This window comes from Acidobacteriota bacterium (assembly GCA_039028635.1).
Taxonomy (GTDB): Bacteria; Acidobacteriota; Thermoanaerobaculia; order Multivoradales; family JBCCEF01; genus JBCCEF01.
Genome location: JBCCHV010000055.1, coordinates 1 through 45908 on the forward strand (window position 1 = coordinate 1; position 45908 = coordinate 45908).

At 65.9% G+C, this 45908-nt stretch carries 39 protein-coding genes; 9 read left to right on the top strand and 30 right to left on the bottom strand.

Annotation, left to right across the window (positions count from 1 at the left end; all coding sequences use genetic code 11):
- Window positions 1-324: 324 nt before the first annotated feature.
- Together AAF604_19205 and AAF604_19210 are read right to left on the bottom strand one after the other, a co-directional pair.
- The gene (locus AAF604_19205; protein MEM7051802.1) at window positions 325-1299 is read right to left on the bottom strand and encodes a hypothetical protein; all 975 of its coding nucleotides are present in this window, start codon (window positions 1297-1299) and stop codon (window positions 325-327) included.
- 206 nt (window positions 1300-1505) lie between these two features.
- Entirely contained in the window at window positions 1506-1871 is a 366-nt protein-coding gene (locus AAF604_19210; GenBank protein ID MEM7051803.1) for a helix-turn-helix transcriptional regulator, read from the bottom strand.
- Between the two features lie 134 nt (window positions 1872-2005).
- On the opposite strand from AAF604_19210, the gene AAF604_19215 reads away from it, so the two are divergent.
- Entirely contained in the window at window positions 2006-2377 is a 372-nt protein-coding gene (locus AAF604_19215; protein ID MEM7051804.1) for a CoA-binding protein, read from the top strand.
- Between the two features lie 9 nt (window positions 2378-2386).
- On the opposite strand, the gene AAF604_19220 is transcribed toward AAF604_19215, so the two are convergent.
- Window positions 2387-2920 (bottom strand): TerB family tellurite resistance protein, encoded by a 534-nt coding sequence (locus AAF604_19220; protein ID MEM7051805.1) that lies wholly within the window; start codon window positions 2918-2920, stop codon window positions 2387-2389.
- Between the two features lie 64 nt (window positions 2921-2984).
- On the opposite strand from AAF604_19220, the gene argE reads away from it, so the two are divergent.
- Window positions 2985-4154 (top strand): acetylornithine deacetylase, encoded by a 1170-nt coding sequence (gene argE / locus AAF604_19225; protein MEM7051806.1) that lies wholly within the window; start codon window positions 2985-2987, stop codon window positions 4152-4154.
- Here the strand turns inward: argE and AAF604_19230 are convergent.
- Genes AAF604_19230 through AAF604_19240 form a run of 3 tightly spaced genes read right to left on the bottom strand, consistent with a single transcriptional unit; the run spans window position 4099 to window position 6491 of the window.
- The gene (locus AAF604_19230) at window positions 4099-4734 is read right to left on the bottom strand and encodes a hypothetical protein (protein ID MEM7051807.1); all 636 of its coding nucleotides are present in this window, start codon (window positions 4732-4734) and stop codon (window positions 4099-4101) included. The two genes, argE and AAF604_19230, sit on opposite strands and share 56 nt — an antisense overlap.
- 23 nt (window positions 4735-4757) lie before the next feature.
- Window positions 4758-5180, bottom strand: a complete 423-nt coding sequence (locus AAF604_19235; GenBank protein MEM7051808.1) for a hypothetical protein — start codon at window positions 5178-5180, stop codon at window positions 4758-4760.
- Between the two features lie 36 nt (window positions 5181-5216).
- Complete coding sequence (locus AAF604_19240; GenBank protein MEM7051809.1) at window positions 5217-6491, bottom strand: TlpA disulfide reductase family protein; 1275 nt, start codon at window positions 6489-6491, stop codon at window positions 5217-5219.
- Window positions 6492-6629: 138 nt separating this feature from the next.
- On the opposite strand from AAF604_19240, the gene AAF604_19245 reads away from it, so the two are divergent.
- Together AAF604_19245 and AAF604_19250 are read left to right on the top strand one after the other, a co-directional pair.
- Window positions 6630-7298 carry an SOS response-associated peptidase gene (locus tag AAF604_19245; GenBank protein MEM7051810.1) on the top strand — a complete coding sequence of 223 codons (669 nt, stop codon included), beginning with the start codon at window positions 6630-6632 and terminating at the stop codon, window positions 7296-7298.
- Window positions 7299-7456: 158 nt separating this feature from the next.
- On the top strand, window positions 7457-8218 hold the full coding sequence (locus AAF604_19250) for a hypothetical protein (protein MEM7051811.1): 762 nt from the start codon (window positions 7457-7459) through the stop codon (window positions 8216-8218).
- A 105-nt stretch (window positions 8219-8323) separates the two neighbouring features.
- Here AAF604_19250 and AAF604_19255 read toward each other — a convergent pair whose 3' ends face one another.
- Together AAF604_19255 and AAF604_19260 are read right to left on the bottom strand one after the other, a co-directional pair.
- Window positions 8324-11173 carry a protein kinase gene (locus tag AAF604_19255; GenBank protein ID MEM7051812.1) on the bottom strand — a complete coding sequence of 950 codons (2850 nt, stop codon included), beginning with the start codon at window positions 11171-11173 and terminating at the stop codon, window positions 8324-8326.
- Window positions 11166-11738, bottom strand: a complete 573-nt coding sequence (locus AAF604_19260) for a sigma-70 family RNA polymerase sigma factor (GenBank protein MEM7051813.1) — start codon at window positions 11736-11738, stop codon at window positions 11166-11168. Before AAF604_19260 ends, AAF604_19255 begins: the two co-directional genes overlap by 8 nt.
- A 226-nt stretch (window positions 11739-11964) precedes the next feature.
- On the opposite strand from AAF604_19260, the gene AAF604_19265 reads away from it, so the two are divergent.
- Complete coding sequence (locus AAF604_19265) at window positions 11965-12711, top strand: sigma-70 family RNA polymerase sigma factor (GenBank protein ID MEM7051814.1); 747 nt, start codon at window positions 11965-11967, stop codon at window positions 12709-12711.
- A 485-nt stretch (window positions 12712-13196) separates the two neighbouring features.
- Here the strand turns inward: AAF604_19265 and AAF604_19270 are convergent, their stop codons facing one another.
- From AAF604_19270 to AAF604_19285, 4 genes are all read right to left on the bottom strand, one after another.
- A complete protein-coding gene (locus AAF604_19270) occupies window positions 13197-14351 on the bottom strand; it encodes a M56 family metallopeptidase (protein ID MEM7051815.1) in 1155 nt (384 codons plus the stop codon).
- 38 nt (window positions 14352-14389) lie between these two features.
- Window positions 14390-14764: a BlaI/MecI/CopY family transcriptional regulator gene (locus AAF604_19275; GenBank protein MEM7051816.1), complete on the bottom strand. Its 375-nt coding sequence runs from the start codon at window positions 14762-14764 to the stop codon at window positions 14390-14392.
- Between the two features lie 80 nt (window positions 14765-14844).
- Window positions 14845-16653, bottom strand: coding sequence for a M2 family metallopeptidase (locus AAF604_19280; protein MEM7051817.1), 1809 nt, complete (start codon window positions 16651-16653; stop codon window positions 14845-14847).
- Between the two features lie 22 nt (window positions 16654-16675).
- A complete protein-coding gene (locus AAF604_19285) occupies window positions 16676-17851 on the bottom strand; it encodes a pyridoxal phosphate-dependent aminotransferase (GenBank protein ID MEM7051818.1) in 1176 nt (391 codons plus the stop codon).
- A gap of 264 nt (window positions 17852-18115) precedes the next feature.
- Here AAF604_19285 and AAF604_19290 point away from each other — a divergent pair, with 264 nt between their 5' ends.
- Window positions 18116-18991, top strand: coding sequence for a thioredoxin family protein (locus AAF604_19290; GenBank protein ID MEM7051819.1), 876 nt, complete (start codon window positions 18116-18118; stop codon window positions 18989-18991).
- A gap of 33 nt (window positions 18992-19024) precedes the next feature.
- Complete coding sequence (locus AAF604_19295; protein ID MEM7051820.1) at window positions 19025-20803, top strand: thioredoxin family protein; 1779 nt, start codon at window positions 19025-19027, stop codon at window positions 20801-20803.
- Window positions 20804-20865: 62 nt separating this feature from the next.
- On the opposite strand, the gene AAF604_19300 is transcribed toward AAF604_19295, so the two are convergent.
- From AAF604_19300 to AAF604_19365, 14 genes are all read right to left on the bottom strand, one after another.
- On the bottom strand, window positions 20866-22131 hold the full coding sequence (locus AAF604_19300; protein ID MEM7051821.1) for a replication-associated recombination protein A: 1266 nt from the start codon (window positions 22129-22131) through the stop codon (window positions 20866-20868).
- 96 nt (window positions 22132-22227) lie between these two features.
- A complete protein-coding gene (locus tag AAF604_19305) occupies window positions 22228-22464 on the bottom strand; it encodes a hypothetical protein (GenBank protein ID MEM7051822.1) in 237 nt (78 codons plus the stop codon).
- Between the two features lie 7 nt (window positions 22465-22471).
- Entirely contained in the window at window positions 22472-23482 is a 1011-nt protein-coding gene (locus AAF604_19310) for an isocitrate dehydrogenase (NAD(+)) (protein MEM7051823.1), read from the bottom strand.
- 142 nt (window positions 23483-23624) lie between these two features.
- A complete protein-coding gene (locus tag AAF604_19315; GenBank protein ID MEM7051824.1) occupies window positions 23625-24713 on the bottom strand; it encodes a hypothetical protein in 1089 nt (362 codons plus the stop codon).
- A 60-nt stretch (window positions 24714-24773) separates the two neighbouring features.
- Window positions 24774-27278, bottom strand: a complete 2505-nt coding sequence (locus tag AAF604_19320; GenBank protein ID MEM7051825.1) for a tetratricopeptide repeat protein — start codon at window positions 27276-27278, stop codon at window positions 24774-24776.
- Window positions 27278-27922 (bottom strand): ribonuclease HII, encoded by a 645-nt coding sequence (locus AAF604_19325; protein ID MEM7051826.1) that lies wholly within the window; start codon window positions 27920-27922, stop codon window positions 27278-27280. Before AAF604_19325 ends, AAF604_19320 begins: the two co-directional genes overlap by 1 nt.
- Window positions 27923-28019: 97 nt before the next feature.
- The gene (gene rplS / locus AAF604_19330; protein ID MEM7051827.1) at window positions 28020-28367 is read right to left on the bottom strand and encodes a 50S ribosomal protein L19; all 348 of its coding nucleotides are present in this window, start codon (window positions 28365-28367) and stop codon (window positions 28020-28022) included.
- A 79-nt stretch (window positions 28368-28446) separates the two neighbouring features.
- Window positions 28447-29217, bottom strand: a complete 771-nt coding sequence (trmD, locus tag AAF604_19335; protein ID MEM7051828.1) for a tRNA (guanosine(37)-N1)-methyltransferase TrmD — start codon at window positions 29215-29217, stop codon at window positions 28447-28449.
- Window positions 29199-29756, bottom strand: a complete 558-nt coding sequence (gene rimM / locus AAF604_19340; GenBank protein MEM7051829.1) for a ribosome maturation factor RimM — start codon at window positions 29754-29756, stop codon at window positions 29199-29201. The genes trmD and rimM overlap by 19 nt, the downstream gene beginning before the upstream one ends.
- A 69-nt stretch (window positions 29757-29825) precedes the next feature.
- Entirely contained in the window at window positions 29826-30071 is a 246-nt protein-coding gene (locus AAF604_19345; protein ID MEM7051830.1) for a KH domain-containing protein, read from the bottom strand.
- Window positions 30064-30327: a 30S ribosomal protein S16 gene (rpsP, locus tag AAF604_19350; protein MEM7051831.1), complete on the bottom strand. Its 264-nt coding sequence runs from the start codon at window positions 30325-30327 to the stop codon at window positions 30064-30066. Before rpsP ends, AAF604_19345 begins: the two co-directional genes overlap by 8 nt.
- A gap of 188 nt (window positions 30328-30515) precedes the next feature.
- Window positions 30516-30959, bottom strand: coding sequence for a hypothetical protein (locus AAF604_19355; protein ID MEM7051832.1), 444 nt, complete (start codon window positions 30957-30959; stop codon window positions 30516-30518).
- Between the two features lie 545 nt (window positions 30960-31504).
- A complete protein-coding gene (locus AAF604_19360; protein MEM7051833.1) occupies window positions 31505-34690 on the bottom strand; it encodes a hypothetical protein in 3186 nt (1061 codons plus the stop codon).
- Window positions 34691-34944: 254 nt separating this feature from the next.
- Complete coding sequence (locus AAF604_19365) at window positions 34945-35157, bottom strand: hypothetical protein (protein ID MEM7051834.1); 213 nt, start codon at window positions 35155-35157, stop codon at window positions 34945-34947.
- A gap of 275 nt (window positions 35158-35432) precedes the next feature.
- Between AAF604_19365 and AAF604_19370 the strand changes: the two genes are divergently transcribed.
- Window positions 35433-37646, top strand: a complete 2214-nt coding sequence (locus tag AAF604_19370; GenBank protein MEM7051835.1) for an ELWxxDGT repeat protein — start codon at window positions 35433-35435, stop codon at window positions 37644-37646.
- 90 nt (window positions 37647-37736) lie between these two features.
- On the opposite strand, the gene AAF604_19375 is transcribed toward AAF604_19370, so the two are convergent.
- Window positions 37737-38171, bottom strand: coding sequence for a hypothetical protein (locus tag AAF604_19375; protein ID MEM7051836.1), 435 nt, complete (start codon window positions 38169-38171; stop codon window positions 37737-37739).
- A complete protein-coding gene (locus tag AAF604_19380) occupies window positions 38156-38884 on the bottom strand; it encodes a M50 family metallopeptidase (protein MEM7051837.1) in 729 nt (242 codons plus the stop codon). The genes AAF604_19375 and AAF604_19380 overlap by 16 nt, the downstream gene beginning before the upstream one ends.
- 53 nt (window positions 38885-38937) lie before the next feature.
- Here AAF604_19380 and AAF604_19385 point away from each other — a divergent pair, with 53 nt between their 5' ends.
- Complete coding sequence (locus AAF604_19385; GenBank protein MEM7051838.1) at window positions 38938-42759, top strand: choice-of-anchor D domain-containing protein; 3822 nt, start codon at window positions 38938-38940, stop codon at window positions 42757-42759.
- Here the strand turns inward: AAF604_19385 and AAF604_19390 are convergent.
- Window positions 42756-45035: a TonB-dependent receptor gene (locus AAF604_19390; GenBank protein MEM7051839.1), complete on the bottom strand. Its 2280-nt coding sequence runs from the start codon at window positions 45033-45035 to the stop codon at window positions 42756-42758. The genes AAF604_19385 and AAF604_19390 overlap by 4 nt on opposite strands.
- A gap of 152 nt (window positions 45036-45187) precedes the next feature.
- A complete protein-coding gene (locus AAF604_19395; GenBank protein MEM7051840.1) occupies window positions 45188-45574 on the bottom strand; it encodes a hypothetical protein in 387 nt (128 codons plus the stop codon).
- Window positions 45575-45908: the final 334 nt, after the last annotated feature.

A 45908-nucleotide genomic window follows, 5' to 3' on the forward strand; every position in this document is an offset into this window, starting at 1 on the left:
CGCCGCGACGCCCTGATCGGGCTCGGGAGCCGTCTGCTCGAATAGCAGACGCCTACCTTCGACCAGCAAGTACTTCTCGGCTCAAGGCGCCCCTGCGAGCCTGCGCGGCCCGGCCACGCACATGTCGTGCGCCTAGCGGCCGGTCAGGCACCCAGATCCAGGGCGGCCCCAATCCAGGGCGGCCCAATCCAGGGCGGCCCCGATCTCGGCGCCGATGGCGCCGCCTCGCGCTAACGCGCTTGGCAGGCGTCTGCTCGGATCAGCAGACGCCGCCTTGCTACAGAAAGAAGCTCGTAGAGAGCGAGTTGAGGCGCAAGGTCCGGCTCATGCCGGGGCGTCGGTGAAGCTGACGAACTCGACCTCGACGGTGCCGCCGGTGACGCCGCCGCTACGCTGGTTGTTGCAGGTTCCGGCGTCGCTGCGCTGGTCACAGTACTTGGTCCCATCGGGTGCGACGATCGGCTGGTAGGTGGTGCCGCCCGGGGTCGAGCACAGAGTCTGGCCGCTGGGCAGCTGGGGGGCTTCCACCGGTGCGGCGCAGACGGCGCTGGGGTTGGGGTAACCGGCGTTGGCTTCCGGCCCGGAGCAGTTGGTCGCCGCCCAGCCGAAGACCCCCGGCGAGTTGGCATTGCTGCCCAAAGGCCCGTTCTTGGCCTTGCTCGTCGCCGCCGGCCAGCCGCTGCCCGAGGTGTTGATCGCCAGCACGGCATTCACGCCGTTGACCGCACTGATGTCCGTGTCGTCGGCGTTGGCGCAGCCACTACCGACGGATCCGTTGACCCCGAAGTTGATCGACCCCTCGGCCAGGTTGGTGGCATCGGGATAGGTGGTGTTGGAGCAACCGTTGTTGGCCGCGAAGGCGTTGGCCCCGGCGGTGAAGAAGAAGTTGAAGGTCAGCGCCGGGCTGCAGGTGCCGCCGCAATCGAGCTGAGGTAGATAGGTGATCGTCTCTCCCGCATCCATCTGGTATGAGCCCTTGTCGTCGACTCCCACCGGGGTGGTGAACTGGACAGTCTTGCCGGCGACGCTCGAATGGAAAACCAGCCGAGAGTCGTTGAGGGACTTGATCTGCTCCCCGAGGTTCGAGCAGTTGGGCGGCGGCGTGACGGGCGGCTGCCCCAGAACGAGATTGGCATAGACCGGCTGACTCGAAGTATTGGTCACCGTCATGGAAGTTGGGGTCAGGGTGGCCGCGCTGGCGCCGGCCCCTTCGCCGAAAGCCGGCGACGGTGCGAGGGCGAAGAGGACCACGAGCAGAAGACCAGAGGGAAGGGCACGGCGGGTCACGAGATGCATCACGGAAGAACCTCCTTTAATTCGATAAAAATGACATTCCATATCCCCCAGTGAGTCGATCTCGGAAAACGTTTCAGGCCGGTCGCCGGACCCGAAGCCAGCGGATTCAGCGACCGATTCCTTCACCGCAGAGACCTCCCCTGGCCCGACCCTCGCGGAGGGTCGGCAGGCAAGGGAGACAACGCTGCAGTCGGTGACCTGCGGGCGGGCTAGGTTTCTTCGGCGGCCGCTTCGGCATCGAGCAGCCGCACCATGCCGTCGATCTTCTTGCGCAGGTCGAGCATCAGGGTTTCGAGCTCTTCGCGCGGCAGGGGTTCGTCGCTCGGCGTTGGTGGCGCCGCCGGCTCGGGGGTGTAGAGGCGAGCGAAGAAACTCCCTGGATCGAGCTCGAGAGCTCGCAGCACACGCTCCAAGGAGGGGAGATCGAGACCTCGACGAGCCGCCAGAACGTCGGACAACAGGTCCGCCTCGAGACCGCTGGCCGCGGCCAGTGCCGCGGGCGAGATCTGCTGCTCGGTCATCACCTCACGCAAGAGTGAGGCTGCCCTCTCTTCGGCGGTCGGGATCGTCATCATTTCAGTATACGAGAGCCCGGGCCCGACTTCCCCGCTGTCGTTTCCCTTTACAAGCGTCCCGCCTTCCGAGACGATGGTCGGAGGCGGGCCCGAGGAGCCCGCCAATCCAACTCGACCGACCCGATGAGGACCCCATGCCCAGCATCTTGATCGTCGGAGCATCCGCCAAGCGGCACAATTTCGGCAACAAGTGCGTGCGCGCCTACCAGGAGGCCGGATACGAGGTCTTTCCGGTCAATCCACGCGCTGGCGAGATCGAAGGCGCTCCCGTGTTCGCCGAGATCGCCGCGGCCCCGCCCGCCGACCGCGCTGCTCTTTACTTGCCCCCGGAGCGGCTGGCACCGCTTCTTCCAGAGCTCGCCAAGCGAGAGTTTCCGGAGGGGGTCTATTTCAATCCCGGCACCTGGACCCCGCAGCTACTCGACGAGGCCCGCGCCCTCGGCATTGCGGTGCGCCAAGCCTGCGCCATCGTCGCCCTCGGACGCAGCCCTTCGGAGTTCCCCTGAGGGCTACCCTCAGTTGCCTCCGGGCAAGTTCTTGAGGATGGCGCGCTTGTGATTCCAGGTCGAGCGAATCTCGACCATCTTCTGGTGCGAGAACCCGAGCTCGCTGGCGATGCGCTTGACCTGCAGCTCTTCTTCGGAAGAAATCGCGCCGTCGGCGGCCGAAACCGCGAACAGACAATCGAGCAGCCGCCGGCGCTCCTCCGCCGAGGAGATCTCCTTGAACTCGCGAGTGACCAGGAAGTTCTCGGTGCCTCCGAAGAGGCGCGCCTGGCTCTTGGCGATCTGCACCGCCAGCACCGCCTGATCTTCCGGCAACTCACCGACCTGCGCCACGATGTGCTCCATGGCCCGGGTCTCGGCCTCGTCGATCTCGAGATCGGCATTGGCGACCCGACTCAAGGTGTAGGCGAAAGCGGCCACGAAACGGGCACGCTCCGGTGACATCGACTCGAGCTGGGCGACGATCTTCCGCACCGTCTCGGTGTCACCTTCGGAGCTCTCATCGGGAGCCTTTTCGAGCCCCAGGAATTTCAGAATCGACATAGCGCTAGTCTACCCTCCTCGGCCGACCTAGAGGGCTTTCACGACGGGCTGCTAAGGTTGCGTCATGCTCTCCGATGTCGACCTGCTGGCCCGCCTGGTGGCCTTCGACACCACCAGCCATCGCAGCAATCTGGCGCTGGTCGAGTTCCTCGCCGACTACCTCGATCGCCCCGGTGTGCGCATTACCCGGCACCCTTCCCCAGACGGAGCCAAGGCCAATCTGATCGTCGCTCTCGGCCCCGCCTCCGGCCCCGATGGCGACGGCCTGGTGCTCTCCGGGCACATGGACGTGGTGCCGGCCCTCGAGGACGGCTGGCGTCAGGATCCTTTCGAGCTGGCGCTCGGCGACGAGCGGCTCGTCGGTCGCGGAGCGGCCGACATGAAGGGCTTTCTCGCCCTCGCCAGCAACCTCGCCGCAAGCCTCGATCCGAACCGCCTGTCGGCACCGCTGGTCCTGATCTTCACCTACGACGAAGAGGTCGGCACCCTGGGCGCCAAGCACCTCGTCGAGTCCTGGGCCGCGACGCCGCAGGAGCCTTTACCGCGGGCCGCCATCATCGGCGAGCCGACCTCCCTCGACGTGGTGGGACTGCACAAGGGGCACCTCAAAGCCCGCATCACCCTCGCCGGACGCAGCGCCCACAGCGGCTATCCTCATCTCGGGATCAACGCCATCGAAGCCGGCGGCCGGGTCATCGACTCGCTGGCGACTCTGCGGCAGCAGCTCGAGGCGGAAACCCCGCCGGGATCAAACCACTTCCCGGAGGTCCCCTTCGTCGCCCTCAATGTCGGCACCGTCAACGGCGGCTCGGCGATCAACGTCGTGCCGGACCAGTGCATCGTCGAGCTCGGGGTCCGCATCCTGCCCGGCATGACCTCCCATGAGATCCAACAGAGGATCCAGCAGGCCATCTCGGGAGCGGCCGGCGTCGACCATGAGCTCGAAGTCTTGAGCGACAGTCCGCCCCTCGCCCTCGCTGCCGAAGCGCCGGTCGCCGCCTTTCTCCAGCAGGCGACGGGTCGCCAGAAGCTGCGCAGCGTCTCCTTCGCCACCGATGCCGGCTGGCTCCAGAAGCTCGGCATGGACTGCGTGATCTTCGGCCCCGGCTCGATCGAGGTCGCCCACCGGCCGAACGAGTTCATGCCCCGCGACGAGCTGGCCCAAGCGCGGGTGCTGCTCAGCCGGACGGTCGAACACTTCTGCGGCACCAGTCCTGCCAGCGCCGGTCGATGACAGCCTCGACCTCGGCGAGCGCTGCCTCATCCGGTTCGGAAGTCAGAAAGTCACTCCCGAGGGCCTTGACGAGATCGTCCAGGTAGGCCCCGTCCTCAGCGGCGAGATAGGCCTTCGCGAAGGACCGGAACGAGGCTCGCAGATCGCCCGCCAACAGCTTCTCACCGAAGGCCTCGTAGAGCTCGATCACCGAAGACTCGCCAGAGCCCGGCGGCTGTCGATCCGAAAGCGCATCTCGCCGGATCAGCCAGCGCAAGAAGAGGCCTCCCGGTATGCCGGCATGGGAATCGGGCAGCCCCTGGCTGCGAACCACGTCCAAGGCCCATTCAGCACGATCGAGAGCGATTTCACCGCGCTCCGGAACGGCGGTGCGAAAAACACCCAAGACCCATCCGACGAAGACCCAGAGAAGCGCCAGGCAAAAGTAGTCGAATACCGGCGAGAGCCCGAGGATGGGTTCATTGGCCGAAGCTTTGAGGCGCACAAAGGCGATGGTCGAGAGAATGCCGGCCAGGAAAGCACCCTCGCGGATGCCACGCCGCTGGCGCCAGTCGCTCCCAGGTTCGCGAGACGTCTTCATTCTCTCGAGGCAGGCAACTCGGGCTAGTAGTCCACCGCCAAGCGCCAGCGCACGCCTGCCTTCTCCGCCCGTTGCAACACCGCTTCGATCTCCTCGAGATCCCTCAGAACGTCTTCCGGAGCTTCGATTCCGGCCGTCGCCGGAGTGCCTTTCTCGCGCCGCAGCCAGCTCACCAAGGCCGAGAAGGTGGCGCGGTCCTGGGCCGGATCGAACCAGTGCGTCGCCACCTGGCCAGCCTGCTCCGCCAGATCCTCGAGACCTTCGCCGACCAGAAAATCCGCAAGCTGATCCGCCGGCACGACGACAAAGTTGATCATCGGCACGACACCGAGGTCCTCGCACTGAGCGCTGAGAATCCCCTCCACCAGAGCCAGGGACTTGCCATTGACGAAGGGGTCGAAACCCTCGATGTCCTGCTCCAGCTCAACGAAATAGGCCGCGCTCACGTCCTGCCCTCCCAGGGATGAATGTCGATGAGGGCTTTATCCAGCCTCCGCCAGCAAACCTTCGATCAGCTCCGTGTGCTCGGCCACCAGCCCGTAATAGTGCTCGCCGGTACCGGGCCCCGTGAAGCCGGTGAAGATCTTGCGAACCTTGCCGTCGCGACCGATGAACACCGTCGTCGGGAAAGCCACCACCGCCGTCAGATCGGGAAGCGTCGCCGCCGCCTGTGACTTGTCGCTGGTGCCGGCGAGGAGCAGTAGATACTCGAGGCCGTAGCGCTCGGCGAATCGCCTCACCTGCTCGCCGTCGCGCTCGGGATCGCCGGAGAACTCGTAGGCCAGTCCCACGATCTCGAGCCCCTGCTTGCCATACTCCCGGTGCCACTGCGCCAGCAGGGGAGCCTTGTCGTTGCAGTTGGGGCACCAGGATCCGAAGATGTCGACCAGCACCACCTTATCGGCAAAGCGCTCGTCGCCCAGGGATACCGTTTCGCCGGCGAGATCCGGGAACGAAAAGTCGAAGCGTCCCTCGTCGTTGGTCAGGCCGACCTGGGTCCAGGCGTCGGGCAGGTCGGTTTCGTCGGAGCGAGCAGCGGTCCAGGTGGCGTGGTAGGTGTCGCGCGACCAGAAGTCGCCGACCAGGGAGCCGTCCTCCTGCAAGCGCGCCTGAAACAGAAAGGCGTGGGCACCATCGAAGGTCGAAAGCCGCAACACACCCGCCTCCCAAGCCCCTTCGAGGAAGCGGTAGTCGCCGGTCGGCGTGAGGAACGTCCCGTGAATGCGGTCACCAGCCTGGCGAAACTCCGCCTTCGCCGGCTCGGCACCATCCTCGTCGACGAACTCGACGGACCACTGACCGGCCGGCGAATCCGCCGCTTCGGCGGCGCCTTCGATTCCAGCCTCGGCGAGGGAGAGGAAACGCCTCCGATCGTCGCGCCGGGCCGCGAACGGCAGCGTCGAATTGCCATCGGGCACGGTCTTGCGCCACTGGCCGCTCATCGCCGTGCCGTCCTCCGCCAAGCGCGCCGTGATCTCGGAGTCGTACCAGTCGAAGGCCAGCACCACGCGATCATCCTCGACCTCCACCCCGCTGAGGTCCAGTGCCTCGGAGCCGTTGATGGCCTGGGCCTCGAAGGCCTCTCCGACCTGACTGATCCGCAACGTGAAGGGCAATTCGCCGCCGGGTGAGGTCAAAACCGCCCGCCAGTCGCCGATCAACGGCGAAACCTCGGGTTCGGTCGGAGGCGCGGCACAGGCCAGCAGGCCTCCGAGAATCACCAGCGAGAGCACGAGCAGCGAAGTCTTGGAACTCATGGAGCTTCCTCCGAAATCGGCGAGGTGGAATTGGCAGCAGCACTTCCCGCTCCATTCTACGGCCAGCCTCAGCGAGGCGATCGCTGATCAACATTGGGCCGCTACAATTGGAACCTCACGACCCAGGAGCCAATCACCATGTGCGGCCGCTACACCCTCACCGCCCCCGGCGAAGGCATCGCCGACCTCTTCGAGCTGCCCGCCATCCCAGAGATGGCGGCGCGCTACAACATCGCCCCGACTCAAAACACGGCGGTCGTGCGGGCCCTCGCCTCCGCCGGACCGCGCCAGCTCGACATGCTGCGCTGGGGGCTGATCCCCTATTGGGCGAACGACCTCAAAATCGGCAGCCGCATGATCAACGCCCGCGCCGAAACCGCCGCCACCAAGCCCTCCTTCCGCAACAGCCTCAAGAAAAAGCGCTGTCTGGTCGTCGCCGACGGCTACTACGAGTGGAAAAAAGAGGGGGCGATCAAACAGCCCTACCGAATCATCCGCCAAGGCGGTCAGCCCTTCGCCTTCGCCGGCCTCTGGGACCTGTGGAAAGGTCCCGATGGCCCGGTCGAGTCCTTCACCATCCTCACCTGCGACGCCGCCCCCGAAATCCGCCCCCTCCACCACCGCATGCCGGTCATCGTCGAACAAGACGAATACAACCTCTGGCTCGACCCGGAAATGAAAGACCCCGCGGAGCTGGAGACCATCCTGCAACCGCGGGGTGGGGATCTCCTGGAGGACTACCCGGTGGATCGCCGAGTGGGGAATCCAAGGAACGAGGGACCGGAGTGCGTGAAGCGGATTACCTAGTGGATTAAGAATTCAGGCTCTTCTAATTCTACGAAGTCCAGCAAGGACATGATCTTGAGAGGTATTTCGCTAACCCTGTTCGGATCTCAGGAAAAGACGTCTCCATCTCCGTCTAACCCGTCAGACCAACGCAGTACCTGAATACGAACGGAGGGAAGATGGCTGATTACTGGGCAGTACTTGGATACGCTTGCGCACATGGAGACTCGTTCACAGGACACCTCTCTACCCACTGCAAGATCAAGAGAGATTTCTATGACTTCTTAGTAAGAACTCACAAATTCAGGCTTAACCGATGGGAACTCGAATCCCTAAGATACTGCGCCCTCAAACTCGACAAGGGCTATTGGGATGAATTTCAAGGAATTTCGAACACTTGGGGATCTGCACCAAAGGGCCAGCCAATATGGTCTGACACCAAATGGGATCACAGAGAGTTCCTCGAGTACATCGGCCTGCTATGCATCGATCAAAAATACGCAAGCGATTCCTTCAAAGCCGCAACTAACTCAGACCCCAACAAACTGATCGAGCAAGTAAGAAACGGTCCAGCCGGGAACTTCCAGGTCCCTCAAGGCATGATCAACACCCAACTTCGACCGATTCTATCCAGGCCTTCAAACCTGACCCATTTCGTCAACATATCGAACAACGGCTGGGTCATACCAGCAGCGAAACCATGCGGTGGAGGGGCCATTTTCCAGGAGGAATATAAGCACTGCGATCCGGATGTCGTCGCACTCAATGAGGCCCTCGAAGCCGTCAAGACGGACGCAGAGCTCTCTTTGATGGGGTACGACCTCTCGCCGTTCTTGAGAATCCCTCAAGTCGAGCAAGATTTCCTCTACCAAAGCGGAAGAAATCCCTACGATGACCCTGAGGTCCGATCCTATCTGACGGCCTTGGCACCTCCGCTCTAACGACCTCTAGATCGGGATGGACGGAATTCAGGGCGGCAGCCGTCCATCCCAAAAGCCTCAAAAAAATCGTAAAAACATTGAAGTGCCACAGCTCACCACATCAGGTCAATGTATGGCAGACTCCAGGGCACTCAGTTCAAACCTCCTAAGGACCACGCTAAACGAAGAGTGATCAGGCACCCCGGGATTAAGATCATCCGCCCTGGCCCTGATTTTCCGCAGCGTCCGCTCGATTCCGGGATCTTCCCAGATCTCGATCGCCTCTAGCGCTTTTAATTCTGCCTGCGTACAATCACCAGAGAGGAAGGCCTTCTCCGCCTCGATCTGAGCAACGAAAGCACGCGAAAGTCGCGACGGGTAGGCCCGGTCGACCTCTCGAACGGTTTCTTCAAACGGAATCGCCGTGTCAAATTGACTCGAGATTGCAATAACGGCGGCTCGCCTCAGCTCGCGCAGGTTTCCAGGAGTCGGCGAGAGATCCAGCAATTCCTTGAGCAGAGAACGCGCGATCTGACTGTTACCCGCGACAACTTCGACTTCCGCGAGAAGAAGCGTCGCCAGGGACCGGTTTCGCGTCGAGCGTTCTTTCAGTGCCCCCCTTTTTCGAACACCCTCCAAGAGCCTGCGTGCGTCATCCCAACGCTCTTCTAAAATCGCGACTTGCGCTCGGCTAAGATTGCCATATTCTAGATACCCTCGTTGGGCAAGCTGTCGAAAGGCGAAGTTAGCCTTCCTTAGATCTCCATCCGCGACGTAGGAGATTCCCTCCGCCCAGAAGTGATAGGGGATCCAGTGCTTTCTTCCCTTAGACAGTCTTGCGCGAGCTGCCTCACCGCCCTCGCCCTGTTGAGCACGGAGGAGGGCTGCGGTTCCGATGTTGACACTGTCAGTGTCGCCGCGGCCGGACTCCTCGATCAAATCAATGGCCTCCTGCAAGAAATCGGGGCCCATCTTCTCCCAAACCAGCGCCATCAACCGCTTCGCTCGCATCGCTTCGGAGGGGATGCCAGCTAGACCATTCAAGACATCCAGCGCCTCTTCGTAACAGAGTCTCTGGCGGGCTGCTGTGGCGATGATCCAGAGACTGTGGATTGCTCCGTCTACCGAAATCCTCTTTCCCGCAGCCTCCAAGTCTTCGCAGAGAATCACGGCCCCCGAATCCACCGCCTCTGCCAACGAATCATCGACCAACCGCAAGGCTTGGGTTCCGTACCGAAGTCCTTCCTCGAAACGACCTTCGGCGTCGAGAGCTTCCACGGCCCTCCAGGAAGCCGCCTTGAAGGTGGGATCCGCCCTAAAAGCATCGACAAAGTGGAGCGCCGCATCTTCGTACTCACCAGCACGTTCAAGGGTGACGCCTTCTAGATACTCCCCCAGGGCGTTCCGCCGATGCACTGAAGAAACGGAAACCGGTTCCCACTCGATGGGTTTTTTCCTCTTCGACTCAAGACGGAGTGCAGCACGTGTAAGACGCCGTGTCGCTCTTGAGATATCTCCATCCAAATCCTGCCACGCAAGGGGCTTTGCTTGGGGATCCCTGAGGAGAGCATGAGTCTCCCAGATTCCGGCTCTGAGGACTGACTCAGGATCGGACTCGTCGAGGGCAATCACGTACTTGGCACCAGCTGTTAGAGCCCATAGGCCCAACAAGCCAAGATCCCACTTGCCACAGCTCACACAGATCGAGGATTCGAAGGACTCTACCGTCGGTTCTATCGGCCTAATGGTGGCCAGTTGCTTGTAGACCGTCCGCACGATTCGATCTCGATCCGCAGTGTGTGAAGCGCGAGCCACCGGGGCCACGGCGATCATGATCGCCTCGTCAATGAAAAGCTCCGGCAGTGAATATCGAAGCGCTATCTCTGCCAGGATTGGAATGATCAACAGGGGTAGGAGCAGCCAACGCATCCGATCGAAACGCAGCGAGCGAGCGGCAGCTGGAGTTTCCGCGGGATCTCGCTCAGGCGCCAGCGCTTCTTCGAGCTCTGCGGCACTGCTGAACCGATCCTCAGCGAGTGGTGCTATGGCCTTTTCGACGGTGGCCACAAGCTTCTGTGGGATATCCGGACGAAGGTCCCTCAGCCGTAACCGTTTACCGAGGCGATGGTTCTTGGCGAAGACTCTAGCGTCCTCACCCTGGACAGGAAACTTTGCCGTCAGGAGGTAGAACAGGAGAACACCTAGGGAGTAGAGGTCCGTCGACCGCGTGCTGAGACCGTTATCCAGGAGCTCGGGAGCCATGTAAGAGAGCGTCCCGGATAGGGCACGCGAGCCCCGACCCAAGCCGTCAACTTCACAGCCAATGCCGAAGTCTACGAGAACGATGCGGCCACCTTTCTCCCTCAGGACGTTCTGAGCCTTGATGTCACGGTGCAGGAGATTGGCGCCGTGAGCTGCCGCAAGAGCCCGGCACAGCGTCATGCCGATCGAGACCACCTCATCGGCACCGAACCTGCCTTGGTACTTCATAATCTCGGCCAGTGACTTGCCGTTTACCAGCTCCATCACAAAGCCCGTTCGCCCATTGTGTTCATCAGCGTCCCTCACCCGAACCACGTTGACATGCTGGATCGCCTCGAGACGCCGAGCCTCTTCCAGGAAAAGCTCTCCCTGACTCGGCTGCGACCCACCAAGAAGCTTGAGAGCAACCTCTCCTCCAGTCCCGGAATGCACGGCCCGGAATACCTCACCGAATCCGCCTTGGCCTAGGCGCTCTAAAATGCGGTACCGCCCCCACCCCCCCAGGGCAATGGGGCCTGTCCGAAGCTCCTTTTCTTGCCCGTTGAGCCGGCGGGTCGAGAGAGGACTTCGGCTTTCGACACCTATCTGCGATAGCAGAACGAGAAGCTTGGCGCCTTCGTCGCCTGTCTCTTCGAGGCTTTGGCGATGGCTTGAATCGAGTGGACGGAGGCCTAGAAGGGCTTCGACGACCTTCTCGAACGAGTCTTCACTCATCCCTGACCAGGTTCTTCGCCAGCTTCTCTACCGCCCGCTTGGTGGCAACCCGGGCAGCGTCGGGACTCGGGCTGCCCGCATGAAGTTGAACTTCCTTCCAGGACATCCCCAGGAATACCCGAGCAACAATCAAGTCGGCTTCCGATTCCTTGAGCTGCCCGAGTGCAAGCTCGAGTGCCTTCCACTTCTGGTTCATGAGCATCCTTTCAAGCGGAGAGGTCACATTGACTTGCTCCGGCGCCGGCAGATCGCTCCGCTTAAACTCTCGGCAGTTCCAAGTTTTGGCCAGATTCTTGACGGTTCGAAAGAGAAAGGGCTGAAAAGAAACGCCCAGCGACAGATCGAAGTCATTGAGCCGTTCCAAGCTCCGAAGAAACGCCTCTTGGACGAGGTCACTGGTGTCGTGGGCATCTCGAGCACGCCCCACGAGAAACCCGTGAGCGAACCGCTGCAAACGGGGATCATAGCGCTCGACCAGAAGATCCCGAGCCTGAGGGTCACCTTGCTGGAACCGAAGAATAAGAAGTACCGAAGTCGCCTCAACTACAGGAGTAGTCTGGCTCACAGCACACCTCCCTAAGGGATTAGACAACGACGCCGCATTAGTACATCTCTCTTCATATAAAGATAAATGATCGTCCGGATACGAGAAATTCTAAGCAAAAGCTGCGCCAGAACCAAGAAATCGGTTCTTCTGAATATTCTCTGTTCGCTTTCTTCACCTCACTGGTTCTTCTCTTGGATCCATCTGCTTATGACGAGAGCAGGTCTTCAATTCGAGAGGAGAACCAATGGACGAATCGGATGCGCGCGCACTGTTCGAAGAAGCATTCCCCCTCATTCATCGAGTCATCAGCCTCCGAGCCAACCGCGGTCGCCAAATTGGCATTGATGCAGACGAGTTTCGATCTTACGCTCTCTACAAGCTGATCGAGAGCGACTACCGAATCCTCCGTCGGTACCGCGGTCGGAGCAGTCTTAAAACCTATCTGACCACCGTCGTCCATCGGCTCTTCATGGACTTCCGGATCCACTGCTGGGGTCGCTGGCGCCCTTCGCAGACAGCCGTCGGCTTGGGAGTCCTGGCCATTGAGCTCGAACAGCTCCTGGCACGCGATGGCTTCTCGTTGACCGAGGCCGTTGCCTTGATCCGGTCTCAGAACCCCAGAATCGATCCGGATGAACTCGAAGCTCTCGCCACACAGCTGCCTTCGCGGCTTCCCATCCGATTCGAGGGGGAGGAATCGCTCGCTCGCATCACCGACGATCGGAATCCTGCAGCAGACGCCCTAGCAGACGGACGAGGTCGGGAAGTCTCCGCCGCGCTTGGGGCGGCCTGGCGATCCCTCGAGGCGGAGGATCGCCTCATATTGAAGCTTCATTTCCGTGAGGGTCTCACGGTCGCCAAGATCGCCCGACTCCTCTGCCTCGAGCAGAAGCCTCTCTACCGACGAATCGAGCGGTCATTGAGGTGTATCAGGGTTCATCTCGAAGACTCGAGGATCACTGCTGAACTGGTTCGGGATCTCTTAACCTAACCACCAAGCCATCAACCTCTCTGTCAGGCTTGACGGTGGTTCGCTTTCTTCGACTCCTCGTTGGACGCTGCGAGCGGAGCGAATGAAGATCGCATAGCAGCGATCACAGGCGCCAAGGTGCTGACGCACTTTGGCGCTTTCGTTTGAGCCAAGGCCACCGTCGATGAGAGCCGCGAGTACCTCTGGCAATACGCAACGCCTTTCGAGGCTGATCGTCGATCGTACTTTCTCCGCCTTTGGCAGCCCTGCCTCGGCAGGCCGTCCTTTGTGGCGGTCCGAAGTGCTCATCGCACCTCCTCACTGCTTGGAGCTTTCCCTGCGTCGGACTGGATCTCGGTGCACTCGATCGATACGTCATATCCGCCTCCATAACACCTGAAGAGACGGACAAGAACCAACTGGTTCACTCAAGACTAAAGAGTATTCCGACAAGCAAATTTCAGAACAAGCAAGAGACTCCTCGAAAGAGCCTCGGCTTTGCCCCCCTACCAGCGCTCGATTCTCTTCTTGCGCTCTTGACAGACCTTGGGGGGCTTGGCGGGGAAGTGCTGGAGGACGTCGCCGGACTGGACGGAGGCGCCGGTACCGGTGTAGCGCTCGGTGAGCTCGACGGTGAGGCGGCTGGCGACATCGCAGTGGCCCTGGCCGGAGGCGATCAGGGAGAGGGTGAAGAGCAGGGCGACGACGACGGCGGCGAAGCGGTGGCTCCAGGCTGCGGAGCGCTGCGGGCCACTCGGCGTGACGATGTGCTCAATGCGCCGTTCGAGGTCCGAGGCGGTGGCGGCGGCTCCCGGAATGGCCCGCGGCGAGAGGTTTCCGGGCAGGGTGCTCTCGAGCCCGAAGCGCACCACCTTGAGAAGCCCTCGGGCGTAGAGCTTGGGCTCGCCGAGGACCGCCACGACGCGTTCGTCGCAGGCCCGCTCGCGCTCGGCGAGCAGGCGACGGTCGAGCCACCAGACCAAGGGGTGGAACCAGAAGACCGCCCGCAGGAAGGACTGCAGCGAGGCGATCAGGTTGTCGCGCCGGCGAACGTGCTCGAGCTCGTGCACCAGGACCGCATCGAGCTCGTCGGCGCTGAGGTGCTGGCCCAGCCCCACCGGCAGCAGCAGGACCGGCCGGCGAACTCCCCAAACGGCCGGCGACGGCAGGTCGTCGACCCAGCGACAGGTGATTGCTCGATCGACGCCGGCATGGCGACGGGCGCGCGTGATCACCGGCGCCAGCGGATGATCATCGGCCAAGGGCCGGCCACTGCGCGCCAAGGCCACCAGAGAACGACGCAAGCGCCACTGTCGAGACGCCAGCCAGACAGCGCCGGCGGCCCAGACCAGGAGCAGAGCGAAGCCGACCGTCCCGAACAGGTTCTCGGCTCCCGCCAAGGGCGAGGCCAAGCCATCGGCGCGCCACCAGGAGAGGGAAGCCACGTTCGGCATCGGCAGACCGAGGGCGCGGCCACAGCTCACCACCACCGCCGTCGGCAGCAGGAACTTGAGCGAGGCGACGAGCAAGAGGCGATGGCGGATGCGAGCCGGCGACCGACGCAGGCCGATCGTCAGCAGCACGACGAGAACGGCGAACAGCGTCGCCTCCCAGAGGTGATTGACCAGGAATCCACCCCAATCGGAGAACCTCTCGATCATCGCTTGCAGCACCTCCGCGCCCCCTGCAATCGTCGTCCTCAGTCGTCGTCGAGGAGCTTCTCGGCCTGCTTGAGATCCTCGAGGCTGAGCCGTCCGGACTCCACCAGGTGGGCCATCAGCGGAGCCGGCGAGCCGCCGAAGACCTCGAGGAAGTCGTCGATCAGGCGGCGATAGGCGACGTTGCGACTGACCGCCGGTTCGTAGATATGGGCATTGCCAATCTTGCGAACCAAGCGAATCGCCTTCTTCTCTTCGAGTCGGCGGACGATGGTTTGTACGGTGGTGTAGGCCGGTTGTTTCCGCGTCGGCAGAGCTTCGAGAAGCTCGCGCACGGAAGCCCGGCCGAGCCGCCACAGCTCGTCCATCACCTCGAGCTCGAAGCGCGTCAGCTTGATGGCTTTCTGGCGTTTCATCGCGTTCCCCTTCCTACTACAGAGTGCGGAGATGCTAACACGGGGCCCGTCGACCGGACCCCGTCGCTGGCGTCAGGTGGCTACCAGCCGCACTGGCGTCCGGCGTTCTGCTCGTCGAGCCAGGTCTTGAGCGGCGCGAAGTAGTCGATCACCGCGGTGGCATCCATCTCCGGACTGCCGGTGACCACCTCGAGGGCTTCGGGCCACGGCCGCGAGGCGCCCATCTGCAGCATCTGGTCGAGGCGTTGGCCGGCCGCTTCGTTGCCGAAGATGGTGCAGCGGTTCAGGGGGCCGTCGTAGCCGGCGATCTCACACAGGGAGCGGTGGAACTGGAACTGCAGAATGTGCGCCAGGAAATACCGCGTGTAGGGCGTGTTGGCCGGGATGTGGTACTTCGCTCCGGCATCGAAGTCGGCCTCGGAACGCGACACCGGCGCCGCCACGCCCTGGTACTTCTCGCGCAGCGTCCACCAGCCGGCGTTGTAGTCGTCGGGCCCGATCTCGCCGGAGAACACCTTCCAGCGCCACTGATCGACCAACAATCCGAAGGGCAGGAAAGCGACCTTGTCGAGAGCATCGCGCATCAGCAGCCCGAGGTCCTTGGAGGGATCCGGCACCTCGTCGATCAGGCCGATCTGCTGCAGGTAGTCCGGCGTGACGGAGAGGGCGATGGTGTCGCCAATGGCCTCGTGGAAGCCGTCGTTGGCGCTGTTGCGATAGAGGAAGGGTAGCTGGTTGTAGGCCCGCTGGTAGTAGTTGTGGCCGAGCTCGTGGTGGATGGTGCGGAAGTCCTCGGCGTTGATCTCGATGCACATCTTGATGCGCAGGTCGTCGACGTTGTCGACATCCCAGGCGCTGGCGTGGCAGACCACGTCGCGATCCTGCGGCTTGGTGAACTGGGAGCGCTCCCAGAAGGTCTCCGGCAGCTCCGCAAAGCCGAGGGAGCTGAAGAAGCGCTCGCCGGAGCGCACCATCTCGAGGGCGTCGAGGTCGTTGGCGCGCAGACGCTCGGTGAGGTCGAAGCCGGGATCGGCGTTGGGCGGTGCCACCAATTCGTAGACATTGGCCCAGCCCTGAGCCCACATGTTGCCGAGCAGGTGCGCCGGGATGGGCTCGCCATCGGCCACCCGATCGCTGCCGTACTCCTCCTGCAGACGCGCGCGGACGTGACAGTGCAGCGCTTCGTAGAGCGGCCGCACCTGGTCCCAGAGGCGATCGAGCTCGGCGGCGAAGTCATCCGCCGGCATGTCGTACTTCGAGCGCCACATGGCCCCGGTGTCGGCAAAGCCGAGCTCGCGAGCACCTTCGTTCGAGAGCTCGACGAAGCGCTGGTAGGGCTGGCGCATCGGCGGCGAGACGGTGCGCCAGCCGGTCCAGACATCGAGCAACTCGTCGGCGTCGCGGCTCTCCGCCAGGATCGCCGTCATGTCGATGAGGTCGAGGCAGGTGCCATCGTCGCGGCAGTACTCGCCCTTGCCGTAGGTGGCCTCGAGGTCGCTGGCGATGGTCGCCAGCTCTTCGGTCTTGGCCTCGTCCGCCGGCGCCGCCATACTGCCGCCGAGCTTCAAGAACTGCAGGCGCCGGGAGACGTCGAAGGGCACCTCGAGGTCATCGAATCGCACCGCCTCGCGGGCGTACTTGGACTGCGCGGCGAGGGACTTCTGGCTCGCGGCGGCGGCGATCGCCTGGGTGTCCTGAGTGATGTAGGTGGACTGCACCCAGGCCGCCTGGCTCCCTTTATTGCTGAGGTCGTAGAGGTCCGCTTCGGCGGCGTCGACGAACTGCTGGGCGCCGTCCGGAGTGGCCGGATAGGAAGCCTCGTCATGAGCCGCCGGCGCGCAGGACCAGGCCAGGGGGACGGTGACGAGGAGTGAGAGAAGTCGTTTCATGGGTACTCTCCAGTCGGTTGGTTCAGGCGACGGCGGCGAGGGCCGTGGCGATGCGGTCGAGGCCCTCGCGGAGGTCGGCCTCGGAACAAGCGTAGGAAATCCGGAGATGGCGGTCATCGCCGAAGGCGAGCCCGGGAACGACCGCCACCCGCCCCTCTTCGAGCAAGTGCTCGGCGAGGGCAGAGGAATCGGCGATGCCTTCTCCGAAGAGGTCATCGACCCGAGGGAAGACGTAGAAGGCCCCCCCGGGAGGACGGCAGGCGAAGCCCGGTAGCGTCGCCAGCCGCGCCATTACCAGCTCCCGGCGGCGACGAAACTCGGCCCGGCGGGCCGCGATCTGCGACTCCGGCTCGGCCAGGGCCTCGAGGGCGCCGACCATCGCGAAAGTGGTGGGGTTGCCGCTGAAATGGCTCTGCAGACGCGACACCGCCGCCACCACCGCCGCGGGTCCGGCGAGATAACCGAGGCGCCAGCCGGTCATGGCGTAGGTCTTCGAGAAAGACCCCACTACCACCACCGTATCCGGAGCCTCACCGGCCAGGCTGGCGGCGCTGGTGAAGGACTCGTCGTAGACATAGCGCTCGTAGGTTTCGTCGGCGATCAGCAGGACGCCGCGCTCGGCGCAGCCGGTCACCAAGCGAGCCAACTCGTCCGCCGCCAGCAGCCCGCCGGTGGGATTGCAGGGCGCATTCACCAGGACCGCCCGGGTGCGCTCCGTGATCGCCGCCAGCAGCGGTTCCGCGCGCAGCCGAAAGGCCTCCTCGGCGATCGTCGGAACCGGCACCGGTCGGGCGCCGGCAAAGCGAATCTGTTGCGGGAAGCTCACCCAGCAGGGGCTCGACACCACCACCTCGTCGCCGGCCTCGAAGAGGGCCAGGGCGAGCTCCATCAGCGCCGCCTTGGCGCCGCAGGTGACGATGACCGATTCTTCCTCCCAGGGCGCCCCGGCGCGACGCGCCAGATCCTGCGCCAGGGCGCGGCGCAAGCTCGGCAGCCCGTCCGTCGGGGTGTAGCGGGTCCATCCCTCGGCGAGGGCACGGCGCGCCCCTTCGATGGCCATCGCAGGGGACGAAAAGTCCGGTTCACCGACCCCTAGATTGACCACCTCGACGCCTTGCTGGCGCAATTCGGCAGCCCGCCGGGTGATGCGCGTGGTGGCCGATTCGGCGATCCGGTCGACGGCGGAGGAAAGCTTCACAGCGCGCGATGGTATCACCGGCCAGCAGCGATTTAGCCCTTTCTTTGCAGCGTTTTTCCCCTCCCGGGACGGCCTCCGCCGGAAATCTCAGGCAAGCCTTCGGGGCTTCCGACCGGGACTCTCCGGCCTGCGGTTCTTGCCCTTCCGCCAGGGCCCGGCGAGACTTGCACAGTCCTTGCAGAGCTTTTCCCTCAGGGCCCGTCGCGTGCCGATTCGGCGGGTATCGCGATCCGAAGACCGTCGCTGCCGAGAGGAGTCGTTTCCATGATCCGTTCCGTCATCACTCTGTGCGCCGCCCTGCTGCTGGCGGTGGCCGCTTCGTCGGCCCAGCAGCCCCCGGCGCCGGAAGCCCCGGCCGTCGAGCTGCGCTGGTTCGATCGTGTCGAGCCGGCCCTCGAAGAGGCCCGGGCCTCGAAGCGCCTGGTGTTCGTCGACCTCTACGCCGACTGGTGTGGCTGGTGCAAGAAGCTCGACGACGACGTCTTCTCGACGCCCGATTTCGCTCGCCTGGCGGATCGCTTCGTCCTGCTGCGAGTCGACGTCGAAGACCGCGGCGAAGGCATGCGTCTGCAGGATCGTTTTCGTGCCACCAGCCTGCCGACGGCCTTGGTGATCGATCCCGATCAGGTACTCATCGGCTCCGTGCGCGGCTACTTCCCGGCCTCGACCTTCATTCGCAAGATCGAGAGCGAGGTCATCCACTACGAAAGCTTCATGGACGGCTACTACCGGGATGTCGAATCCCAGGACCCGCAGATCCTGCGCAATCTCGCCGAAGCTCTGCGCCAGCGCTTCGACGGTGCCCGCGCCGCCGACCTCTACCGCCGACTGCTCGAGCACGACAAGCTCGCCCTCGAGGGGCGTCCCTGGCTCGAGCTGCTGTTCGCCGACGCCCTGCGCCTGGCGGGCGACCTCGACGAAGCCAAGAAAGCGATCGCGGCCGTTTCCACGGAGGATCCGCGCCTCGCCGAGGCGGTGGGAGTGTTTCGCATTCGTCTGGCCAACGATCAGCGTGACTGTGCCGGCGCCGACAACGCGGTCGCCAGCTTCGCCACCAACTATCCGACGAGCCGCTTCCTGCCGGAAGCCAAGCACACCCTCAAGCGTCTGCGCTCCGACCAGACCGCCGACTGCAGCTAGGCTGCCCAGACTACCGCCGGAGATACGCTCGTCATGCGCTCGATCCTCACCTTGCTGCTCGTCGCCCTCACCCTGCCGGCCACCGCGCAGCAGGAAGAAAAGGCATCGGTTCGACTGCTCGCCGACCACACCGCCTATGCCGCCGGCTCTTCGGCGCGACTAGCGGCGGTGGTGGCCATCGACGAGGGCTGGCACGTCAACTCGAACACCCCGACCTTCGATTGGTTGATCCCCACCGAGATCTCCTTGGAGGGTCCCGCCGGCTGGTCCGAGCCCCAGCTTCTCTACCCGGCCGGCGTCGACCGCACCTTCGCCTTCGCCGACCAGGCGCTGTCGGTCTATGAGGGCGAAGTCAAGATCCTGGCGGCGGTGCCGATTCCCGCCGGCACCGGCGACGGCGAGCACCGGCTGAGCGGCGAGCTGCTCTTCCAGGCCTGTGACCACAACTCCTGTCTGCCCCCGGTGCGCACTCCGATCGAGCTCGCCGTCACCGTCGGCGCCGGCGGCCAGCCTGCCAACGCCGCCGTCTTCGGCAACCTCTCTGGAGATCCGGCGGCGACCGCGACGGCCACCACCGGCCTGCCCTGGATGCTGCTCCTGGCGGTCATCGGCGGCTTGATCCTGAACGCCATGCCGTGCGTGCTGCCGGTGCTTTCGCTCAAGGTCTTCGGGTTGGTAAAGAGCGCCGGCCAGGGGCGGGGCTCGGTGGTCAGCGGCGCCCTCGCCACCACCAGCGGCATTCTGGTCTCCTTCTGGGCTCTCGCCTTGGCGGCCGTCGCCGCTCGCTCCGCCGGCGCCGCCATCGGCTGGGGCGTACAGTTCCAGCAGCCAGTCTTCGTCACCTTCCTGGCGGTGGTGGTCCTGCTCTTCAGCCTCAACCTCTGGGGCCTCTTCGAGATCATGCTGCCGGGCCGCGCCATGGGTGCCCTCGGCGGCGGCCCCAAGGAAGGCTTCGCCGGCCACTTCGTTTCGGGGCTCTTCGCCACCTTGATGGCGACCCCCTGCTCGGCCCCCTTCCTGGGCACCGCCGTCGGCTTCGCCCTCGCCCAACCGGCGATCATCATCTTCGCCATCTTCACCGCCGTCGGCGTCGGCATGGCGCTGCCCTATCTGTTGCTCGCCGTGTTCCCGGGAGCGGCTCGTCTGCTGCCCAAGCCCGGACCGTGGATGGACACCCTGCGCAAGGTGATGGGCTTCTTGCTCGCCGCCGCCGCCATCTGGCTGCTCTACGTGCTCGCCGGCCAGGTGAGCGCCGAGCGCCTGGCCTTCATCGAGGTCGGCCTGCTGCTCATCGCCCTCTTCGTCTGGCTGCGCAGCCAGGGCCAGCGGGTGGGCAAGGCCCTGGCCGGTCTCGCCACCGTCGGCGCCATCGTCACCACCCTCGGCCTCGCCGCCTCCGCCAGCCCCACCGGCGGCAAGACCAGCAACGAGGTGGTCCACCTGATCCCGTGGCAGACCTTCGACCGCGGCCAGGCCGAATCCCTCGCCGCCGAAGGTCAGATGGTGTTCGTCGACGTCACCGCCGACTGGTGCTTCACCTGCAAGACCAACGAGCGGCTGGTGCTCGAGACGCCGGAGGTGGCCGACCTCTTCGAGCGCTACGACGTGGTGCCGATGAAAGCCGACTGGACCAACCGCGACGATGCCATCGCCGCTTTCCTGAGCGACTATGGCCGCTTCAGCATTCCGTTCTACATGCTCTATCGGCCGGGCCAGGAACCGCACCTTTTCGGCGAGCTCCTGACGCGCGCTCAGATCGCTTCGGCCCTCGAAGGCTCGGCAGCGCAGCAGCTCGCGGCAAGCCAGCACTGAGATCCAGCGCTGCGACGGCTCGGCCGGCGGGCGACGCCTGCCGACAGGAGATCTCCCAAAGCCTATTCTTCGGTCGACCGCCGGCGGGCACGCTGCCGCCGCTGGCGAAACTCCTCCAGCCGCTCCGCGAGACGCCCTTCGAAGCCTTCCCCACGCGGCTCGTAGAGGCGCAGGCCGCGCAGGTTCTCGGGCAGGCAATCGAGGCCTCCCACCCCCTCCTCGGCATCGTGGGCGTAGACGTAGCCCCGCCCGTAGCCGAGATCCTTCATGAGGTTCGTCGGCGCGTTGCGAATCGCCTTCGGAACCGGCTCGGCGGGATGCTCCTCGACCGCCCTCCGGGCCGCCTTGAAGGCGCGATAGACGGCATTACTCTTGGGCGCCAGGGCGAGGTAGACGCAGGCCTGGGCGAGAGCCAGATCCCCTTCCGGAGAACCCAACCGCTGATAGGACTCCCAGGCGGCCAGGGATTGTGACAAAGCCCGCGGGTCGGCCAGCCCGACATCCTCGCTGGCGAAGCGCACCATGCGGCGGGCGAGGTAGCGTGGGTCCTCACCGGCGGTGAGCATGCGGGTGAGCCAGTAGAGGGCGGCGTCGGGATCGCTTTCGCGCAGTGACTTGTGGAGCGCCGAGATGAGGTTGAAATGCTCTTCGCCGGACTTGTCGTAGAGCAGGACTCGACGCTGCACCACCCGCTCGACGATCGCCGTGTCGATGGTCTCACCGACGGCCTCGAGGGCGGCCAGCTCAATCAGGTTCAAGGCCGTCCGGGCATCGCCGGAGGCTTGCACCGCCAGGGCCTCAAGTGCCTCCGGCGAGGCCACGGCGCCGAGACCGCACTCGGGGTCCGACAGGGCCTGGGTCATCAAGGCGACGAGGTCGTCGGTCGACAGCGCTGCGAGCACCACCACGCGACAGCGCGACAGCAGGGCCCCGTTGACCTCGAAGGAAGGGTTCTCGGTGGTCGCCCCGACGAGCACGATGTCGCCGCGCTCGACGAAGGGCAGGAAAGCGTCCTGCTGGGCCTTGTTGAAGCGGTGGATCTCGTCGACGAAGACCAGGGTGCGCTGACCGCCGGCGCGGCGCAGCTTGGCGGCCCCGGCCATCACTTCCTTGACGTCCTTGATGCCGGAGGTGACGGCGCTGAAGGGCACGAAGCGAGCGCGCGTCTCGCGCGCAATGATCAGGGCGAGGGTGGTCTTTCCACAGCCCGGAGGTCCCCAGAAGATCAGTGAGGGAACGCGGTCCTCGGCGATGGCGCGACGCAGGAAACCGCCCTCGCCGAGGACATCCTGCTGGCCCACCATGTCGTCGAGACGACGGGGCCGCATGCGCTCCGCCAAAGGTGTTCCCACCGGCGGTTGGGCGTCGTCGCGGTCACCCCCGGGCGGCGCCGGGGGCAGCTGATCATCGAACAGGCCCATGGCTCAGGCTCCACCCGGAAAGGGCAGCACGACACCGGGAAGAGCTTCCCTGCGCCTCGCCACCTCCGGACGCAACACTCGGATCGGCGCCAACGGGCCGCAAAGGCGCCGCAGCTCTTCTCGGGACATCGGTCGAACGCGCGCCGGCGGCGCCGCGGGCCGCCGCGCTGGCGGACCGGCACCGCGCTCCAGAAAGGCCATCAGGAGCCAGCAGCGCAGGGTCCGCCGAGCCTCGTTCACTGGCGCCTCAGTCGCCCTCCTGGGCGACCGCCACCACCGCATCGGTGAATTCCGTGGTCGAAGCCGAGCCGCCGAGATCGCGGGTTCGGATGCGCTGGTTGACGATCACTTCGCGCAGCGCCGAGCGCAGACGAGCGATGATGTCGCCCTTGCCGAGATGATCGAGCATCAGAATCGCCGACCGCATGAGGGCGAGAGGATTGGCGATGTTCTGACCGGCGATGTCCGGCGCGCTGCCGTGGACCGCCTCGAACACCGCGACTTCGTGACCGATGTTGGCTCCCGGCACCAAGCCGAGCCCTCCCACCAGACCGGCACAGAGGTCCGACACGATGTCGCCGTAGAGATTCTCGAGGACCAGCACGTCGTAGGCCTCGGGCCGGATCACCAACTGCATGCAGAGGGCATCGATGATGCGGTCGTCGGCGGCGATGTCGGGATATTCCTCTGCCACTTCGCGGAAGCAGTCGAGGAACAGGCCGTCGGTCAACTTCATGATGTTGGCTTTGTGCACCGCCGTCACCCGCTTGCGACCGTGGGCGCGGGCGTACTCGAAGGCGAAGCGCGCGATCCGCCGCGAGCCGTCGGCGGTGATGATCTTGAGACTCTCCACCACTCCCGGAACGACGGTGTGCTCGATGCCGCGGTAGAGACCCTCGGTGTTCTCGCGCACCACCACCAGATCGACGTCTTCGAAGCGCGACGGTACCGTCGGCAATGTGCGCGTCGGCCGCAGATTGGCGTACAGATCGAGGGCCTGCCGGAGCTGCACATTGACCGACTTGAAGCCCCGCCCGATGGGCGTCGTCACCGGCCCCTTGAGGGCGACCTTGTTGCGCCGGATCGACTCGAGCACGCGCTCCGGCAAGGCCTCCTCGCCAGCCTCGATGGCCTCCATTCCGGCGCTGTGGCGCTCCCATTCGATCTCGGCTCCCACCGCCGCGAGCACCCGCACCGTCGCTTCCGTCACCTCCGGCCCGATGCCGTCTCCGGGGAGCAGAGTTACCGTCGTCGTCATGATCTACCTCACCTTGAAATCGAAGTCTTTGGGCCCACGCCGCGAGGGTTGAGCGCCCTGAAAGGCGAACGTATCACGGGCTTGGAGAACACTGCAGCAGCGCCCTGCAGGGGCCTCCCGGGGCGCACGACGACGGCGACCTTCAGCTCGCGGGATCGAGCCTCAGGGAAGCCCATTCGACATCGCCACCGAGCTCCGCGAAGACGTCGCCGAGGTTGCGCACGGAGGCTCCCTGGGCATAGTCGAAGCAGAGGTCGGAGCGGTCGAGCTGCCCCACCGTTCCCTCGTCCTCATAGAGCACGACGAAGCGGTCTCCGACTCGCAACAAGTCACCGGGAGCCACCCCGGCCGGGCCCCAGGGAGGTCCACTGGCGAGATCGACCCGCTGCCAATCGAGCTCCTCGGCAGCGCGACCGACCTGGCGCAAGATCTCCGCCAGCAGGTGGACGCGGGTAAACAGCAGGCCGGCTCCCGCCCGCCCGGCGAGCTCCGACCGCACCGCCTCCGGAACCCCCGGCTCGGACTCGATCTGTGTCAACCCGAAAACCCGCGAGGCCGCTGCCGCGGGCCCGGACAGCCCGACGACGGCACTCGGAAAGGCATCGCCCTGGGGCATCACGTCTTCGGCCCCCCAGGAGACCAGGCGCTGCGTCGGGACTTCGTCGTCGGGCAGCTCCCGGAGCTCGATGTGAACTTGGTAGCGCTGGGTACCGAAAGGGCGCCTCAAGCGGCGATCGTCGCGCGCCAGACGGGCGTCGTGGGCCGGGGTGAGGCGTCCCGGCTGGGACCAGGCGAAGCCCCAGTCGGGGCGAAAGAAGGAGGCGAAGCGGAAGCGGTCCAAGGATTGATCCGGCTGCAGCCGCAGAAAGGGCACGACCCCTTCGACCGTAAACCACAGCACTCGCACGTGGGGAGCGCGATCCCACCGCCGCATCGCCTCCGCCGGCACCACCTCGCCGTCGATGGTGAGGGCCGGCGCGGTGGTGTAGAAAAGCCGCTCGCCACCGCGGCGACGAGCCTCGAGAACGGCGTGGAGACGAAAGCTCTCGCCGGCCGGAAACTCGGTCCGCCCGACCGTCGCCATCGCCGTCCCCGGCGGTTCCACCGCCACCCAGGCGGCCACCAGCTCGGGCGCCAGGCTCTCCTTCACGCGGGGACCAAAGAGCAGAATCCCGACCCCCAGCGTGACCACGGCCACGACGATCCAGAAGATGCGTCGTTCGAGTTTCATCGTGGATACCTCAGGGATCTGATCGCCGGCGGTGCGACGACGTCGGCCGACTGCCCCGCCCTACTCACTGCGCGCCGCGATCTCCTCGAGCTTGGCGACGACATCGCGATAGTTCGAGTTGGTGCCGTAGATCTCGACGTAGGTCTGGTGGGCGGAGGCCAGGTCACCGGTCGACAGATAGACGTTGCCGAGATCGTAGAGCAGGCCGTGGGAGTCTTCCTCGGTGAGGTCGGGAGCCTCGAGCCCGCGCCGATACCACTTGACGGCCAGCTCCGGGAGTCCCTTCTCGAGAAAGCTCAACCCGAGCATCGAGCAGCACTCGACCAGGTGCCCGGGATCCTTCGAGGCGAGCTGAAACTCGCCGATGGCCTCGTCGAGAAGTCCCATCTCACGATAGGCGATGCCGAGGTTGAAGTGAGTGTCGTAATCCTCCGCCGAGAGGTTCTCGGCCACCCCCTGCTTGAAGCCCTCGACGATCTCCTCGAGGGAAGGCTCGCTGGGCTGCTCGAGGGCATCGAGGCGCGCCTCCTCTTCATCGAGCTCTTGCTCGAGCTCGGCGGCAAGATCGAAGAAGTCGTCTTCGTCGTCGAAGACATCGTCGATCACCTTTTGCGACGGCGGCGACTCGGGCACCTCGTCGAGCCAACGAACCCCGCTGTCCTCGGCTTCGTCGGGCAGGGAGATCTCGACCTCGCCTCCGGCGCCGGACTCGACCTCCGCCATCTCTTCACGCAGCGCCTCGGCGGCCAAGGGCTCATCGGCAGAGGCCGGCTTCACCGGCTCCGGCTCGGCCTCATCCGCCTTGGCGGTGGCCGCCGGGCTGAGGAACTCGGAGGCGAGGTCGGCCAGCGTCTGGTCGACCTGCGGAGCCTTCTTCGCCTTGCGCACCGGCTTCTTCCTGGGCCCGTCGAGGAGCCCTTCGAGAAGCTGACCGACCTCCTCTTGACCCTCACCGGCCGCTGTCTCCGGAGCCACCACCAGATCGCCTTCGAGGTGATAGCCCGCCGACTGCAGTCGCTTCTTGAGCCGTGGCCAGGGCGAATCTTCGACGCCGGCAGCCAGACCCGCCAGTTGGTTTGCGACCGACAGCACCCGATCGCCGCGGCCGGCATCGAGGTCGAGACGCACCATCAGGGCCATCGCATCCATGTGCTGCGGCGCAATCTTGAGCACGTCCTGCAAGCGCTCGTAGGCCTTCTCCTCGAGGCCATACTTGGCCAGCACTTCAGCCTCGGTGAAGAGATCGTCTTCCTGCCGAATCGCCGGCTGAAGCTCGGCGGCGGTACGCTCCAGGAAGTCCTCGTCGATCTCGTCGTGGGCCGGCTCTTCTCGCAGCGCGGCCCGCTCCTCGGCCAGAGCCTCGTCGTCGATCTCGAAGAAGTTCTCACTGAGGTCCGGCAGCGGCTCGACTTCGAAGGCAACCGGTTCCTCGACCGGCGCCGCGGCGGCGGGCTCGGGCGCGGGCGGCGCCAGATCCTCGGGCGGCTGCACCAGGCTGGCCGGCGGCTCCTCGGCGTCGAGATCGAGCACGAAGACGTCGTCGAGGTCGAGCTCGATCTCATCCGCTTCGGGCATGACGCCGGCGAAGGAGGAGTCGCCGTCCCGCTCATCGGCGGCGGGAGCGGCCACCGCCCCTTCGCCCTCCGGAGGAGACTCCAGAGTGAGGTCGAAATCGAGCGACTCCTCGAGGCCGATCTCGAAGTCGGCAACGGCCTCGTCGGGCTCTTCCACCACCGCCGAAGGGGCCTCGACGACCGGCGGAGCGCTCTCGACGGCAGCCGCCGAAGGCTCCGCCACGGGAGCTTCGGCCGGCGGCTGCTCGGCTCCGCTTTCCTCCGCCGCCACCAGACCCGCCACACTCTCGGCCTCGGGATTGCGCCGCACCGCCGCGGCGAGAAGCTGCGCCGCCTGACCGGTATGGCCGGCCTCGCGCAGGCGCAACACCGCATCGGTGATGAACGGAATGTCGCTGGAGTCGATGTCGAGGGCGCGCTCGTAGACCTTGGCGGCCTCTTCCGGATGGCCGTGGGAAATCATCAGCTCGGCGATGGTGCGGTACTCGCCGATCGCCTTCTCGGTAAGCTGCTCGGCCTGGTAGAGCTCCGCCAGCTTGACGTGATGACTGGGATTGTCCGGCTCGAGATCGGCGATCCGCTCATAGGCCGAGAGGGCCGAGCCGCGATTGCCGTGGCTGAGGTAGTAGTCGGCCAGAGCCTGGTATTGGGTGCGCGCCTCGTTGACCAGGCCTTGCCGGTGGTAGAGCTCGGCAAGGTTCTCGATCACGTCGAGGCGCGTCGGATCGAGCTTGATGATCTTTTTGTAGATCGCGATCGCTTTGACGAAGAAGCCGTCCTTCGTGTAGGTCTCGGCGATCTGAGAAAACAGCTTGACGGCTTCGTCGATGCGCTCGATGCGGGCGTAGAGATCGCCGACGCGATTGAGCGTGGTGGAGTCGTTGGGGTTCTCCCCCAGCACCTTGCGGTACTCGCGGATGGCGGCCTCGATCTTGCCGCGGGCAACGAACTTCTCCGCCGTCTTGACCACCTGCTCACGACGAATCGCCATCAGCTCGCCTCTCGCTGGGGAAGCACCGATCGGAAGGTCAAGCGGTGCACAGGGCTGGGCCCGAACTCACCGAGAGCGCTGCGATGGGCGGCGGCAGCGTAGCCCTTGTGGGAGGCGAAGCCGTAGTGCGGGTAGTCGCGATCGAGGTTCACCAGCTGTCGATCGCGCTCGGTCTTGGCCAAGATCGAAGCCGCAGCGATGGCATAGCTCAAAGCATCTCCCCGAATCACCGGCAGGCAAGGACAGATCGGCTGCCGCAGCACCACCGCGTCCACCAAAGCGACGTCGGGAGCAGGGTCGAGACGCTCGAGCGCCCCGACCATCGCCAGGCGAGTCGCTTCCAGGATGTTGACCTGGTCGATGGTGGCGGGATCGATGGCGCAGGTCGCCCAGGCCAAGCTGCTGTCGCGAATCGCTCGCGCCAGCTTGTCGCGCCCTTCGGCGGAAACCTGCTTGCTGTCGTCGACCCCGGGGACGCGACGCGACGGGTCCGGGATGACGGCAGCCGCCACTACCGGACCGGCGAGAGCACCGCGACCGGCCTCGTCGACCCCGGCCACCCGGGGATAACCGCATTGGGAGAGTTGATCTTCGAGCGCGCACAGCAGTCGCAGACGGTAGGCCTCGGCAAACAGCTGGACCATCGTCCCTGACGCCACGCGCTCCCCTCCGATCGGTTACCCCACGAGCGAGCCCGCCCGGGCCCGCGAAAGCCTGCCGACAACGACTTGCGGCAGGCTTCTAGTCGAACCGGCGCTCTTCGATGCGCGCCGCCTTGCCTCGAAGAGCACGCAGGTAGTAGAGCTTGGCCCGTCGCACCTTGCCGCGACGCACCACCTCGATCTTGTCGATCACCGGGCCATGCAGCGGGAAGATGCGCTCCACGCCATAAGCACCGGACATCTTGCGCACCGTGAAGGTCTCGCGCGTTCCGCCTCCTCGGCGAGCGATCACGACGCCCTGGAAGATCTGGATTCGCTGCTTGTCACCCTCGACGACCCGCACGTGCACACGGACCGTGTCGCCAGCTCGGAACTCGGGGATGTCGTCCCGCAGATATGCGGTCTCGACGGTCTGAAGATTGTTCATGATCTGCTTCCTTCAAAACGAAATCTCACCAAGGATGATCCTCCTGGTGAGAGAGCCCGCGAAAAACGCGGGCTGAAGATTATTTCCCAGACCGAGGCCGCTCTGCAACTTTCGGCCCTTCGCGGGCCTCCTCGCCCCGAACCTCTTCCAACAATTGCCGATCTTCGGCATCCAAGGTCGCACGCTGCAATAGATCGGGGCGCTTCTGCCAGGTCGCCCGCAGGGCTTCCCGGCGCCGCCACCGGTCGATCGCCGCGTGATCGCCGGAGAGCAGGACGGCGGGCACCGCGAGCCCTGCGACCTCCGGCGGACGGGTGTAGTGGGGGTAGTCCAGCAGCCCCTCTCGGAAACTGTCCTGCTCCACCGAGGGCCCGAAGCCCACCACCCCCGGAATCTGCCGCGAGAGGGCTTCGATAATCACCATCGCCGGCAGCTCACCGCCGGACAGCACGTAGTCGCCGATGGAGATCTCCTCGTCGACCACCGACCGGCGCACCCGCTCGTCAATCCCTTCGTAGCGACCACACATCAGAACCAACTCGGGTTTTCTCGCCAACTGCCGCACCACACCCTCGTCCAGGCGCCGCCCCTGTGGCGAGAGCAGAACTCGCCAAGCCTCCGGACTCCCGACCTCTTCAACGGCCCGAATCCACGGCGGTGCGTTCATCACCATGCCGCCACCGCCACCGTAGGGCTCATCGTCGACACTCCGGTGTTTGTCGGAAGTGAATTGGCGCAGGTCGTGCACCGTCACCTCCAGCAACCCCTTGTCGATCGCCCGTCCGATCAGACTGGTCGACAGAAAGGGGTTGAACAGCCCTGGAAAGATGGTCAGGACTCGAAGGCGCATAACTCGACAAGGCCCTCCGGTAGCTCGAGGTCGAGGCGCTTGGCCGAAACGTCCAGCCGCTGAAGGAAGTCCTGAACGAAGGGCACCGGCAGCCTTTGCCGACCGCGCTCGACCACCAGCAGCAAGCCGCCCCCATCCTCGATCAGATCGACGACGGTCCCGAGCTCACCCAGGTTGAGATCGAAGCACACACAGCCGAGAAGCTGGAAGTGATAGACGATGCCGTCGTCCTCGGCCACCTCGTCTCGTCCGACCCCGAGCCAACCGGCCCGCAGGGCCTCCGCCTGATCGCGATCACCGACGGCGGAGAAAACCACCAACAGCCGATCGCGGTGAGGACGTGAGCGCTCGACGATCACGAGGGAATCATCGCGCCCATCCTCGAAAGCGATTCGCAAACGACTGCCGGGACGAAAACGCTCCGGATTGTCCGACAGCACCTCAACGACCACCTCGCCACGCACTCCGTGCGGACGGATCACCCGGCCGACGACGATGGTGTCGTCGCCCGTGCTTTGCAGGTCACCACGATTGGACATCGGGTCCTACTCCTCGGCGATGAGCTTCCGCCCACCGCCGCGGCAGGTTGTCGATAGGAGGAAGGAAGGTCAGTCGTCGTCGACGATCTCGAGATCGTAGAGCCGATCCTCCAGAGCTCCACGGGCATCGAGAAGAGTTCGCAAAGCCCGAGCCGTCCGGCCTTTGCGCCCGATCACCTTGCCGAGGTCGTCCTGAGCCACGAAGAGCTCGAAGACCGTCTCGTCACCATCCATGAACTGGTCCACCTCGACTTCATCGGGATAGTCCACCATCAAGCGGACCAGCTCGGCCAGGCTCTCGCGCAGCTCAGGCACTCTGTTCCTCGGTCGCGGCTGCCACCGTCGCCTTCTGTAGCAGAGACTTCACCGTGGGGGACATCTGCGCACCCTGCGAAACCCAGTACTCGGCGCGGGCCGCATCGATCTTCACCTCCGCCGGCTGGCGGCGAGGGTCGTAGTGGCCCAGCTCCTCGACCGCGGCCGCCGTCGGCGTCCTGCGGCTGTCGGAAACGACGACCCGATAGAAGGGAGCGTTGCGGGCCCCCATTCGACGCAGTCGGATCTTCAACATCTGACTTACCTCCACATCACCTGAAAAATTTGGGTGCGCTCCGGACCGGGTGGGCGCACAGCTCTCGGGACTCGTTGGTGAATCGCCGACACCTCGGCCCTCCACACGAAGCGAAGAGTCTAGCAGGAAACAGTCCTCGTGCGAACCCGCCGGCCTGCGGAGCAACCGCCGACTGAGGATCGGCAGCGTCATCCGCAACCGATTCCGAGTCGACGGGCGAGCACACTACCGGCGCCCTCGAGAGCGGTCGACCCAGCCGCCTCCAACAGGTGCGCCAAGGCTTGCGGCGAGCGCAGCAGACAATCGCCCACGTGCAGAGCCGGCGCCAGGTCGCGAGCGTTCGGCGAGAGCCAAGCCAGGGTCTCGCCGGCTCGCCGCAGCTCGGGTCCGGCACGGCCGTCGACGATCGAGAACAGGTCTCGGCGGCCCAATCCCGGAAGACAGGCTGCCATCAAGTGTGCCGTCACCCGCTCCTCGCAGCGGGCAGCGGCGCGCCCACCGGCGGTCATCACCATAAAGCCCCCCGCCGCCTCCTCCACCTCCCAGGGACCCGCCAGAGCCGCCTCGAAAGCACTCGGAGGATCGTCCAAACGCCGAAAGCGGTGCAAAAAGTCATCGGTAAAGATCTTCACCTCGGCCAAACTTGCCTCCTCTCGCTCCATAGGGTGAATGCCGCGTACGCAGAGAAAGTACACACACGGTAACGAAGCGTAAAAAGACTGTCAAGGTCAAGCCCGATAGAAGGCAGAAAGCCTTGAATTGGGGTGAGAGCGAACGACCATTGCAAGCGGACGGGGCTGCTCAAGGGAGCAACCGACTGCCGTCCGAAAGACGGCCTCCGAAGGCAAAGCCCAAAGCGGCGTCGGTGGCGATGATCAGGACTGCCACGAACCTGAAACCGGTGCGGCAAGAGCAGCCGTCTGCTACCCAGCAGGCGGCTTCCGAGGGCGAAAGCCCGAGGCGGCGGCAAAAGCCGCCGAGGACGGGGGTGAGCCCGCACGACATGTGCGTGCGGGCGAGGGGGGCGCCTCTAGCCCCCCTGAGAAAAAAAGCTGCCCCGCGCCAAAAGCGCGGGGCAGTGAACACTACCTCTTGCACACTCGGGGTGCCTCCGGGCCGACCTCCGGAGGCAGAAGCTGTGGGGCCCGAGCTCTGCCCTTGGGGGCCCCTGCCTGGGTTAACGACAAAGCTCGCTCAAAGCGGGCGAACGATTTCCATCGCTGATCACCACCATGTCGAGCTCCGGGAAGTCCTGCCCCGCCACCGTCGCCAGGCGCAGGCGGTATCCCCGGCCGGCGGTGAGGCCGAAACTGGTCGAGGCGGTGGCGCGGACATCTCGTAGGACGGCGAGAGCGAATCCCTTGCTGCCGGTCGGCGGCAAGCTGACCCCGAAGCTCCGCACCACGTTGGCGCTGGCGTCGGTGAGCTCGAGCCGAGCCCGCGCCGGCTTCTGCCCCGGCGTCCGATAGAGCACGAAGATGCGGTAGCCGAGGGAGGTCACCGGCGGCGCCAGGAAGAGGTTGAGATCACCCGTCGCCCCGCTGGCTCCGGCGACCACCGCGCGCCCGGAGGAAGCGGTGGCCACGGTGGCGATCTTGAGACCGCGACGCACCCCGGCCTCGGCTTCGATCGCAAAGTGATTGGGATTGCCTTGGAAGGGCTTGGTGACATTGAACACGAAGGCGTCCGCCCCCACCGGGGTGGTGAGCTGGAACTGGCGCGGGCCACAGATTCCGGACTGACTCAGGTTGACCGAAAAGCGCGCCTGATTGGCGGTCGAGCCGGAGAGCGCGGCCGTGTTGGTGACCACCTGGGGAATGGTGACCTTGGCCCCTCCGAGGCCGACACCCCAGGCGGTCAAGGTGGCGGCGCCTCCGCTCGGACTATCGATGCTCCAAGGCGCCACGAAGTCGATCTGCGGCCGCACCGCTCCGCTCGAAGAAGCCTGCCGGACCTCGAGAGAAAGCTGTCGCTTCTTGGCCGGCAGACAGTGGGCGGCGGCCGGCAGACCGTCCGGCAGCAGGCAAGGCAGAACCTCGATCTGGTGCACACCGACCTGGAACTGATCCGGATAGATCACCAGCTCGCCATCGCTGCTCGTCGAGGCCGTGCTCCACACGTCCCAATGGGTTCCCCGGACCAGCTTGTTGGTCGGCCCGGAGACCGGTCGTAGCTCGGCGATGGCGTAGGCGGCCCCCTGAAGTCCCGACGATGGCAGAGCGATGGTGGCGAATCCCATCGGGGCCGAGATGTTGTCGTCGACCACCGGGTAGATCGCAGCCACCGCCGGACTCCCTTCCGGCGCCCGCAGCTCGACCGGGATCTCGACCACCCCGGCTGCGTTGCTGCCGTTCCGGAAGCTGCCGGAGACCACCAGCTTGCGGGTCTTGCCGTAGAGGGCGGGATCGGAGCGCTTCCAGCGCAGATGAAGGCGAGCCTTCTCGCCGACCTGGCCGAGGGACGGCGAAGTCAGCGCGGCGCCGCTCGCCGGATCGCTGAACCAGGTATCGAAGTGAGCGGCGTCCCAAGCCAGCTCGACCAGCTCCAGTGAGCTCGAGCTGGTCAGGCTGGTGAGCTCGAGGTCCCAGGCGCGGGTCGCGCCGGGATAGAGGCGATCATTGTGATTGCCGACACTGGTCGCGGCAAGCTCCGCCGCCTGCTGCGAGAGAGTCTCTTCCAAAGTGATCTCGAGGCGCAGGTCGTACATCCCGATACCGACGCGGTACTCGCCATTCAAGGCCTGCACCGCCGGGTCCCAATGGTTGGCGGTGCAGAGCGAGCAAGGGGTGCGGTCGTAGGGCATGGCCAGCAACAAGGTCATGCCGGCGTCGTGATTGAACAGCAAGCGCCGCAGGTCCGAAATGGCGCGTCGCGAGGAGCCGGAAGCGGTGTTGACCAGACTGCCGAAAGAGAAGCCTTCGCCGCCAATGGTGCGCTGTATTCCTTGACTGCTCCAAGGGGACCAAGTGCTGGTCTTGATCGTCCCACCGGTCACCGAGCGCAGCTCCTGGTTGTAGGGATCCGGCATCTCGACCGGCATCGTCTGAATCTTGATGGTCCAGCCGTCTTTGAACATCCACGGCAAGAGGCTGTAGGCCACCACTTCGTCCATGTTGGTCGACACCATCCCCGGGCCACGGAAGAAGGTGTTTTGCACGCCCAGCCGAATGTCCTTCACCGCCAGGGTCGGGTCCTGGCGCAGGTCGCGCTGCAGCGCCGCCATGGAGCGGAAGGAGACGACGGTGCGAAAGAACTCGTTATCGGCCCCTCTTCCCGCCAGCAGGTAGTTGGCGATCGATCGGCAGGACTTGAACCTCTCGAGGTCGCAGCGCATCGTGTGGGCGAAAGTGTCGTCTGCCACATTGCTGTTGAACAGGGCGGGATCGAAGGTCGCGGCGAAGAAGCGACGGGTTCGGCTGACCTGCTTCTCGGTGAACTCGAAGCTCGCCGTCAACGCCGCTTCGGTGGTTCCCCAAGATCTGCTAAGGCGATCGGCCACCGGATGCTCGACGTAGTGACGAACTCGCCCACCGTCGAACCAGTCGGCGGCGTTCGACCGCCAGCTCTCCGGCGACGGCACCGGCTCCTCGCCCTCGCCCGGCACCACCAGCGCCTCTTGGTACTCGAGGAGCTGCTCCTCGGGAATGGCCGGCTGGCTGACCATCGCGATCACCCAATCGTCGTCCGAGCGGCCGAAAACCAGCGGCACCTCGGCGATGGTCTCGCCGGCCGCCAGACGCTCGTCGAAGGCCTCCAGCCAATGGCCGGCGACCTCCAGGTCGGCCTCGACGCTGAAGCGCTCGATCTGCTCCGGCGCGAGCTCGAAGTGCCATTCGCGAAAGGTCAGCGTGATGGCGAGGGAGCCCGGACGGAGCTCTGCCTGGAGGTCGATTCCGGGATAGAGATCCGGGTAGACGACTCCATTCTCGACCGCATCCCAGCGCTGCCCCCAGGCCGGCGCCGCCTCGGCGACGGCAATCTCTTCTCCGGTCAGGGTATGAGCCCGGAGAACCCCCGGACGCCAGCGCAGCTCACCGTCTCCGAGCTCGACGAAGGCACCATCACCCAGCGTCGCGGGAAGCCGCGTCGCGAAGGAGTTGGTCGTGTTCACCCAGCCCTCTCCTGCCTGGAGACCGGGATCGATCTCGATCATTTCCTCGCCACCGGCGGGCCGATAGTGCAGCGGCTCGAGACCATAGTGGAGCGTGCGGCTGCCATCGAAGTTGTCGAAAGTCTTGCTGTAAACGTCGCGCTCTTCGAGGAGCTCGCTGCGCTCCCCATCAGCCCAGGTCCAGGCCGGCGCCAAAACGGTCATCACGGTTGCCATAAGCCACCCGCTCAGCCGGAATTGAAAATTGGTCATGATTCCCTCCTTCGGTGTCGCAGGCGCCGGAACTGGCGGCGACGGCTGGGAGAGAGAGCAAGCCTTCTGCCAAGCTGCGAAGGAATCTGGGAATCCCCTCGGAGCCTTTCGAATCAATGCCTTACCCGAGGAACGAGAAACCGCTTGGAAGACACATCGGGGACCTGCGTCTCACTTTCGAGAGACGAGATTCTCGCCTTCGAGAGTGGAGCCCGTCGCGCCCGGCTTCTCGCAACGAGCCGGCGAGCCAGCGATCAGAGAGGCTGCGAGCGGAGGAGCCGCCGACCGAGGACGACCGACAGCACCAAAAACAACACGCTCGCCGCCGCCCACCGGATCCAATCTCGAGATTCTGCCGTCTCGGGTATCAGCCAGTACTGCAGAAAGCCGACGAAGGAGTAGAGAAAGCCGTAGGTCACGGCGATCTGAAGGCCCCAGAAAAAGGCTTGAGATCTCTTGCTGCTCATCCGAAGGCTCGAGGTCTGTGGAGACCCGCAGCTTAGCAGGCACCGAAGACCCAGCCGCCTTCCTTGTGAACGAGTCGAACCTGGCGAGAGGGCTCCCACCCCCACCATCGACAGGGGCGATACCGGCGCAAAGAACGAGCCAAGTCTGGCCCTCTTCCAGTGCCCGATCGCCGTTTCCTTCTCTAGGGTTTCGACAGTTCTCAGCAAGCACCCGAACGGCGCCTTCGACGGCTCGGTCGAGCCGCATCCGGCGCCGAACTTGAAGGAGATTTCCCATGTCGAACAAGCTCAACGCCCTCTTCGCCGTCGGCTGGCTGACCTGTGGCCTGCTGGCAATCTCGCCGCTGGCCGCCGACGACGGCGCCATCCAGGTGCGAGACATCGCTCCCGGCAGCAGCGACTCCGTCCCTCAGAACTTCTTTCCCTTCGGCGACCGCATGCTCTTCGCCGCCACCGATCGTGGCGACGTCGGTCTCGAGCTGTGGAGCAGCGATGGCACCGAAGACGGCACCTTCCTGGTCAAAGAGATCTTCCCCGGGGTCTTCGGCGGCGTGCCTCAGAAGTTCAACGCCCTCGGCGAGACGGTGATCTTCGTCGCCAATGACGGCGTGCACGGCGTCGAGCTGTGGCGCACCGACGGTGACGAGGATTCCACCGAGCTGATCCTGGATATCGAGCCGGGGCCCAACGACTCGCTGCCGGACGACTTCGTCGCTTTCGGCGACCACTTCTTCTTCACCGCCGACACCGGAGCCCACGGTCGCGAGCTGTGGATCACCGACGGCACCGAAGACGGCACCCGCCTGGTCAAGGACATCCGACGCGGCAGCACGAGCTCTGAGCCGCGAGACTTCACGCCCTTCGGCGACCATCTGATCTTCACCGCCGACGACGGCGATGCCGGCCGCGAGCTGTGGATCACCGACGGCACCGAGCGCGGCACCGAGATCCTCGCCGACATCGACCCCGGGCGCTCCGGTTCCGATCCGCAACAGCTCACTCGCTTCTTCGATCAGGTGGTGTTCGTCGCCAATGACGGCGATCACGGACTCGAGCCGTGGATCACCGACGGCACCGAGCGCGGCACCGAGATCCTCGCCGACATCGACCCCGGGCGCTCCGGTTCCGATCCGGAGCAGCTCACTGCCTTCGGCGAGCTGCTGGTGTTCAGCGCCGACGACGGCGATTTCGGCCGCGAGCCCTGGATCACCGACGGCAGCGAGCGCGGTACCGAAATCCTCGCCGACGTGCACCCGGATAACTTCAGCTCCGATCCCGAGCAGTTCCGAGTCCTCGGCGACGGCACCCTGCTGTTCGTCGCCGACAACCGCGTCAACGGCGCCGAGCTGTGGCGCAGCGACGGCAGCGAGCGCGGCACCGAGATCGTCGCCGACATCGACCCCGGCGCCGGCGATGCCCGGATCAGCAACCTCACCACCTTCGGCGACTTCGCTCTCTTTCGTGCCCGCTCCGAGGGCATCGTGCTGCAGCTCTGGATCACCGATGGCAGCGAGCGCGGCACCGAGCTGCGGGTCGACGAAGACCGCCGCCCCGTCATCCCCGTGATCGACCCTGACGGCCGCCTGTTCACGGCGGTCGACGACGCGATCTTCTTCGCCGCCCAGGACAGCGCCCACGGCATCGAGCTGTGGCGCACCGATGGCACCGAGGACGGCACCGTCCTGGCGGCGGACATCAACCCGCGGGGCGATTCCGTGCCGACCCAGCTCACCGCCCTCGGCCGCCAGCTTCTCTTCACCGCCAACGACGGCGACGAAGGCGTGGAGCTGTTCGCCAAAGCGCCCAACATCTCGGTGGCGAATCTGCGCATCGCCGAGGGTGACGTTGGCGAGACCCTCGCCGAGGTCGAGGTCCGGCTCTCCCATCCCCTCGACGACGAGGTCGTCGCGCGGCTCCGGACCCGCGGCCGCTCGGCCAGCTCGAGCAGCGACTTCCGTAGCCGCACGACCCGCCTGGAGTTCGCCCCCGGCGAGGTGGTCCGAATCCTCGAGGTGCCGATCCGCGGCGACCAGCAGTTCGAAGACGACGAGATCTTCGAGGTCGAGGTCGGCCTCCCCTTGATTCGCGCCTTCGCCGTCGCCGAGCCCGGCGAGATCACCATCGTCAACGACGACGATCCGCCGCGCCTGACGATCCTCGACACCACCATCGAGGAAACCGACAGCGGCCGCCGAGCGGTGTCCTTCCGGGTCACCCTCTCGCCGCCGAGCCCACAGCGGGTCCGGGTGCGCGCCACCACCTTCGACGACTCCGCCACCGTCGCCGACCGCGACTACATCCGCCGCACCCGCTTCGTCACCATTCCGGCGAACCGGGAAGAGGCAGTGTTCAAGGTCTTCGTGCGCGGCGATCGCGAGGTCGAAGGGGACGAGCGGTTCGGCGTCCTGCTGAGCGATCCGCAAGGCGCCGTCATCGCTGGCGGCGAGGCCTTCTGCACCATCCTCGACAACGACGTGCCGGCACCCTGAGAGGCGGACCGGCTCGCGATCCCGGGGCGCGCCGCAAGGCGCGTCCCTTTTCGCTTGACCCAACGAAGATCACCGGACCCTCTCGCCGCCTCAGGGTCGCGGCTGCGGCAGGCCCTCCGCATCGACCGCGAAGGCTTCTTTCTCGAAGGGATTGTCGCGATAGACGTCGCCGCCGCGCAGCCCCACCCACAGACTGGCGAGGAGATAGGCGGGCACGAACAAGGGCCCCCAGCGCTCGGCCTGGCGCACATGAACCCGTTCGTGGATTCGCCAGCGCTCGAGATCCTGCGCGCGACACCCCAGGACCACATGACCGAGGGTGAGCGCCGCGGCACGAATCCAGGGGCGACGCAGCAGCCAGGTGGCGAAGCCACCGTGAACCTCCAGGGTGCCATCGACCAGGCGCCAGCGACCGCCGGTGGCCGCGGCGACCAGCGCCACCAGCAATCCGCAGGCCGAGGTCGGCGCAGCCCACAGGTAGCGCCCGACCCGTCCGATGGCGGCGCCGATCATCGTCGAAACCACGCCCGGTAGACCGCCACGGCGATGATCGCCGCCGCCATGACCGCCCACAGCACGGCCCAGACCGGCGCCGGAATACGGGTCAGCTCGGCCATCGACAGGGCATCGTTGGCGGGCGCCTGGGAAGTCGCCGACAGGCCGATCAACACGCGCAGGTCATCGAGCGCGAAGAGCGCCGCTTCGAAGGCCACCAGATGGACGAAGAACACCACCCAGCGCAGCGGCAGAGCGAGGCCGACCCAGAGAAAGAGCAAGCCAATGCTGCCGCCGGCGGCGGTGGTCAAGAGGCCGCTCAAGACGTCGCCATGCCAGACGCTGGGCAAACCGAAGCGCAGGGTCAGCAGGATCATCAGGGCACCGGAGGCGATCAGCGCCCCGCGGCCAGCCCGCGGTCGGCTGCCGAGCCAAACCAAGAGCGCCCCGAAGCAGGCTGCCCCGAGGTAGCCCGCCGGAATCACCACGCTGCGCACACCGCCGGCCGTGTAGGCCAGACCGGAGCCATCGGTGTTGATCAAAAAGCGCTCGAAGCGCCCCCCGGTAGCCAGCGCCGCCAGGCCGTGGCTGAGCTCGTGGACGGTGGTCAGCAGCAGCCGAAACGGGTAGGCCAGCACCTGAAACCAGGGGACCCAGGCGAGGGCGACCGCCACCACCGCCGCCAGAGCCACCATCTGGACCAACTCTTGACGCGGCAGGGTTTTGGCGACGGACGGACTCATCGTCGCCGAGCCTACAGGACTCGGGGGTCGCCGCCTGGAGATGCTACGCTGACATGCCGCAGGACCGACGGGCCCACGTCATGGTGCATCCTTCCGCCCTCAGAACGAGCCTCCTGGCAGCCGGGCTGCTGCTGGTGACGGTTCCCGCAGCACGGCCGAGCGCCGCGGCGGCAGCCCAATCCCAATCCGCGACCGAGTCCACCGCGGCCGAGTCCACGGCGGCCGAGTCCACGGCGGCCGAGTCCACCTCGGCCGAGTCCACCGCGGCCGCCCTGGCCCAGGCCGGCGTGCTGCCGATTCCTAATCCCTATCTCGCCTTTCTCCCGGCTGGGATCGAGCCCGACTGGCAGGATTGGCGGCGAAAAATGGCCCGCCTCGGGAGCGAGCGACGCGCTGCCCCCGGACGCCAGACCTCCCGGGGCCTGGCTTTCGCCGAGGTAGAGGCCGCCGGAGACGTCGGCGACAACGACCTGCCGGTCTTCGCCCAACCCCTTCCAGGTGCCGGCACCGGGCCGGGCGAGACGTCCCGCTTCGAGATCACCGGGGCTCTGCTGGCGCCGCCGAGGGAGCGGGCGCCGACGACCGAGCCCGACGACGCCATCCCCAGCGCCCGCTCCCTGGCGGTCTCGACCGGCATTCCGATCGCCGTGCGTGGCGTCGTCGGCGACGGTGCCTTTGCCGACAGCAGCGGCGACTTCGACTTTTATCGCCTGGCGGCCTCCGCCGGTCAGCGCCTCGAGGTCGCGGTGCGCACCGAGCGACCGCTGGCGGACCTCGATCCCATCGTGGGGATCTACGACGGCTCCGGCAACCTGCTCGACGTCAACGACAATCTCCCGGGATCGGGCTTCTTGCTCGACCTCGACAGCTTTCTCACCCTCGAACTGCCGGCAGACGGTGACTATTTCCTCACCGTGGGCGGCCACAGCAATCCTCCGGGCTTTCCGGACGACGAGGACCTTCTGCCCTCCGACCCCTTCGACGGTGGCTCGGGCCCCGGCGCCGGCAGCCTGGGCAACTACACCCTGATCGTCGGCCTCGACGCCCCGGGTCCGGCATCGTCTCAGGCCGCCGACCGGGACGCCTACCGCCTCGACCTGCGGCGCGGCGACGTCGTCGGTGCCAATCTCCTGCGCGGCGCCCGCCGCCTCGCCTTGATCGATCCCAACGGCGAAGAGCGCATCGCCGCCAACGGCACCGATCTCAGCGGGATCTATCCGGATTCGTCACCGTTTCCCGGCGGTGGCAACGCCGCCATCGCCTACGTCGCCGATCGGGAAGGAACCTGGACCCTGACCGTTTCCAACCCACCGTCCTTCGACCGCGGCGCCTACGGCGTGGAGGTCGAGCTCGCCCGCGGACCGCTGTTGAGCGGCAGCGAGCCGGCCCGCCCCATCCTGTTCGTGGATTTCGACGGTGCCGAGATCAATCCCGCCATCTTCAACCTCCTGCCGGGCTCTCGCCCGTTCTCGCCCTTGGCCGACTTCTTGCCGCGCTGGGGCCTCACGGCCAGCGACGAGAACGCGCTGATCGACGACTGTCTCGCCACCGTCGCCGAGAATCTGCAGCACGACCTGGCGCTCCTCGGCGGCAACGGCGACTTTCCGAACGACGGCCTCTTCGGCTCCTTCGATCTCGAGATCCGCAACAGCCGCGATCATCCCGATCCCTGGGGCGAGCCGTGGGTCAGCCGGGTGGTGGTCGGGGGCACCGTCAACCAGCTCGGCGCCCTCACCATCGGCCTCGCCGAATCGATCGACCCGGGGAACTTCGCTGCCCAGGAAACGGCCGTCGTCCTGCTCGACTTCCTCAGCGCACCGCCGGACGACATCAACTCCCTCAACGGCGTCGAGCTGGCGCCGGAAGCGACCCGCCGCGACCTGGTGGCCCAGGCCCTCGGCAACCTGGTCGCCCATGAGGCCGGCCACCTGTTCGCCAATTTCCACACCGAGCGCGATCAGGGCCCGTCCAATCTGATGGATCGTGGCGGTCGCCTGAGCCGCATCGTCGGCCTCGGCGAGGACGAGATCTTCGGCTCCGCCGACGACGAGGACGTCGACTTCGGCCGCGATCGCTACAGCCCGGTCGAGGCCTTCGAGGGCATTGAAGACACCCTCGCCTCCCAAGCCTTGACCCTGGTCGCCACCGGACCCCGCGGCGAGCTCCTGCTGCGCCCCGGGAGCCTCGACTTCGGCCCCATCCCGGTGGCCGCGCGACGCGAGCTCGTCGTCGAGGTCTCGAACCCCGGCTCCGAAAGCGTCGTCGTCGGCCCCCTCGCTCTCAGCGGCAGCGCTTTTTCGTTCACCGGCCCGGCCACTTTCGAGCTCGCCCCCGGGGAGCGACGCGGGCTCACCGTCGCCTTCACGGCTGCATCCGCCGGCGAGCAGCGGGGACAGCTCTCCGGCGCCACCTCACTGCCCGATGGCTCGCGCCTCGAGCTCGCCCTGGTCGGCCAGGGCGGCGTGCCCCGGGCCCAGGTGACGCCGCAGAACGCGGACTTCGGCGAGCTGACCTACGGCGACGTCGCCATCGAATCGCTGCGATCGTTCACCGTCACCAACCAGGGGGACGGTCCCCTCGCCCTCCTGCCACCCCTGTTCAGTGGCCGTGATCCGACACGCTTCGAGTCCGCCGGACGCAACGAGCTCCGCCTCGCCGCCGGCGAGAGCCGAGACCTGCAGCTCGCCTTTCGACCGCGCGGGCAGGTGGGCGCCATGTCCGCCACCGCTCATCTGCGCTTCAACGACCCCATCACCGGGCGCATCGACCTGACGCTGACGGGCGTGGCGCAAGGACCGGACGTCGCGATCGCGCCGGGCCCGGTCTACTTCTTCGGAGGGGTTCGGGTAGGCACCGCCCGCGACCGGGTCTTCGTGCTGAGCAATACCGGCACCCGTCCCCTGTCCTTCGGGCAGGCCAGCCTCGAGGGGCCCGACGTGGCGGAATTCGCGATCACCGCCGGGGGCGCCGGGGGCAGCCTCGGAGCCGACGCAACAACCTCCTTGACGGTGCGGTTCTCGCCGGCCGTGCGCGACCAGCGCGAGGCCCTGCTGGTGATCCCGACGGACGATCCCGACGAGCCCCGGGTCGAGGTCACCCTGGTCGGCCTCGGCACGGAGCCGGAGCTCGCCACCATCCCCGAGGCGCGAGATTTCGGGAGCGTCGGCGTCGGCGCCTCGGCGGTGCGTTTCGTGCGCGTCGTCAATGTCGGGGAGAACAACTTGACGGTCACCGGCAGCCGCTTGACGGCGGGCGACTTCGCCCTCGAGGACGGCGGTGCTCCGTTCACCCTGACCCCCGATGGCGAGCGGGCCCTGCGCTTACGCTTCTCCCCCGACGGCCTCGGCCCACGGAGTGCCGAGCTCGCCCTCGGCAGCGACGACCCGGCGCGACCGACGGTCGTCGTGCCACTCACCGGATTCGGCAGCCAGCCGCAGCTCCTGCTCTCCAAGACCTGCGCCCGAGTCACCGAAGGTCGCGCCGCTTGTGACCTCGAGGTGCACAACGGCGGCCCGGGCGCGGCGGCCGCCGTCGAGGTCTTCGACTTCCTTCCCGCCGGAACCACCTGGCTCGGCGACGACTGCTCCGCGGGTGCCCCCGAAGAAGGCGTCTGGAGCTGGTCGATCGGCGAGCTCGAGGACGGCGAAGCGCGCCGCTGCCGCCTCGATCTGGCCCTTCCATCAACCCCGACGGCGCTGATCAACCGCGCCGCGGTGCGCTCCTTCCTGACCCCGCCGGACGACTTCGACGACCTCGCCGAAGCCGAGCTCGCACCGGCGGCGGCGGTCGAGATTCCAGCCCTCGGTGGCCTCGGACTGGTGCTTCTCGGCCTGCTCCTCGCCGCCGCCGGTGGACTGGCTCTGCGGTATCGCTAGAGCTCCAACTTCAGGCGAGCGAACAGGCTGCGCCCGGGCTCGGTGACCCGCTCGCCGGTGAAGGGGACCCGCGCGTTGAGATGCTCCGCGTAGTCCTCGTCGGTGAGATTGGTCGCCCCGACCTCGAGCTCGAGGGCCTCGCCGAGGCGGCTGCCGAGGGCCAGATCGAGGCGGGTGAAACCAGGTGTCTCGACCTCGAAGCGCGCCGCCGCCACGCGATCCTGCCGTTCCACCAACCGCACCGAGAGATCTCCCCACCACCGCCCCGAGGGGTGACGCAGGGTCAAAGCCAGGGTGCCGCTGGTCGGCTCGATACCGAGCACCGGCTCGTCGAGCTCGTCGTCGTCGCCGCGGGTCGACGCCAACGAAGCACGCCAGGTGACCCATTCTCCGACCTCCTGGCGCAGGCGAAGCTCGCCGCCATAGAAAGTCGCCGAGTCACCGTTGATGTAGCGAAAAACCGTCGGCGGACTCAGCGGCAGGCGCTTCGGTACGGAGGCATCGGCGACCACGGTGATGTAGTCGTCGATCTCGCGGTAGAAGACCTCGCCCTCGACCAACAGCCGGCCGACCACCCACTGACTGCCGAGATCGAGCTCGAGGCTAGTTTCCGGATCGAGGTCCGGATTGCCCAGGAACTCGGCACTGATCTGAAACTTGGTGGCCGGAAAGCGGTCCGAGTAGCGCTCCAGGGCGGTGGCGGTGCGGCTGGCGCGGCCGAAACCCGCCGACACCGTCCAGCCATCGGCCAATCGCCACCGTCCGGAGAGAGCCACGCCGAGGTGGGACTCATCCTGATCGAGATCTCCCGCGGTGTTGGCGCGGAAGAACTCGGAAACCTCACCGGCTTTAGCCTCGACGCGATCGAGGCGCAAGCCGAAGCTGACCTCGGCGCGGTCCCAGACACGCACCGCCTGACCGTAGATTCCCTGGTTGGCGATCTCCGCCTCGGGCCACACGATGTCGTCGAAGAGCAGCCGCTCGGGCTCGCGTCGCGAGATCCGCCGACGCGCCGTTTGCTCTGCGAGGTAAGCATCCGCACCGACCTTGAGACGCCAGTTGCCGCGCTCGCCGGCGACGAAGAAACGACCGCCGGTGGTGTTCGACTCGGTCGGCAGGTCGACTCTCAAGGCGAACGGCGGAATGCGCCCGGCCATCGGCTGCGCCGTCGGCTTCTCGTCGTTGTTCATGCGGTGGTCTTTGCGGTTGACGTAGAGCTGGCCGTAGATCTCCGAGAATCCGGAGCCGACGCGCTCGCGATGCAGTGACAGGGCGTGGGAACGGGTGTAGAAGAAGGTCGCATCGAGCAGGCGGCCGGGATAGTCGATATCGCGCTGCTCCTGATAACCGCCCTGGTAGTCGAGGCGGGTGTCGTCGCCGAGGAGCCATCCGAAGCGCAAACGAGCGGTATTCGACTCGTAGTCACCGGGCACGGTGACCCCCGCCCCGTCCTCGTAGTCATCCCCCTGGCGCCCTTCCGCAAACAGGCTGAAGGTCGAACGCTCGCCCCGCCGCGACACCAGGCCATGGGCCGAGGCCGAGGCGTTCTCGGTCCAGCGCACCGCCGCCGAGCCCTGCCACTCCAAGGGGCCGAACCCCGGATCGGCCGAGTCCACCCGGACCGCGCTGAGAGCACCGGACCCCCAGGTCAAGGCGAAAGGCCCCTTGACCACCCGCACCTTCTCGGCGGCCGCCAGACTGACGTGACTGAGGTCCGAGTCCATGCGCGCGGGCCCGGCCGCGAAGGTGCGGGTCCCGTCGACGAACATGGCCACCTGGCTCTCCTGCAGCCCGCGCACGGTGGGCTCCAGATTGAGCGGCCCGCGGCGCACCGCCGACAGCCCCGGCGTGCCGCGCAACGACTCGGCGAGGTCACCGCCAACGGAGCGCGCCAGCAGCTCGGCGGTCAGATCGAGGGCGGCCGAAAGCTCCGGAGCCGCTGCCGTCACCTCGAGCCGTTGCTCGATTCGAATCGGCTCGAGGCGCAGCTCGGCGATGCCCTCGGCAATGGGCGTTTCCAGGGTGGCGTAGCCAGCGGCTCGAATGCGCACCCGCTCGGCCCCTTCAGCGGCCAGACGAAAGTGCCCTTGGGGATCACTCCGGCCAACCGCCAGGCGCTCTCCCGAGGTACCAATGAATTCCACCAGCGCCCCGCCAAGCGGTTCACCGGCAGGGGTCAAGACACGTCCTTCGAAGGGGGCGGCGGAGGCCGCCCCGCAAATCAACCAACCGGCTCCCATCAGCAGCAGGAGCCATCCTTTGCGATGACTGATCATCTCTCTCTCGGTCCTTCCTCATGGGTCGATTCAGCAGCGGCTCCGGTGCCCGCACAGGCGACCGGAGCCCGAAGTCACCCGCAGCAGCGCGACGCAGGCCGGAGCGACCGACGCCGGTGTCCTCGGGTCTCGAGGTGGCCAGAACGAATCGACTAGGGAAGGAGCGGCGGTCCGCGCGGCGCCGCGGGACGCGACTGCGGATCCAGCAGGGTGAGGGCGGCATCTACAGTGCTCCCTCCGTGGGTACCTTCGACCGACGCGAGAGCTGCCTCGCCGGTCGCCCGATCGGGCAGGGGCAAGGAGCTGGCCGCGCCGCAGGTGGCGCCGCAGGGCGAATCGGAACGCACCTCCCGCGGTGCCTTCCAATGGGGTCGCTCGGAAGTCGGATGGCCGATCGAGAAGCCGGCCTTGGCGCGCAGCAGGCAGCAGGCCGTATCGCAGCTTCCGCCGCAGCAGCCGCAGTCGTCCGCCGCCAGCGCCGGAGCGACCAAGGCCACTCCGACGGCCAGAAGCAGCAAGACGACCAGACAACGCCGCATCAGGACCATCTTTCGACTCTAGCAGGCTGCTGAAAATGTCGTCGGCAGCCTGCTCCCGGGCCCGAGAGGGCACGCAGGATAGATCTATCTGAGGCGTAGCAGCAGAGCTTAGAAGACTCTTGTATTCTACTATATATGATGATTTGGGTAGAAGGAGCGAGTTGCCCGCGACGCAGAGTCGAGTGCCGACGCGGCGGCCGATACCGATCCCGAGCAGATGACATCGTCTCGCGCCGAGGGCGAAGTCGTTGGGGGGCGCGCCCAAGCCGGAGACCCGAGGAAGCATGCCGGGGATCCGCAAGCCCACGTTGACCGCGAGTCCGCGCGCTATCGC

What these genes read in the sequence shown, in the direction of transcription:
- AAF604_19210 (MEM7051803.1), bottom strand. Translation starts at nt 1,871, where the DNA reads ATGATGACGATCCCGACCGCCGAAGAGAGGGCAGCCTCACTCTTGCGT.
- AAF604_19215 (MEM7051804.1), top strand. Translation starts at nt 2,006, where the DNA reads ATGCCCAGCATCTTGATCGTCGGAGCATCCGCCAAGCGGCACAATTTC.
- AAF604_19220 (MEM7051805.1), bottom strand. Translation starts at nt 2,920, where the DNA reads ATGTCGATTCTGAAATTCCTGGGGCTCGAAAAGGCTCCCGATGAGAGC.
- argE (MEM7051806.1), top strand. Translation starts at nt 2,985, where the DNA reads ATGCTCTCCGATGTCGACCTGCTGGCCCGCCTGGTGGCCTTCGACACC.
- AAF604_19230 (MEM7051807.1), bottom strand. Translation starts at nt 4,734, where the DNA reads ATGAAGACGTCTCGCGAACCTGGGAGCGACTGGCGCCAGCGGCGTGGC.
- AAF604_19240 (MEM7051809.1), bottom strand. Translation starts at nt 6,491, where the DNA reads ATGAGTTCCAAGACTTCGCTGCTCGTGCTCTCGCTGGTGATTCTCGGA.
- AAF604_19245 (MEM7051810.1), top strand. Translation starts at nt 6,630, where the DNA reads ATGTGCGGCCGCTACACCCTCACCGCCCCCGGCGAAGGCATCGCCGAC.
- AAF604_19250 (MEM7051811.1), top strand. Translation starts at nt 7,457, where the DNA reads ATGGCTGATTACTGGGCAGTACTTGGATACGCTTGCGCACATGGAGAC.
- AAF604_19255 (MEM7051812.1), bottom strand. Translation starts at nt 11,173, where the DNA reads ATGAGTGAAGACTCGTTCGAGAAGGTCGTCGAAGCCCTTCTAGGCCTC.
- AAF604_19265 (MEM7051814.1), top strand. Translation starts at nt 11,965, where the DNA reads ATGGACGAATCGGATGCGCGCGCACTGTTCGAAGAAGCATTCCCCCTC.
- AAF604_19270 (MEM7051815.1), bottom strand. Translation starts at nt 14,351, where the DNA reads ATGATCGAGAGGTTCTCCGATTGGGGTGGATTCCTGGTCAATCACCTC.
- AAF604_19275 (MEM7051816.1), bottom strand. Translation starts at nt 14,764, where the DNA reads ATGAAACGCCAGAAAGCCATCAAGCTGACGCGCTTCGAGCTCGAGGTG.
- AAF604_19280 (MEM7051817.1), bottom strand. Translation starts at nt 16,653, where the DNA reads ATGAAACGACTTCTCTCACTCCTCGTCACCGTCCCCCTGGCCTGGTCC.
- AAF604_19290 (MEM7051819.1), top strand. Translation starts at nt 18,116, where the DNA reads ATGATCCGTTCCGTCATCACTCTGTGCGCCGCCCTGCTGCTGGCGGTG.
- AAF604_19295 (MEM7051820.1), top strand. Translation starts at nt 19,025, where the DNA reads ATGCGCTCGATCCTCACCTTGCTGCTCGTCGCCCTCACCCTGCCGGCC.
- AAF604_19300 (MEM7051821.1), bottom strand. Translation starts at nt 22,131, where the DNA reads ATGCGGCCCCGTCGTCTCGACGACATGGTGGGCCAGCAGGATGTCCTC.
- AAF604_19310 (MEM7051823.1), bottom strand. Translation starts at nt 23,482, where the DNA reads ATGACGACGACGGTAACTCTGCTCCCCGGAGACGGCATCGGGCCGGAG.
- AAF604_19315 (MEM7051824.1), bottom strand. Translation starts at nt 24,713, where the DNA reads ATGAAACTCGAACGACGCATCTTCTGGATCGTCGTGGCCGTGGTCACG.
- AAF604_19320 (MEM7051825.1), bottom strand. Translation starts at nt 27,278, where the DNA reads ATGGCGATTCGTCGTGAGCAGGTGGTCAAGACGGCGGAGAAGTTCGTT.
- AAF604_19325 (MEM7051826.1), bottom strand. Translation starts at nt 27,922, where the DNA reads ATGGTCCAGCTGTTTGCCGAGGCCTACCGTCTGCGACTGCTGTGCGCG.
- rplS (MEM7051827.1), bottom strand. Translation starts at nt 28,367, where the DNA reads ATGAACAATCTTCAGACCGTCGAGACCGCATATCTGCGGGACGACATC.
- trmD (MEM7051828.1), bottom strand. Translation starts at nt 29,217, where the DNA reads ATGCGCCTTCGAGTCCTGACCATCTTTCCAGGGCTGTTCAACCCCTTT.
- rimM (MEM7051829.1), bottom strand. Translation starts at nt 29,756, where the DNA reads ATGTCCAATCGTGGTGACCTGCAAAGCACGGGCGACGACACCATCGTC.
- rpsP (MEM7051831.1), bottom strand. Translation starts at nt 30,327, where the DNA reads ATGTTGAAGATCCGACTGCGTCGAATGGGGGCCCGCAACGCTCCCTTC.
- AAF604_19360 (MEM7051833.1), bottom strand. Translation starts at nt 34,690, where the DNA reads ATGACCAATTTTCAATTCCGGCTGAGCGGGTGGCTTATGGCAACCGTG.
- AAF604_19365 (MEM7051834.1), bottom strand. Translation starts at nt 35,157, where the DNA reads ATGAGCAGCAAGAGATCTCAAGCCTTTTTCTGGGGCCTTCAGATCGCC.
- AAF604_19370 (MEM7051835.1), top strand. Translation starts at nt 35,433, where the DNA reads ATGTCGAACAAGCTCAACGCCCTCTTCGCCGTCGGCTGGCTGACCTGT.
- AAF604_19380 (MEM7051837.1), bottom strand. Translation starts at nt 38,884, where the DNA reads ATGAGTCCGTCCGTCGCCAAAACCCTGCCGCGTCAAGAGTTGGTCCAG.
- AAF604_19385 (MEM7051838.1), top strand. Translation starts at nt 38,938, where the DNA reads ATGCCGCAGGACCGACGGGCCCACGTCATGGTGCATCCTTCCGCCCTC.
- AAF604_19390 (MEM7051839.1), bottom strand. Translation starts at nt 45,035, where the DNA reads ATGATCAGTCATCGCAAAGGATGGCTCCTGCTGCTGATGGGAGCCGGT.
- AAF604_19395 (MEM7051840.1), bottom strand. Translation starts at nt 45,574, where the DNA reads ATGCGGCGTTGTCTGGTCGTCTTGCTGCTTCTGGCCGTCGGAGTGGCC.